Origin of the sequence: Tautonia sp. JC769 (assembly GCF_040717455.1) — a bacterium.
Classification (GTDB): domain Bacteria; phylum Planctomycetota; class Planctomycetia; order Isosphaerales; family Isosphaeraceae; genus Tautonia.
In genome coordinates this window covers 1-43,962 of sequence record NZ_JBFEFH010000043.1, presented here as the reverse complement: position 1 = coordinate 43,962, position 43,962 = coordinate 1, and the positions used below count along the sequence as shown (strand labels likewise).

General features: G+C 67.2%; 27 protein-coding genes. 20 read left to right on the top strand and 7 right to left on the bottom strand.

Going from position 1 to position 43,962, the window contains the following annotated elements; genetic code table 11:
* Positions 1–351: 351 nt before the first annotated feature.
* Both AB1L88_RS25715 and AB1L88_RS25710 read right to left on the bottom strand, forming a co-directional pair.
* The gene (locus tag AB1L88_RS25715; RefSeq protein WP_367099578.1) at positions 352–756 is read right to left on the bottom strand and encodes a hypothetical protein; all 405 of its coding nucleotides are present in this window, start codon (positions 754–756) and stop codon (positions 352–354) included.
* A 252-nt stretch (positions 757–1,008) separates the two neighbouring features.
* Entirely contained in the window at positions 1,009–5,448 is a 4,440-nt protein-coding gene (locus AB1L88_RS25710; protein WP_367099577.1) for a tetratricopeptide repeat protein, read from the bottom strand.
* A gap of 288 nt (positions 5,449–5,736) precedes the next feature.
* On the opposite strand from AB1L88_RS25710, the gene AB1L88_RS25705 reads away from it, so the two are divergent.
* The 15 genes from AB1L88_RS25705 to AB1L88_RS25635 all read left to right on the top strand — a co-directional run bounded on the left by AB1L88_RS25705 (position 5,737) and on the right by AB1L88_RS25635 (position 30,310).
* On the top strand, positions 5,737–8,121 hold the full coding sequence (locus AB1L88_RS25705; protein ID WP_367099576.1) for a polysaccharide biosynthesis tyrosine autokinase: 2,385 nt from the start codon (positions 5,737–5,739) through the stop codon (positions 8,119–8,121).
* Between the two features lie 173 nt (positions 8,122–8,294).
* The gene (locus AB1L88_RS25700; protein ID WP_367099575.1) at positions 8,295–9,236 is read left to right on the top strand and encodes an exosortase/archaeosortase family protein; all 942 of its coding nucleotides are present in this window, start codon (positions 8,295–8,297) and stop codon (positions 9,234–9,236) included.
* 37 nt (positions 9,237–9,273) lie between these two features.
* Positions 9,274–10,125 carry a WecB/TagA/CpsF family glycosyltransferase gene (locus tag AB1L88_RS25695; RefSeq protein ID WP_367099574.1) on the top strand — a complete coding sequence of 284 codons (852 nt, stop codon included), beginning with the start codon at positions 9,274–9,276 and terminating at the stop codon, positions 10,123–10,125.
* A gap of 25 nt (positions 10,126–10,150) precedes the next feature.
* Positions 10,151–12,124, top strand: coding sequence for an asparagine synthase (glutamine-hydrolyzing) (gene asnB / locus AB1L88_RS25690; protein WP_367099573.1), 1,974 nt, complete (start codon positions 10,151–10,153; stop codon positions 12,122–12,124).
* Positions 12,125–12,156: 32 nt separating this feature from the next.
* Positions 12,157–13,116, top strand: a complete 960-nt coding sequence (locus tag AB1L88_RS25685; protein ID WP_367099572.1) for a glycosyltransferase family 2 protein — start codon at positions 12,157–12,159, stop codon at positions 13,114–13,116.
* Positions 13,117–13,832: 716 nt separating this feature from the next.
* The gene (locus AB1L88_RS25680) at positions 13,833–14,660 is read left to right on the top strand and encodes a manganese catalase family protein (RefSeq protein ID WP_367099571.1); all 828 of its coding nucleotides are present in this window, start codon (positions 13,833–13,835) and stop codon (positions 14,658–14,660) included.
* A 669-nt stretch (positions 14,661–15,329) separates the two neighbouring features.
* The gene (locus tag AB1L88_RS25675) at positions 15,330–16,028 is read left to right on the top strand and encodes a hypothetical protein (protein ID WP_367099570.1); all 699 of its coding nucleotides are present in this window, start codon (positions 15,330–15,332) and stop codon (positions 16,026–16,028) included.
* A 358-nt stretch (positions 16,029–16,386) separates the two neighbouring features.
* Entirely contained in the window at positions 16,387–17,385 is a 999-nt protein-coding gene (gene galE, locus AB1L88_RS25670) for a UDP-glucose 4-epimerase GalE (protein WP_367099569.1), read from the top strand.
* A 28-nt stretch (positions 17,386–17,413) separates the two neighbouring features.
* The gene (locus AB1L88_RS25665; RefSeq protein ID WP_367099568.1) at positions 17,414–18,469 is read left to right on the top strand and encodes a glycosyltransferase family 2 protein; all 1,056 of its coding nucleotides are present in this window, start codon (positions 17,414–17,416) and stop codon (positions 18,467–18,469) included.
* 151 nt (positions 18,470–18,620) lie between these two features.
* The gene (locus AB1L88_RS25660) at positions 18,621–19,481 is read left to right on the top strand and encodes a hypothetical protein (RefSeq protein WP_367099567.1); all 861 of its coding nucleotides are present in this window, start codon (positions 18,621–18,623) and stop codon (positions 19,479–19,481) included.
* On the top strand, positions 19,478–20,443 hold the full coding sequence (locus AB1L88_RS25655) for a glycosyltransferase (RefSeq protein ID WP_367099566.1): 966 nt from the start codon (positions 19,478–19,480) through the stop codon (positions 20,441–20,443). Before AB1L88_RS25660 ends, AB1L88_RS25655 begins: the two co-directional genes overlap by 4 nt.
* A 28-nt stretch (positions 20,444–20,471) precedes the next feature.
* Entirely contained in the window at positions 20,472–21,392 is a 921-nt protein-coding gene (locus AB1L88_RS25650; RefSeq protein ID WP_367099565.1) for a glycosyltransferase, read from the top strand.
* The gene (locus AB1L88_RS25645) at positions 21,389–22,726 is read left to right on the top strand and encodes a glycosyltransferase family 4 protein (protein WP_367099564.1); all 1,338 of its coding nucleotides are present in this window, start codon (positions 21,389–21,391) and stop codon (positions 22,724–22,726) included. The genes AB1L88_RS25650 and AB1L88_RS25645 overlap by 4 nt, the downstream gene beginning before the upstream one ends.
* Positions 22,723–24,987 (top strand): hypothetical protein, encoded by a 2,265-nt coding sequence (locus AB1L88_RS25640; RefSeq protein WP_367099563.1) that lies wholly within the window; start codon positions 22,723–22,725, stop codon positions 24,985–24,987. Before AB1L88_RS25645 ends, AB1L88_RS25640 begins: the two co-directional genes overlap by 4 nt.
* A gap of 685 nt (positions 24,988–25,672) precedes the next feature.
* The gene (locus tag AB1L88_RS25635; RefSeq protein WP_367099562.1) at positions 25,673–30,310 is read left to right on the top strand and encodes a LamG-like jellyroll fold domain-containing protein; all 4,638 of its coding nucleotides are present in this window, start codon (positions 25,673–25,675) and stop codon (positions 30,308–30,310) included.
* 162 nt (positions 30,311–30,472) lie between these two features.
* Here AB1L88_RS25635 and AB1L88_RS25630 read toward each other — a convergent pair whose 3' ends face one another.
* The gene (locus AB1L88_RS25630) at positions 30,473–30,931 is read right to left on the bottom strand and encodes an Hsp20/alpha crystallin family protein (RefSeq protein WP_367099561.1); all 459 of its coding nucleotides are present in this window, start codon (positions 30,929–30,931) and stop codon (positions 30,473–30,475) included.
* 397 nt (positions 30,932–31,328) lie between these two features.
* Here AB1L88_RS25630 and AB1L88_RS25625 point away from each other — a divergent pair, with 397 nt between their 5' ends.
* Together AB1L88_RS25625 and AB1L88_RS25620 are read left to right on the top strand one after the other, a co-directional pair.
* Positions 31,329–32,675 (top strand): FHA domain-containing protein, encoded by a 1,347-nt coding sequence (locus AB1L88_RS25625; RefSeq protein ID WP_367099560.1) that lies wholly within the window; start codon positions 31,329–31,331, stop codon positions 32,673–32,675.
* A gap of 950 nt (positions 32,676–33,625) precedes the next feature.
* The gene (locus tag AB1L88_RS25620; protein WP_367099559.1) at positions 33,626–35,164 is read left to right on the top strand and encodes a replication initiator protein A; all 1,539 of its coding nucleotides are present in this window, start codon (positions 33,626–33,628) and stop codon (positions 35,162–35,164) included.
* Positions 35,165–35,194: 30 nt separating this feature from the next.
* On the opposite strand, the gene AB1L88_RS25615 is transcribed toward AB1L88_RS25620, so the two are convergent.
* The 3 genes from AB1L88_RS25615 to AB1L88_RS25605 form a co-directional block, all read right to left on the bottom strand.
* The gene (locus tag AB1L88_RS25615) at positions 35,195–36,343 is read right to left on the bottom strand and encodes a DUF5009 domain-containing protein (RefSeq protein ID WP_367099558.1); all 1,149 of its coding nucleotides are present in this window, start codon (positions 36,341–36,343) and stop codon (positions 35,195–35,197) included.
* Between the two features lie 198 nt (positions 36,344–36,541).
* Positions 36,542–36,718, bottom strand: coding sequence for a hypothetical protein (locus AB1L88_RS25610; RefSeq protein ID WP_367099557.1), 177 nt, complete (start codon positions 36,716–36,718; stop codon positions 36,542–36,544).
* A gap of 472 nt (positions 36,719–37,190) precedes the next feature.
* Positions 37,191–38,081, bottom strand: a complete 891-nt coding sequence (locus AB1L88_RS25605; protein ID WP_367099556.1) for a ParA family protein — start codon at positions 38,079–38,081, stop codon at positions 37,191–37,193.
* Between the two features lie 2,368 nt (positions 38,082–40,449).
* On the opposite strand from AB1L88_RS25605, the gene AB1L88_RS25600 reads away from it, so the two are divergent.
* Positions 40,450–41,148 carry a sugar transferase gene (locus tag AB1L88_RS25600; RefSeq protein ID WP_367099555.1) on the top strand — a complete coding sequence of 233 codons (699 nt, stop codon included), beginning with the start codon at positions 40,450–40,452 and terminating at the stop codon, positions 41,146–41,148.
* Positions 41,149–41,246: 98 nt separating this feature from the next.
* Positions 41,247–42,026 (top strand): exosortase-associated EpsI family protein, encoded by a 780-nt coding sequence (locus AB1L88_RS25595; protein WP_367099554.1) that lies wholly within the window; start codon positions 41,247–41,249, stop codon positions 42,024–42,026.
* Positions 42,027–42,072: 46 nt separating this feature from the next.
* Here AB1L88_RS25595 and AB1L88_RS25590 read toward each other — a convergent pair whose 3' ends face one another.
* Entirely contained in the window at positions 42,073–42,351 is a 279-nt protein-coding gene (locus AB1L88_RS25590; protein WP_367099553.1) for a hypothetical protein, read from the bottom strand.
* Positions 42,352–42,770: 419 nt separating this feature from the next.
* Here AB1L88_RS25590 and AB1L88_RS25585 point away from each other — a divergent pair, with 419 nt between their 5' ends.
* On the top strand, positions 42,771–43,448 hold the full coding sequence (locus AB1L88_RS25585) for a PEP-CTERM sorting domain-containing protein (protein ID WP_367099552.1): 678 nt from the start codon (positions 42,771–42,773) through the stop codon (positions 43,446–43,448).
* The last annotated feature ends 514 nt before the right edge of the window (positions 43,449–43,962 follow it).

The window sequence follows — 43,962 nt, the reverse complement described above, 5'->3', positions numbered from 1 at the left end:
CCGGCGTCGAGGGCCCGAAGCGGGCCCAGGCTGTCAGCCGATCGGAGTCGATACGAGCCCAGGGAGGAAGCCGGTCGGGCCGGGCGACGGCCAGGCCGAGGCCGAGGAGAATCAGCGCCGTCAGGGCGGGCGCCGTGATCAGCAAGGTCCGCTTCATGGTTCGATCCCCGCGAAGGATTGAGGTGCGCGGTCGGGCTCCCGCCGGCATCGCCAGAGGCCGCCGGCGAGCGAGAGAGACGCGGCATCTGCCCGATGGTCAGCGCCGCGAAGGCCGTGATGGGGACCGGGCACGGCCCGGCGGGCGCGCGGCGGCGCCTCCGGTCCCGTCCGGTCGCTTGCGGGGGAATCGAATCAGCAGCGGAAGTTCTGGAGCACGGCGCGCACTCGGGAGGCGCAGCCCCAGGCGGCCCAGCCGGTCGGCGACCCGGATCGGGTCAAATGGGCCAGGGGACGGGAGGGGAAGTGGGGGTTGTCGAGCGGCGTGCCATCGAGGATGAGCGGGAGGCCGTCGTGGTTCCCCGCGTCGGCTCGGGGGCCGTCGGCCTGCACGGCACCCTTGCAGAGGCAGTTGCCGGCGTCCTGCGGGAGGCTGTTGCCCTCCCCCGGGCAGCAATCCGGGTCAGCACCGCGATCGGGATCGACCGTGTCGGTCAAGGCCCCGATGAGGGACGCGGCGCAGACCGAATCCGAGGCCCCGCAGACGATGGGGCAGAGCACGAGGATCAAGATCAGGATCAGGCTCGCGATCGGCCGCACCAAAGGAGGTCCCCCGGGAGTCCGCGAATCATCGACAACGGAGAAGTATACGCGATTCCGGATGCATTTGCGATCCCAATACCGGGCTCCCCTCCCCGGGGGCCTTGCCCCGACGGCAAAGGGGCCTCGCCGTCGGGGGGCGTCGGACGTCCGGAGGCCGGAGCCTCTTGCGTCCAAGAAAGGCCGAGCCCCCTCCCCCGATCGGGCGGCCGAAGGAGGGGGCACCGAGGCCGGTTGGGCTCGGAACGTGGCTCAACGGGCAAGGACGTCTTGCAGCTCGTCCTGATGCCACGAGTCGATCGAGTTCGGGTCCAGGCCGAGCGTGCGGGCCTGGGCAAGATGGGAGCGGAACCCTTCGTCGCGCCCGGCCTTCAGGGACGCGAGTGCGAGGTAATAATGCCGGGCGGCGGTCGGTTCGACCGCCACCGCCTGCTCAAGCGCCTTGATCGCCTCGTCGAAGCGTTCCTGACGCATCAGGATCACGCCTCGGGCCCCCAGGACCGCGGGGACCGGGCCAACCCGGCGCTCCATCCGGTCGATCTCCTCCAGGCCCTTCTCGGGCTGTTCGAGCCCTTCCGAGAGGACGAGGCCGAGGTTGTGCAGCGCAAGCAGGTCGCCGGGGCGCCGCTGCAAGATTTCACGGTAAAGCTCGGCCTCCTCCCGGTAGTCTCCCGCGTGATGGCAGAGGATGGCCGAGGCGGTCAGCACGTCCGGGTCTCCCGGCCTCGTGTCGAGAATCGCCCCGATGATGGGCCGGGCCCGCTCGACCCGCTCGGCCCGCTGGCCGATGGGGGCGGCCTGGACCGCCTGGAGGACGGCCTCAATCAAGCCAATCCGGGCGGTCTGGTCGGTCAGGTCGACCGCCTCGACGGCCGCCGCACACTGCTCCAGGGCCTCCTCGGAGCGTCCGCGGACGGCCAGCACCAGGCCGGAAACCCACTGCGAACCGGGGGTCATCCTGGCCAGATCCTGGGCGATCTGATCCGCCGCTTCGATGGCCTCGGGAGTGCCGGCGGTCAGGAGTTGCAGCGCGGCGGCGCGGGCGAACAGGTCCCCCCCGGGCGAGGCGAGGCGATTGTTCACCTGCTCGACCAGGTCGCTCGGGTTGCCGGCGTTGGCCCGCAGGAGCTGATCGGAGCGGAGGTCGGCCACCTCCGGGTTCCCGGGGCGGAGCAATTCCAGCCGGCTGAGCTGCGAACCGGCCTCGGCCAGGCGATCGGCCTTGAGCAGGGCCCGGACGTGGAGCACGATCGCCTCGGCGGGGGCGGTCGGCAGGTCGGCCGAGATCTCGGTGATCTGGGTTGCGCGGTCGACGTCCCCCAGGTCGATCAGCAACTGGGCCAGCTGGTTCCGGGCCTGGACCGCCCGGCCATCGGTCAAGGGCAGGTCGGCCATCAGGGTCTCGAACAGTCGGATCGCCTCGCGGCGTTGCTCGGGCTCAGGGGCCCGCGATTGCACCACGCCGATCGCCAGCCGACGCTCGGGGGTCATCGGGCCGTCGCTGGCCAGATCGCGGGCCCGACGCCAGGTCTCCGGGTCGCCGGGCGAGCGTTCGGTCAGCACCATGGCCAGTTGCAGGGCGGCGCCGGCGGCCAGGTTCGGGTTGTCCATTAGGCGTTCGAGCAGCGGTTCCGCCCGATCCGGTCGGCCGGTCTGCTGGTAGAACAGGGCGGCGCCGATCATCAGCTCCGGGTCGATGATTTCGTTGCTCAAAGCATCGTCAAGGACCCGATCCGCTGCCTCAATTTCGCCGATCGACCAGCGAAGCCGGGCTTCCAGCAGTTCGGACGGGATGCCGGTCGAGCGTTCGAGCGCGCGGCCGATGGTGTCCTCCAGGATGGCCCGGTCGCGTCCGAGTCGCGCCTGGATGGTGATCAGTTCCAACCACGGTGCCGCGTTCTTCGGGGTCGACTGCTCGGCCTGGCGCCTGAGCAACTGTTCCAGCTCCTCGTAACGGCCGGCGATCAGCAGCGCCCGGGCCCGGACGGTATTGGCAAAGGCCAGGACTTCCGGGTCCTCCGCCGCCGAATTGATCAGCCGATCGGCGGCCAGCTCCCCCGACCCGGCGGCCAGCAAGGCCTGGGCCGAGACGCGATCGACCCCGGCCGCCGACCCCGATCCCGATTCGGCCATCAGTTGTTCCAGCTCCTCATCCTGGCCGAGCTCCACCAGCTGATCGACGAGGCGGAGCAAGGCTTCCCGGTTCCCCCCCTTCCAGGCGGCCCGGTAGGCGTCGGCCGCGCCTCGGGGATTCCCGAGGACTTCCTGGAGCCGGCCCTTGAGCATCTGGGCCGGGGCCAGCCCCGGGGACTCGGCCAGCACGGAATTGATCAGCGCAACGCATCGGTCCCGGGCCTCGGCGTCGCCTCGCTCGGCCTGGTGCAGCAGGATCGACGCCTCGGCCATCCGGGCGGGCACGGAGGAGGATCCCTCGTCGTTCGAGGGCCTGAGGCGTTTCAGGTAGACCTCCGCCTCGGGGAGCCGATCGGCGAGCAAGGCGACCTCGATCAGGTTGAGCAGCGGCTCCGGGGCGTCCGGCGTCAGCTTGCCCCAGGAGAGAAAGGCGTCCCGGGCCCCGTCGTAATCGCCCTGGGCCATCCGGAGGCGGCCGAGGGCTTGCCAGAGTTCCCGTTGCGCGTCGGAGCCGAGCTGTTCGATCCCGTCGATCAACCGCTGCTGTGCCTCCCGGCCGCGGCCGAGGTCGACCAGGAGGCGAGCCAGGGTCAGGCGCAGGGTCGGGCCGTCGCCGGCCTGCTCCAGCCCGTCTTCGAGCAGCTCGAGGGCCCCTTCGGGGTCTCCCGATTGCTTCAGCAGCTCGGCCCGGGCGGCCCAGAGGCGGGGGTTGGTCGGCCAGGTGTCCGCGGCGGCCTCGAGCCGCTCTTCGGCCTGGCGGGGCTGGCCGGCGAGGAGCTCCCGGTCGGCTTGCATCAACTCCAGGTCAAGGAGCTGGATGCTTTGGTTGCTTTTCTCGGCCAGAGCCTCCCGCGCCCGTTCCATGTCCTGATCGAACGCCGCCCACGATCGGTTGCCCGGCGACCGCTTCGATTGCTCGCCGAGCCGGAGCCGGAGCTGGGCCAGGAGCAAGGCGGGATCGGCACCGAAGGAGCCCTGGGCCGTCCGGAGGAGCTCGATCGCGTCTCGGGTCCGCCCCAGGTTCTCCAGCACGGCGGCATGGCTGATGACCAGGGCCAGCGACGACCCGGAATCGGTCGCCTCGACGTCCTGGAACAGCGCCTCGGCGGCCTCGAATTGGCCGAGCTCGACATAGCAAGCGGCCAGATACTGGGTCGCCTTGTTCTGGACCAGCGGCGGATTGCCCCGTTGCCCTCGCAGGTCCTCAAGAAGCCCGGCCGCCTGCTGCACGTCGCCCCGAGCCTTGAAGTCGAGGGCCAGGAGCAATCGGTAGCGAGGGTCGGCCTCGTTGCCGCCGGAGAGTCGCCTGAACTGGTCGATCAGCTGCCCGGCCTTCTCAAGCTCCCCCGTCTTGATCGAGACGTAGGCGAGCCACCAGGCCAGGTCGGCGTCGTTGCCGCCGGCGAACCTCAGGCCCTCATCCCATTTGCTGATGGCGTCGGTGGTCCGTTTCTCGTAAAGCTCGATCAGGCCGGCGAGCATGGCGACGCGCTGGCGGTTCTCGCGCCGGAACTCCTCGGGGATGGTCTCGAAGACGGCGCCGGCGGTCGCCGTGTCTCCCTGTTCGAGGTTGTGTTCGACGAGGGTCATCAGGACCCTCGGGTTGTCCGGAGCCTTATTCCGGGCGTCTTCCAGGGCCTTGTCGGCCTGGAGGCTGTCCTCCGTCTCGCGGTAGAAGAAGTAGCGGACGAGCAGGGCCTCGGGGGAATCGGGGAGGAGGTCGGCGAGGTCGGTCAGGACTTCATCGGCCGCATCGGCCTCATCGGCCGCACCGGGGTCCTCGGGGGCATCCCGAAGGAGCCGCGCGTGCCGCCAGGCGACCTCGAGAATCCCCTCGGTCAACTCGTCATCATCCGGATCCTGGGCGATCGCGTCGGGATAACGCCCCCAGGCCTCTTTGTAGGCGGCCAGGGCGGCGACGACCTCCCCTCGGCCTTCATGGGCTTTGCCACGCAGTTCCCAAGTGCGCGGGTCGTCCTCGTCAAGCTCCTCGGTCAGCGCAATCACGGCAGGATAGCGGCCCTGGCCCACCCCCTGCTCTGCCAGGCCGATCCGCCGGTAATCGGTCCGAGCCGCGTCACTCAGGCGGATATAGAGGTCGGCCAGGCGGAAGCGGACCGGGTCGAGCTGCTCCTTGGGCAAATCCGAGAAGCGTACGAGCAGCCGTTGGTGAATCCGGGCAACACGCTCTTCGTAAGGCCCGGCCCCGGTGGCGCGCTCGGCCATCAATTCGGCCTGCAGCAACGCCATCTCCGGGTCGTCGGGGTTCTGCTCCAGGTAGCGGGTGAGGTGCCGCAGGGCCTGGTCGGACTGGCGGGCCGCCCGGCGGAGCTTCTCCTCGGCCGTTTCGTCGTCCTTGGCCTGGCGGCTCTCCTCGAGCAGTTGCTCGCTTTCGGCGACCAGCTCCCGGATTTGCCGGGCCGCCTCGTTGCCGAGCCGGGAGGACCGGGTCAGCTGCAAGGCCAGCAGCAGGCCCCCCAGGACCACGACCAGGACGGCGAGGGAGATCAGGGCGCGCCGATTCAGCCGCCACTTCGTCGGAGGTTTCGTCTCAGCCACGTGCAGGACCGGGGTGGAGGATTGGAAGGGGCTCGACGCGCAACGCGCACAAACGATCGGTTGGAAATCAATCCAAATGATACGGCCAGGGTCATCCGGTGTGTCAACGGTCCTTGAATTGCACCCGGGCCCCGCCGCCGGGCCGAGCGTCACGAAATTTCAATTTGACCGTCTTCGAGGCGGAGGGATAGACTGACCAGAGCCCGCTCTCATTCCTGTGATTTGCCCGACTCTGCCGACCGTCTCGGCACCATCGACCGATCGTCCCGCCCCAGGTAACACACCGCGATGGATACAGCCGACACGCCCCGCCCCCGTCATGAACTGGCCCGTCTGACCGAGTTGCCCCCGGCGCTGCGTGCCCCGCTGCCGCCGGCTGCGCAAACCGCGACGGCCGGCGGCGGCGGCGGCCTGCCGATCAGCCCCCGGCTCGTCCTCCGCGGCCTGGCCCGGCACTGGTGGCAGGCCCTGGTGCTCTGGATCGTCGGCTCGGCCGCATTGGCATCGCTCGTCTATCTGAAATATGAGCCGACCTATCGCGCGTCCAGCCAGGTGATGGTCAATCCCGACAACTCCAATCCCTATGCAAATCGGGACGTCTCGGCCCGCGGTTTCGCCGATCCCCGGATGCAGACCCACCTGCAATTGGTCAACAGCGAGCGGGTCCTGTCCGCGGTCGTCCTGGAGCCCGAGATCGCGTCGATCGACTGGATTCGATCGGCGGAAAACCCTCAATCCGTCCTGGACGAGGTGATCAAGGTCACCTCCGGTAAGAGCTCCGCCCTGCTGTTCGAGGTCGCCGCCGAGACCCCCAAGAAAAGCGAGGCCGTCAACATCGTCAATGCCGTCGTCCAGGCCTTCCTGGATCTGGATGACGAGCTGGCCACCACTCGCGTGGAACAGGCAATCGAGAATCTGGAAGCCTATCGCGACAAGCTGGATGCCACGGTCGGGGAACTGGAAGACGAGGTGAAAGCACTGGCCAAGGAGGCCGATCTCCCCTCGATCTTGCGCAATTTCCAGAACGCGGCCCTGAGCGAAGTCGACCCGGATTCCCAGGCCGCAGGCCAGTCGGACGACAAGATCACCGTCGAGGTCAGCGAATTCAAGCGACTCCACCAGGAACTGCTCAATCTGGAATACGCCGAGATCGAGGCGCGTTCCGAGCTGGACGCCGTGCGACGCCAGGCGGCCGCGTCCAGCCCCCGATCCCGGATCGAAGACCGCGTCGCGCAGGCGTTCCTGGCCAACGAATCCGTCCGGGCCCTGCGGGACGCCATCCGAGACCTCGACGTCCAGTACGACGAGGCCCGCCGCCGCATCCGCAACCCGGGCGACCCGGCCCTGACCCGCCTCCAGACCGACCGCCAGCGGCTGATGGAGCGTTACGATCAGCTCTGGGACGACCTGGAACCGACCCTCCGCGCCCAGCTCGCCATGGACGAGAGCGACCCCACCGTCCTCGTCCGTCAGGCGGAGCAACGGCTCAACAACCTGGAACTCCAGCGCCAGCTGATCGAGCAAAAGCTCGAGCGCGTCAAGTACGAGGAGCAGAGCCAGGGGGAGAAAGCCCTGGAAATGAACTTCCTGCTCACCGAGTTGGCCCAGCAGCGCAAGATGCAGGAGACCGTCGATCGTCGCCTCGAGGCGCTGAGGTTCGACTCCCAGGACCATATTGCCGCCCAGAATGGCGGTGGCCTGCAGGGGCGGATGACGAAGACCTTCACGGTCATCAGTCAGGCCGACAAGGCCGAGCTCCAGGTCAACAAGCGGGACAAGTTCATGGCCGTCACGCCCCTGGCGATGCTCGGCCTGGTGCTGGGCCTGGTCACCCTCGTCGAGATGCGGGGCGGCCGGGTCAGCGGGCCCGACGACCTCTCCGGCCGGTTCGGGGCCGACGTCTTCTCGGTGCCGCCGCTGCCGACGGTCCGGTCCAATGCCCAGGGCAGCCTCGAAGCCCCCGAGCGGGATCCGAAGTTCGAGCAGTTCGTCCAGCAGCTCGACCACGTCCGGGTCGCCCTCTGCGGCGAGGGCGGGCACGACGGCCGGGGCCGCTGCGTCCTGATCACCAGCGCCGTCGGAGGCGAGGGCAAGACGACCCTGGCCGCCCAGCTCGCCGTCCGGTGCGCCGAGGCCGGGGCCTCGACCGTCCTGATCGACGCCGACCTCCGCCGGGCGACCCTCGGCCGCCTCTTCGAGGTGCCCGATTGCCCGGGCCTCAGCGACGTGCTCCGCGGCGATGCCACGCTCGAAGACGCCCTGGTGCCGATCAACCAGGTCGGCGGCTGCCAGCTCCTGCCCGCCGGGTCGCCGGAGGCCAACCCGAACCGCATCCTGCGGGGCAAGAACTTCGCCCCGATGCTCGAACGGCTGCGGCGGACCTTCGACGTGGTGATCATCGACACCTCGCCGGTCCTGCCCGTCCCCGACGCCCTGATCCTCGGCCGCCTGGCCGACGGGGCCGTCATCGCGACCCGGCACGACCAGAGCCGTTTCCCGGCCGTCGAGCGGGCCAACAACCTGCTGACCGGCGCCGGCATCCCGGTCCTCGGCGTGGTCGTCAACGGCGCCCGGCCGTCCGGCTCCCGCGTCACGGGGGGCGACTACTACGCCGCCTACACCTCGCGGACCGATCGCGTCCCGGGAGACTCCGACGCCTCCCCGGTGGCCTGACCGACCGCGTCCGACACCGGGCCGGGCGGGCGATCATGACGAGTGATCGCCCCTCGCCCTGGCTCGCCTCTCGATTCAAAGGGGCCGGTTGCGGTCCCGGCGGCCTCGACCTCTTTTGATCGTTTCTCCTGGGATTCTTCCGCGTTGCCGGCGATTGTGGAGCGACCCGAACCATGAGCCAACCGACTGCCTCCCGGCCCGAGCGAGGGCCGGCACCCGCGGCCCTTGCGACCCACCTGGTCGCGGTTGCCGCCGTGCTGTCGGTCCTGGTCTGGGCGTATTGGCCCCAGCTGGCCAACCTGGTCGAGACCTGGGAAAGCGACCCGAACTACTCGCACGGATACCTGGTCATCCCCGTCTGCGGCTTCATGTTCTGGTGGCTCTGGCCGCGGGGAACCGAGGCCGACCGGCTCCGCCCGTCCGTCTGGGGATGGGTCCTGCTGGTCGCGGTGGTGGGGGCCCGCTATACCGCCTTGCAGTACGGCAAGTTCTGGCTCGAAGGCTTCACCCTGGTCCCCACCGTGGCCGCCTTGGTGCTGGCCTATGGCGGCTGGCCCCTCCTGAAGCGGACCTGGCCGGCCGTGGCGTTCCTGGTCTTCATGTACCCGATCCCCCCTGCCCTGAACAGCAACGTCTCGCTCCCGCTGCAACGGATGGCCTGCGTCAGCAGCGCCGCCTTGTTGCGGCTGCTCGGGCTCTGGGTGATGGACGAGGGGAATATCCTGATCGTCGGCGGCGAGACGCTGGAGGTGGCCGCCGCCTGCAACGGCCTGGCCATGCTCATGAGCCTCGCGGCGACGATCACGGCCACGATCATCCTCGTGCCCATGGCCAACTGGAAGCGGGTGATCCTGCTGCTGAGCGTCGTGCCGATCGCCTTGCTGTGCAACGTCCTGCGCATCTCGGGCACGGCCTGGGCCTACCACCTGCTCGGCTCGGTCCAGGGAGAGAAGATCGCCCACGACGTCGCCGGATGGCTCATGATGCCCCTGGCCCTCGTCCTGGTCCTGCTGGAGCTGGCCTGGCTCTCGTGGCTCGTGACCGAGGAAGAGGAAGCCAGGCCGATCTCGCCCACCCTGCTGACGACGGCCGCCCTGGCCCGTCCGCCTCGGTAAGCCGGTGACATGGCCAGACTCCAAAGCCGAGAAGCTTATGCGACCCTCGCCGACCCGCGTCTGGGGCCTGCCGCTGGCCCCGCTCTCTCGACCCGAAGCCGCCGACGCGGTCGCGGCCCTGATCGATGCCGGCCGGCCGGCCTACTTCATCACGGCCAACGCCCACTACGCGATGGTCTCGCACGGCGACCCGGCCTTGCGGGCCATCAATGAGGAGGCCGCCTTCCTGCTGGCCGACGGCGCCCCGTTGGTCTGGGCCTCCCGATGGCGTCGCGCCCCCTTGCCCGAGCGGGTCGCCGGCTCCGATTTGATCTACGACCTCTGCTCCCAGGCCGCCGACCGGGGCGACCGCGTCTTCTTCCTCGGCGGGCCCCCCGGCGTCGCCCAGGCCGCGGCCGACCGGCTTCAAGAGCGCTACCCCGGTCTGATCGTCGCCGGGGTGGCGTGCCCTCCCTTCCGCGCCTTGAGCGAGGCGGAAGAGGCCGCCCTGATCGCCCAGATCCGGGACGCGAGGCCGGCCCTGCTCTTCGTCGCCTTCGGCCAGCCGAAGGGAGAGCGCTGGATTCGCGAGCACCTCGACGAGCTGGGCGTGCCGGCCTGCGTGCAGGTGGGGGCGTCGTTCGAGTTCGTGGCCGGCTGCGTCCGCCGGGCCCCCCGGTGGGTGCAGCGGATCGGCATGGAGTGGGCCTGGCGGATCGGCACCGATCCGGCCCGGCTCGGCCCCCGATACGCCCGCAACGCCGCCTTCCTGCTGCGGATGGCCCTGGGCGACCTCCGCCGCGGACCCGGCCCCGAGCCGGAGACCGAAGCCGAGGCCACCCCCCCCCGGATGGCCAATGCCGGCTCCTCGACCGGCCTGGCCGCCCCACCGGCCGGCCCCCTCTCCTAGCAACCCCGATCGGATCCCCTGCTTCATGTGCGGTATTGCCGGGATCATCGGCCGGATCGACGATCGCAACCGCGAGTCGCTCGACCGGATGGCCTCGGCGATGGCCCATCGCGGACCCGACGGCGACGGCCGATGGGCCTCGACGCCCGACCCGGCCGGCTTCGGCTGCCTCCTCGCCCATCGCCGCCTGTCGATCCTCGACCTCTCCGACGCGGCCGACCAGCCGATGATCGACCCCCGATCCGGCTCGGCCCTCGTCTTCAACGGCGAGCTGTACAACTTCCGGGGCCTCCGGGACGACCTGAAGGCCGACGGCCAATCGTTCCGATCGACCGGCGATACCGAGGTCCTGCTCCGGCTCCTGAGCCTGCGAGGGGCCTCGGCCGTGCCTTCGCTGCGGGGGATGTTCGCCTTCGCCTGGTGGGACGAGCAAGGCCGCCGCCTGACCCTGGCCCGCGACCCGCTCGGGATCAAGCCGCTCTACGTCGCCCGCAACCCCGATCGGGGCCCCGACGCCGCCTGGTCGCTGGCCTTCGCCTCGGAGGTCCGCGCCCTGCTGGCCTCGGGCCTCCTGGGAAGGCCCCGGCTCGACCCGGTGGCCGCGGCCAGCTACCTCTGGAACGGCTTCATCCCCGGACCGGTCACGGCGGTCCGGGGGGTCGAGTCGCTGCGGCCGGGAGAGGTCCGGGCCGTCGACGCCGGCGGGGCGACCGTCCGATCGGATCGATGCTGGTCGATCCCCCGACCGGACCTCGGCTCCCTGCCTCCCGACGGATCGCCCGGGGCGGTCGACCGATCCCTGGGCGAGGCCCTGCGCGATTCGATCGGCCTGCACCTGATCAGCGACGTCCCCCTGGGGGTCTTCCTGTCGAGCGGGGTCGATTCCGGGGCGGTGGCCAACCTGGCCCAGCGGTCGTCCGATCGGCCCTTGCAGACCTTCACGCTGGCCTTCGAGGAAGGGGAGCTGAGCGAGGCCCCCTCCTCCCGGGCGATCGCCGGGGCGATCGGCTCGGACCATCACGAGGTCGTCCTGACCGAATCGCGATTCGTCGCCGACCTCCCCCGGGCCCTCGACGCGATCGACCAGCCGACGTTCGACGCCCTGAACACCTACTTCATGGCCACCGCCGTCCGGGAGGCCGGCCTGACCGTGGCCCTCGTCGGGACGGGCGGGGATGAGCTGTTCGGCGGCTACGACAGCTTCCGGGTCTTGCCGTCGCTCTGCCGGTGGTCCCGGCGATCGCGCGGGGTGCCGCCCCGGCTCAAGGGGCTGGCGGCGACCCTGATCGCCTCGGCCATGGGCTCCGGCCGCGGGGGGGTGATCCCCCCCCAGACCCGCTGGGCGAAGCTGCCGGAAATGGCGGCCGCGGGCGAGGATTTGCGCCGGCTGTACCAGCTTTCTTACGCCCTCTTCCTCCCCGACTTGCAACGCCGGTTGATGCCCGACGCTCCCGGCGGAGACGCCCTGGAGGACGGCCTGCCGGTCGCGTTGGCCGCCGAGCTGGCCGACGAGATCCGCGGCCGGGGGGTGCTCGATGCCGTGAGCGTGCTGGAACACCGATGCTTCCTGGGGGAACGCCTGCTGAGGGACTCGGACGCCGCCGGCATGGCCCCGTCGCTCGAGATCCGCTTGCCGCTGGTCGATTCGGCCCTGGCCGAGCATGTCTTTCGGATGCCGACCGATTCGCGGTACAATCCGATCGGCCGTAAGATGGCACTGAGGCGGTCGGGCCTGGTCGGGCTCGACCCCGCATTGTTTGACCGGCCGAAGCGTGGATTCGAGTTGCCGCTCAATCGCTGGATCGGTCGGAGTCTGGGGGATGAGATCAATACCCTGATGCGAGATCACTCGGCCGCGTCGGCGATCGGCCTCGACGGGCCGACCGTGGAACACCTGTGGGACGGCTACCGATCGGGGGCCCCGGGACTTTATTGGTCGCGAGTCTGGTCGATTTACGTTCTGCTTCGTTGGTGCCATGCCCACGGCGTCCTGTCCTGACCCCCTCGCTCCGAGCCGCGTAACGATTCGCCATGTGCCGTCCCCGACTCTGCCTCATCACCCCCTGCCGAGACGAAGCCGCGTATGCCCGTCGAACCCTCGACAGCGTGCTCGACCAGTCCCGGCCGCCGGATCTCTGGGTGATCGTCGACGACGGCTCGACCGATGGGACCCCGGAAATCCTCGAGGAGTATGCCCGGAAGCACGACTGCATCCGGATCGTCCGACGGCCGGACAAGGGGGAGCGCAGGGTCGGGCCGGGCGTGATCGACGCGTTCGATGAGGGGTATAAGACCGTCCAGTCGCTCGACTTCGAGTACATCTGCAAGCTCGATCTCGACCTGGACCTCCCCGAGCACTACTTCAAGATCCTCATCGACCGGATGGAGGCCGACCCCCGGATCGGCACCTGCAGCGGCAAGCCGTACTTCCGCCGGGGGGGGCAGCTCGTCAGCGAGATGTGCGGCGACGAGAACTCGGTCGGCATGACCAAGCTCTACCGCCGCCGGTGCTTCGAGCAGATCGACGGGTTCGTCCGGCAAGTGATGTGGGACGGCATCGACGGCCACCGCTGCCGGATGCTCGGCTGGATCGCCGCGAGCTGGGACGACCCGGAGCTTCGCTTCGAGCACCTCCGGCCGATGGGGAGCAGCCATAAGGGCTGGTGGACCGGGCGGGCCCGGCATGGATTCGGTCAGTATTTCATGGGGACGATTCCCTCGTACATGATCGCCAGCGCCCTGTTTCGGATGACGCGGCCGCCGCTCGTCCTCGGGGGGATGGCCATGCTCTCCGGATATTTCGGGGCCCTGCTCCGGGGGGCCGATCGCTACGACGACCCCGAATTCCGCCGCTTCCTCCGCGGCTATCAGCGCCGCTGCCTGCTCTTCGGCAAGGCCCGGACCACCCGCCAGTATGACCGGCAGCTCGCCTCCCGCTGGTCTCCCGACGCCCCCCCCTCCGAGGTCCTGTCGAACCGGTCCTTCGCCTGATCCGCCTCCGGTGCGCCCTTGGTGCGCGGCTCGGTGCGCCCTTGGTGCGCACGATTGACGGGGCAATGCGCCTTTCGTGCCGGGGAGTTACGGCAATCGACCCGGCTTCGTTTCGTCACCACGGCGGGCGGGATGGCTTCGTTTCGTCAGGCGAAGGCGAGCGTCGTTGCGAAGGTTGCGGGCCGTGTCGCCTCCCAGTCCGGTGCGCCGTCCGGTGCGCTTAGGGTGCGCCGTCCGGTGCGCCTCGGGTGCGCAGGCGTCCTGGGGATGATGATGCGTTCCGGGAAAGGACTTCGGTCGATCGGCCCCGGTTCGTTTCGTCAGGACGCCGCGCCTGAATGGGTTCGATTCGCGCCGGGGGGCGTCAAGCAGGCCGGCGCGGGGATCGGGCGGGGCGAGGGACGCAATCGGGTTGCCAAAGAGCCTGCGGTCCCGGGGACGGGGCATCGGCGGACCACGCTTGAGATCATCGGGGAAATGGCGGGCGCCGGTCACACAAAATCGGCCGATCGAGGAAAATTGACGCGAATTGATGATGGTGTGAGTGCCGCTTGGACGCGGATCATCCGAGTCCATGATGATCCTTGGGGCCCCGAGGGATGGGAACGAAGGGCGGCCCGGCACATGGATTGCCCACCGATCGGGCGCGTTGCCGGTGCGATTCGATCGGTCACCGACGAGTATTCCAAGACCTCGCAACCCAAGGATGTTCGCCCATGTTCTTCCACGACAAGGGGCTGCAATACCGGGCGAAGCCCGATCGGCCCGACCCGCTGTTCGCCGCGAAGCTGCAGGAGGTGCTGGGGGGCCAGTGGGGGGAGATGACGGTGGCCATCGGCTACCTGTTCCAGGGGTGGAATTGCCGGGCCCCCGGGAAGTATCGGGACATGCTGATGGACATCGGCACCGAGGAGCTGGCGCACGTCGAGATGCTGGCGACGATGATCGCGCGGCTGCTCGAAGGGGCGCCGATCAACATGCGGGATGCCGCCGTGGCCGAGCACCCGGCCCTGGCCGCGGTGATGGGGGGGATGAACCCCCAGCACGCGATCGTCAGCGGCCTGGGGGCGACGCCGACGAACAGCGTCGGCGTGCCCTGGAACGCCGGATACGTCGGCGCCAGCGGGAACCTGCTGGCCGACTTCCGCTACAATGTCACGGCCGAGTCGCAGGGGAGGCTCCAGGTGTGCCGCCTGTACAACATGACCGATGACAACGGCGTCCGGGACATGCTCTCGTTCATGATCGCCCGCGACACGATGCACCAGAACCAGTGGCTCGCGGCCATCGAGGAGCTGGAGGCCGACGGCCTGGAGGAGACCCCGGTGCCCAGCTCGTTCCCGCAGGAGCTGGAGCGGAGCGAGAACGCCTACCAGTTCTGGAACTGCTCGGCCGGCACCGAGAGCCGGGAAGGCCGATGGGCCAAGGGCGAGGCCCCCGACGGCAAGGGGACGTTCGAGTACGTCGCCGAGCCCAGGCCCCTGGCCGACGCCCCCACCCCTCCCCCGGCCGACCCCAGGCTGTACGGCACGGGCGGCGAGTGATCGACCGCGATCGTCGCCGACGAGGTGCCCAACCGGGACGACGGCCGCGGGATCACCGCGGCCGTCGTTCTTCGATTCCTCGCGCCGGTCGGCCCTGAGCACGAATGACGCGGCGAGACGAAGCCGAGCAAGCCTTGCCAACACATTCTCACGCGTATTGGCCCGAATCTTGCCCACACATTTGGCGCGACCGGCGCTGCGCGGCCCGGCTACCCGGCCTTGCTCCGCGACGAGTGGGATCGTTCTCTCTCGTCTGTTTTTTCTCGATCGTTGAGGCGCCCCGAGTGGTCGTGCCCGGGGTGGTCGAGGGCCGCGGCGGGACGAAGCAGGGCGAGGCGAGTTGATCCGCTCGGCGCGTCCCGGGAGATTGTCAGTCGAGAGGGCCTCTGGAAAAAATGCGGGGGACGGCCGCTTCGAGGCGGTTTCGGGCCTGGGAACCAAGCGAAACCAGGCTCGCCCGGACCCGCTTCGAGGCCCGATCGGCGGGTGATCTGGCATCGGCGACGGTCGCCGGCAAGGCGGGGGGAGAGTCGCATGCCAGGGCCCCTTTTTGGCGAGACGGCGGGGCCGACTCGCAAAGGAGGGTCGGCTGATGGCTCGCCCCTCGGGGCCGATCGTCCGGGGTTCCAGCCGGACGCTTGGGGGGCCGATTCACCGGGGACGAGCACCATGGGATACCGTATTTTCCTGTCGATCGCCATCGCGGCCGGGCTCCTCGCGGCCGCGCCGCTGATGGGCCTCCGCGCCCAGGAGAACCGGGCCGGCAACGAGTCGAAGGGGCAGGAGCAGCAGCAGAAGCAGGAGCAGGACAATCAGAAGTCGGAGTCGCGCGACCAGGCCGGCGATCGGATCGAGCAGGCCCTGGAAAGCTACCGCAATCGGGTCGATCAGGACATCGAGCAGACCCGAGAGGCGATCGACCGCATCCGAGGGGAACTGTCCGAACTGATCGAGCTGCGCTGCGACCTGGAGATTGCCCAGGCCGAGTTGCAGGCGGAATCCGGCAATCCGGGCGTCGCGGCCTACGCCGGGGGACAGGGGATCGGGGTCCAGGTGAACTCCCGCAACGCGGAGCGGGCCCGACGCGAGGCCATGAGCCGGAACCTCCGCCAGGCCCACGACCGCCTCCGCGCCGAACTCGATCGCATCCGCAACGACACGGACCGCCTGATCACCCAGGTGGAGCAGATCCGCGACCAACGTCGCCAGCAGGAGGAAGCCCGAGCCCAGGCCGAGCGGCAGCGGGATCAGCGACAGCAAGCGCAGGAGGGCCAGCAGCAAGAGCAGCAGCCCTCGCAGGAGGGAGCCTCCAGCAAGGATTCGTCGGGGAACGACGAGGAGAAACAGGACGACGATTCCCGCGCATGATCGGCGTTGAGCCTCGATTGTGCCGGGATGACCGGGGCCGCCTGGGCCCCGGTCATCCGCCCGGAGGGCATCCGAGGGCGAGGAGGCGGGGGCCGGTCCCGGGACGGGACGGGGGCACGCGGACCCCTCAAGGGCGATCGGGGCGGTTCTCGCGGCAAGGGACCTAGAGTTCTTGCATCGGGACGAGGCCGGCGGGTATGTTCCCCGGCCGGGGAGCCGGGCCTTTTGCCGGTCGTCTCGCCGGGAGACGTGCTCGACCCGATCCGGGCCATCGCCCCGGACGAGGACGACCAACGATGGCGCCGTCGGGTGCGGCCCCGGACCCGTAACGTGCTCGACCCTCGGAGGAAATGATCGGATGAAGCTCTTGTTGACCGGAGGCGCCGGCTATATCGGCAGCGCCTGCTTGCGGTGGCTCATCAAGCACGGGCACGACCCGATCGCCTTCGATGACCTGTCGGAAGGGAACCCGCCGAGCGTGCCGGACGATCGGCTGGTGGTGGGGAACATTCTTGATACGGACGCCCTGACCGAGGCGATGCGCAAGCACAAGGCCGAGGCGGTGATGCACTTCGCGGCCCTGGCGATCGTGCCGGACTCGGTGAAGGACCCGGACAATTATTACCGGGTCAACGTGGTCGGGACCAAGAGCGTGCTCGACGCGATGCGGAGGGCCGAGGTGCCCCGGATCGTCTTCAGCAGCACCTGCGCGACGTACGGCAACCGGGCGGAGATGCCGTTGACCGAGACGACGGCGCAGGACCCGGAGCATCCGTACGGGACGACCAAGCTGGCGGCCGAGCGCCTGATCAAGGATTACGCGGCGGCGTACGGCCTCGGCTATGCGATCCTGCGGTACTTCAACGCCGCCGGGGCCGATCCGGACGGGACGTATGGGGAAGATCGGCGTCACGAGACGCACTTGATCCCGTTGACCCTGCAGGCGGCGGCCGGTTTGCGGCCGAAGCTGACCGTCTTCGGGACCGACTGGCCGACCCGGGACGGCACCTGCGTCCGCGACTACATCCACACCGAGGACCTGGCCGACGCGCATCAGAAGGCCGTCGAGGCGATCGGGCCGGGCGACGGCCGGATTTACAACGTCGGCTCCGGCCACGGCGCGACGGTCCTGGAAGTGATCCGGGCCTGCGAGGAGGTGGTCGGCCGGCCGATTGCCCGGGAGCTGGCCGGGAGGCGGCCGGGGGATCCGCCCGAGCTGGTCGCCAGCCCCGAGAAAATCGCCTCGGAATTAGGCTGGAGCCCTCGCTATACTGACATCCGAGCGATCGTCGAGACCGCCTGGCGATGGCTCGAATCCCACCCCGACGGCTACGGCCCGAAGCCGTCCCGAGCCTGAGCATCTCGCCTCGAAGGACCTCGCATCCGTGACCGCCCCCCTGCCCCGACCGGAGCCCTCGACCTCCCCGGCCCTCGACGCGATTGGCGCGGTGGCGATCGGCCGCAACGAGGGGGATCGCCTGATCGCCTGCCTCGATTCGCTCGTCGGGCGGGTGGGGCGGGTCGTGTATGTCGATTCGGGATCTCGGGATGGGAGCATCGCGGAGGCGAGGGCGCGCGGGGTCGAGGTCGTCGAGCTGGACACGAGCATCCCGTTCACGGCGGCGAGGGCGAGGAATGAGGGGCTGGGGCGGTTGCTGGAGCTGGAGCCGGCCTTGAGGTTCGTCCAGTTCGTCGACGGCGATTGCGAGGTGGTCGACGGCTGGATCGACCGGGCGCGGTCGGAACTGGAATCGAGGCCAGAGCTGGCCGTGGCGTGCGGGAGGCGTCGGGAACGGCACCCGGACGCCTCGGTTTACAATCGGCTGGCCGACCTGGAATGGGATACGCCGGTCGGCGACGCCGAGGCCTGCGGCGGCGACGCCCTGATGCGGGTCGAGGCGTTGCGGCAGGTCGGCGGGTTCGACCCGACCCTGATCGCCGGGGAGGAGCCGGACCTCTGCTTCCGGCTCCGAGGGCTCGGGTGGAAGGTCGCCCGGCTCGACGCCGAGATGACCCGGCACGACCTGGCGATGACCCGATTCGGCCAGTGGTGGCGCCGTCACGTCCGGGCGGGGCACGCCTACGCCGAGGGGGCCTCCCGGCATTTCCGGAAGCCCGGCCGCCCCTGGTTTCGCCAGGCGGTCAGCAATGGCGTCTGGGGCCTGGCGGTGCCGGTCGCGAGCCTCGGCCTGGCCTGGCCGACCGGGGGGGTGAGCCTGATCGGCCTGCTCGGCTACCCGTTGATCGCCTACCGGGCCTCCCGGAGGCAGCGGGAGCGGGGGACGCCGGCGGGGCAATCGGCGCTCTTCGGCGTCTCGTGCGCCGTGTCGAAGTTCCCGCAGGCGATCGGGGGGCTTCGGTATGTGGGCAACCGGCTGCGAGGGCGTCGGGGGGCTCTGATCGAGTACAAGGGGGCGGTGCTCGGCGTGGGGGACCGTTGATTGAGAACGATCACCGGGACTCGAACGCTCCCCCCCCCTCTGGCCGATCCGACGACCGCTCCGGCCTTCGATGCCCAGGAACGGTGGGGGCAGTCTGCTTGATCTGATCGGTCGAAAGTGTGTCTTTTCCCCATCCGAGGAGGATCCATCCGTGGAGCGAACCGACGGTTCAGGCGAGATCTACCTGGTCGGCTGCAGCCGGTCGGTTCTGGACCTGAACCAGGAGGAACGGGACCGGATCAACCGGGCTCGATGCGTTGTCGGATTGAACAAGTTTGTCTATTTCAACAAGATTGCCGGCATCGTGCCGACGCATGCCTGGTTTACGGACGACCACCCCCCCTCTCCTCGAATCCTCAAGGACATCTTCACCTACTGCCACCGGGAGCACCTGAGGCGGTTGACCTTCGTGCTGTCGACGGGCTACGAGCGGTCGCTCCGGGTCGGCGCGTTGCGGTACAACCTTGCCCGGGTCCGTCGCCGGCTTCGGCTTCGTCGCCGCAAGGATTGGCCCCTGCTGCACGGGCCGGCCGGCTGCCGCTTCGAATTCGTGGCGCGGCACGATTGGCTCGAGGGAGGCCCGTGGGCGACGAGCCTCGACGAGCCGCTGTACAGCTTCCGAACGGCGTTCACCTCGGCGCTCAATTACCTGGCGATCCGGTATCCGGGGTCGACGATCCGGCTCGTGGGGACGGACTTCAACACGCCCGGTTATTTCTTCGAGGAAGAGATGCGTCGTCAGGCGCTGCCCTGGGACGACTGGACGGCGGCGATGCAAATCGAGCATGGGACGCATTCGGCCGCGGTCACCTACGACGGCGCGACCGTTTTCGACAAGTTCCCCTACATCCGCGAGCAACTCGACCGGGCGGGCGTCCGACTGACCTGCAACAACCCGGACAGCGAGGCGGTCTTGCGGGGCCTGGCGTCGTTCTCGCCGATCGTGCCGGGCGTCGAGGCCTGGGAACCCATGGCGATCCAGCCTGTCAGACCCAATGGAGCCCGTCCATGAATCAGACCCCGTTTCCTGCCGTCTCGGTCCTGATGCCGGCCTATAACGCCGAGCGTTATATCGAGGAGGCGGCCGAGAGCATCCTGGCGCAGACGTTCACGGATTTCGAGTTCCTGATCATCGACGACGGTTCGACCGACGGGACCCGATCGATCCTCGAACGGATTGCCGCCCGGGACTCGCGCGTCCGACTCGTCAGCCGGCCGAACGCGGGCTATGTGGTGTCGCTCAACGAGATGATCGGGATGGCCCGGGCGCCGTTGCTGGCCCGGATGGACGCGGACGATGTGGCGTTTCCGGGCCGGTTCGAGCAGCAGGTGGCGTTCCTGAACGAACACCCCGAGGTGGTTGCCGTCGGCGGGATGGTCGACTTCATCGACTATCGGGGCAGGCTGATCGCCCCCGGCGGCCACCCGGCGATGAGCCACGAGGAGCTGCAAGACGCGGCCCTCTCGGGCAAATGCCCCCTGAATCACCCGAGCGTGATGATGCGATCCGAGGAGGTCCGGGCCGTCGGCGGTTACCGGCCGGAGATGGAGCCCGCCGAGGACATGGACCTCTGGCTCCGGCTCGGGGAGCGTGGCCAGGTGGTCAACCTCCCCGTGACGGTCACGCGGTATCGGCTGCATGACAAGTCGGTCAGCGCGGTGCGGCAATCGCGGCAGCTCGACCGATTCCGGGCCGCTTCGCTCGAGGCATGCGCCCGTCGTGGCATCGCCCCTCGGTTCGAGTCGAGCGCGCCGTGGCGGCCGACCGACCGGGTGGCCCGGGGCAAGTTCAACCTCTGGTGCGGCTGGGGGGGCTTCAACCGGGGTGACCGGCTGATGGCGATCGAATACGGCCTCCGGGCAGTCGGGCTGATTCCCTTCACGACGATGTCCTGGCGGCTGCTGGCCTGTGCCCTGCTGAAGCCGCCGAAGCCCCGGACCGCGCCGGCCAGCGTAGCGGACCCAACCGAGTGACGCGTCAATCCAACGAGGATCTGCCCCGATGAGTGGAACGCCGACGGTCAGCGTCCAGATGGCGGCCTACAACGCCGAGCGTTATGTCGCGGAGGCCGTCGAGAGCATCCTGGCCCAGACGTTCGCGGATTTCGAGTTCCTGATCATCGACGACGGTTCGACTGACCAGACCCGGGCCATCCTGGAGCGATACGGTCAGGCCGACCGGCGCATCCGGATAATCAGCCGGCCGAACCGGGGGATCGTCGAGACCCGCAACGAGCTGCTCGGGCTCGGCCGGGGCGAGTTCGTGGCGATCATGGACGCCGACGACGTGGCCATGCCCCTTCGGCTGGAGCGTCAGGTCGATTATCTGAGACAGCACCCGGAATGCCTCGCGGTCGGGAGCGCCGTGCGGGTGATCGACCCGGACGGAGACCCCCTTTGCGTCTGGAACGAGGACGCCTTGACCCATGAGCAGATCGACCGGATTCACCTCGAGGGGGGCAGCCGGGGGGCCGTCATCAATCAGCCGGCGATTCTGATGCGGGCCGCCGCGGTGCAAGCCCTGGGAGGCTTCCGCAGGCGGTTCGAGCCGGCCGAGGACCTCGACCTCTACCTTCGCCTGGCCGAGGTCGGGAGGCTGGCCAATCTGCCCGAGCCGCTGCTCTGCTACCGGATGCTCCCGACCAGCGCCGGCCACGCCCGGAAGCAGGAACAGCTGAACGGGATGTGGGAGGCGATCGCGGAGGCCCGGCAGCGTCGGGGATTGCCCGAGGCCTCGCCGCCGCCCGAGCCGCAGCCTTCCAACCTCTCCGACCTGAAGCGGAATCAGTTCGTCTGGAGCTGGTGGGCCATCCGCTCGGGCCAACTCGCGACCGCGAGGAAGCATGCCTGGGCCTATTTCACGCATCGCCCCATGTCCCTCTCTTCGTGGAGGCTCCTGTATTGCGCCATCCGAGGACGATGAACAGTCCCGAGGTCTCGGACGCGGTGGGCCCGCCCGGGCCTGGCTCGGAGGGACCGCTCTCGATCAGCGTGGTGAGCCCGGGATGGCCGGCCAACGCGTTCCCGAACGGCGTGGTGACCTCCCTTACCTCGATCGTCCCCGAGCTGCGTCGGATGGGCCACGCGGTGCAAGTGCTTGCGTCCCGCGTCGCGGAGGGGGGAAGCCGGGCCGGTGCGGCCGATTCGGGAGGCGTCTTCGACCTGAGATCCGAAGGCGGCCCGATCGGCCCGATCGGCTGGCTCGGCGATCGGCTGCGTTACCGGATCGACCCGAGAGGGGCAAACGATCACCGGCAATGCCGGGCGATCCTGAACGTCGCGCGCCGGCTCGCAGAAGGGCCCGGGCCGCACATCCTGGAGATGGAAGAGGCGTTCGGCTGGCCCCGGCTGGTCGGCCCCAGGTGCCCGATGCCGGTGGTCGTCCGACTGCACGGCCCCTGGTTCCTGAACGGCCCGAACAACGGAGCCGACCCGGCCAGCCCGGAGTTCGCCCGGCGGGTCCGGAAGGAAGGCCTGGCCATGGCCTCGGCCGGGGCCATCACCGCGCCGAGCCGAGACGTCCTGGAGCGGTCGAGGGCGTATTACGGCCTGGCGCTGGAGGGTGCGGAGGTCATCCCGAACGCCACGCCGCAGATCCCCGAAGCGGACCGCTGGCGGCGGGAGGGGAGCGACCCGGATCGCATCCTGTTCATCGGCCGGTTCGACCTGCACAAGGGGGGGGACACGATCATCGATGCGTTCGCCCGGCTGCTGCGGGATCGGCCGTCGGCGCGGCTCTCGTTCGTCGGCCCGGATCGCGGTCTGGAGCGAGACGGCCGCCGATGGAACCTGGAGGCGTACGTCGAGCATCGGCTCCCCGGGGCCCTCGGGGATGGCCGGGTCGAGTGGCTCGGTCAGAGGCCCAACACCGAGCTGAACGCGTTGAGGAGGCGGGCGGCCGTGACGGTCTCGCCCTCGCGCGATGAGAACTTCCCGATGGCGATCATCGAGGCGCTGGCGGTGGGCTGCCCGATCGTGGCCGCCCGGGCCGGCGGGGCCGCCGAGGCGTTCGAGCACGAGACACACGGCTTGTATGTGAGGCCGGCCGACCCGGGCGACCTGGCGGCGGCGCTGTCGAGGATGCTGGCCGACCCGGCCCGGGCGGCGGCGATGGGGGCGGCCGCGGCGGAGCACTGCCGGAGGAATTACTCGCCCGAGGTCGTTGCCGAGCAGACCCTCCGGTTTTATCGTCGAGTGCTGGCCAAGGGCGCGACTCAAGGTGACTTTACGCAGAAGCAGAAGGAGCCACGACCGTGAGTCAGACCGCCATGGTCGCCCTGCTGGCCTGGCCCGTGATCTGCTTGCTCTTCTTCGCGGTCCTTGGGCCGTGGAGGGGAGTGATCACGTCTTACATCGGCTCGTATCTGGTCCTGTCCGGCCAGGTCATCGTCCCGATGTCCGGCTTGCCGGATTACACCAAATTCACGGCGGCCAACCTGGGCGTCCTGGTCGGCATCCTGATCTTCGACCTTCGCCGGTTCGGCATGTTCCGGCCTCGCTGGTACGACTCGGCAGCCCTGATCCTCTGCTGCGTCCCGGCCATGTCGTTCCTGAGCAACGGCCTGGAACTCTGGCCGATGATCTCGGCGCTCAACTCCACGATCCAGGCCTGGATCCTCCCCTACTTCGTGGGCCGGCTTTATGTCGGCGACCCGGGAGCTGACAGGGATCTGGCGCTGGGCCTCACGCTGGCCGGCGTGTTGATGACCCCCGCGATCCTCCTCGAGAAGTTCGGCCACTTGTCGATCAGCGGGATCGTCTACGGGATCCCCCTGTTCAACGGATATAAGCATGGATTTTACCGGCCGGTCGTCATGGCGACCAACTCGCTTGAGCTGGCACTCTGGTCGACCCTGACGGGAGTCGTTGCCTTCAGCGTGTGGGTGACCCGGGCCGTGCCGAGATTGATCGGAGTGCCGTTCGGATTCTGGGCGGCAACGGCCATCGGGGGCGCCATGATCTGCCTGGAGACGGCGGCCCTGGGCTTCTTGATGGCCGGGATCTTCCTGATCTCCGTCACGGCGGGTCGGCCGCGGTTCGGCTCCTTGCCCGAGTTGCTGGCCTCGGCGGCGGTCCTGGTCGTGATCCCCAAGGCAGGGATCAAGGTCGCGGTGATGGGCCTGACGGGGATCGGGCTCGTCCGCTATCTCTCGCAGCATCGGGCGCGATTGCTCATCACGGCTGCAAGCCTGGTCGCCCCGGTCTACCTGGCCCTGCGGGTCACCAAGCTCACGACCCGGAGCATGCTGACGTCGACCATCTACGCGATCCTCGGGACCGAGCGTGGGTGGTCGTACACGTTCCGGATCATCATGGAAGACTTCATGATCCGGCATGTGATGAATCGGCCATTATTGGGGTGGGCGACCTACGCCGAGGGACGGGCACGGGCCCCGGAGGTCAAGATCCTCGACAGTTTGTGGATCATCCACATGGGAATGCACGGCATCATCGGCCTTGCCTCTCTTTATGCGATGCTGACGCTCCCTGTCCTGTTGACCAGCGTCCGACGGCCGGTCGAACACTGGTCGGACCCGCGCCAGGGCGCGACCGTGGGCCTGGCAATCGCGATTCTGATGTACACATACGACAGCATGCTCAACGCCTACTCGATGATTCCCGTGCCGCTGATGGTCGGGCTCGTGATGGGCCTCCCCGCGGCGATGGGACAGGCCCGGAGCTGGGCCTCGCAGGCGACGGCCGACCGAGAACTCGAGCGGGTCGACCGGCTCGCGGCGACGGGCAGGGTCGAGGACGCCGAGGCGTTGTGCCGACGGCTGATTGCGGTCCGATCGGCCGGCCGATCGGATTACGAATCGTTGGCCGATGCCTGCGATCGGCTGGCGGATTTGCTGGAAGCGATCGATCGGCCGGAGGAGGCCGAACCCTCGCGTCGTCAGGCCCTGGAGCTGCGGATTGCCGTCGCGTCCTCGGCCTCGAATGACCCGGGGGCGAGGGCGACCCTGGCGGGCTGTTGCGAGCGACTGGCCCGCAATCTGATGGCTCGGGGGCGATCGTCCGAGGCAATCGAGCTGCGAGGCCTGGCCCTCGAGCAGCGAGCCGCCGTGGCCGCCGTCTTCCCGGAAGATCAAGCCGCCCTTCATCTTTATGCCGACGACCTGAACGACCTGGCCTGGTTGCTCTGCGTCGGCGGCGACCGAGTGGTTCGCGACCCGGCTCGGGCGGTCGTGATGGCCGAGCAGGCGGTCCGGATTCGCCCGGCCTGCAAGTCGTACTGGAACACCTTGGGGGCGGCCTATCTTCGGGCCGACGACCCCGGCGCGGCCCTGGCGGCACTGCGTCACTCCCTGCGGATTGGCCCCGACGAAACCGGCTTTGACGAGGTCCTGCGGGCACTGGCACTGGCCTCGCTGGGCGATGCCGAGGGGGCTCGAGAGGCGCTTGCCCGGGTTGACCAATTGCTCGAAGGTGGCCGAGGGGCCTCCGCCTCGCTGCTCCGCCTGCGGGCCGAGGCGGCGGAGATGCTCCGCTCTTCCGTCCCGGCCGTCGTTCAATAACCGGATTCGGCAGGGGTCCGGCCCGGGCCAGCGTGATTCGGGAGCGATTCCGCCCGGTCGTCTCTCCTCCCGGGAGTGGCGACGGGGAGGAATCACTTCGGGGCGGTTTCGTAATTCGCTTCTTTGTCAAAAATAAAGTGCTTAAGACGGCCTTTTTTCCTGATAGTAACAGCAGGGAACATTGTCACGGGGCCGGCCGCAGGTTGCGTCGAGCCCGGCGAAACACTTCCGCCGAGGAGCCATTGGGCCCGGTTTTGCGCGATCGACGAACGATCGGCCCCCAGAGCCGGGCGGGCCTGCCGCGACTCCCCCGTTTTTCCCCGACGATTCTCCGCCCCGCCAACGCCGACGGGCCGCGCCTCCGGGCAAGGGCTCTATTTTCCTCGCGTTGCGTGCCTGGCTGTGCGGCGGGCCGGCCGTTGATCGCTTGAGATCGCGGCCGGACGCCACCCATCAAGGCCAAGGCGGCGGTCGATCGGAATGCAAAGCCTGCCCTCCGACGTTGGATGGGCGGACGCCGGCCTCGCATCCATCTCATCGGGGCCCACTCATGCCTTTCACCGATCCGGACAATCTGCCCGAGCGACTGCTCTGGCTCCGTGCCGATCGCGGTGTTTCCGGACACGGCGCCGCGCATTGGAATGGTACGACCCATACCCAGCTTGTTGGTTCTGGGAAATCCGGGATGGAAACCGGCGTCGTCGACTTCGCGTTCGCGTGCTGGGTCCGCGTCAACGAGCGGCCGCCGGGGGTCGGGTTCTCAAACTCGAGGACGCACATCGCCAGCAAGTGGGGAACGGGCTCGGAATGGCTGTTGTGCCTGAATTCTCCGACCGGAGCGGACCAGTTCTGCTTCACGGCCCGAGGGGCAAGCAGCGCCAATTCCCCCCGATCCGCGATCCCCGGCGGCATCGAGCTGGGGCGCTGGTACTTCGTGGTCGCCTGGCACGACGCGACGACCAATCCCTCGGGCCGGACCCTCAATCTGAGCGTAGACGGCCAGACCGTCGCCTCGGTGCCTTACAGCGGGTCGCCGCTCGAGAGCTGGACCTCGTTCACGCTGGGGGCCACGGCCAACGCGGGCGGCTATCCCCCGATCAGTCTGAGCCGCGCCGCCTTTTTCAAGAACGCGCAGGGCGGGATCGGGTCGAGCATCCAGGCGATGATCGCCACCCTCTATGGCGGGGGATCGGGGGCCGATCTCGAGCAATTGAGCCCGGAAGACCTGCGCAATTGGGGGACGGTGGCCTACTGGCCGCTCGACGAGCTTGAGGGCACGCGCCGGAATATTTACACGATTTCGGGGGGGCGAAACCTCTCGGATTCGTCGGGGATCGGGAGCGTCGGGGGTCCATTCCGAGGGCGGCCGCCCCATGACAGCCTGGCAACCGGATGGACGGACCAGCTCAATGGCCGGACCTTCTCGTCGCCCGGCTGCCCCTGGCGAGGGGACTCGGCCCGGGTGTTCTCGAACACCAGGGATCGCCGGTTCGAGCACGGGGAGGCGCTGCTATCGGGGCGTTCGGCGTGGACGGCGACCGTGACGGGAGCCGCGCGATCGGGGCTCGGCTTCAGCCTGTATGGCGAGTCGGAGGGGGCCGGGGACGATCATTTCCTGGAACTTCGCGTCGACCATGACGGCGTCCCGGAGCTGGCGATCAAACCGGTCGGCCATGCCGAGGAGGTCGTCCGCGCCTCGGATTCGCTCGCGGGCCTTCGGTCGATCGCAGCCGCGACGACCGAGGCCATGCCGCTGGCCTCCGACAGCGTGCCCCGCGTGAGATGCCTGGTCACGGTCGGCCCCGGGCATCCGTTTGCCACCACCGACGTGATCCGGGTCTCGGGCCTGGGGCCGCCCTTCGACGGCGAGCACTGGGTCACCTACGCGACCGAGGAGGCCGTTCACTACGTCGTCGACAACCCGACGGCCCCGCCGGCGACGGCGGGGGCCCGGCGGTTCTCCGGAGGATCTCCGGCCTCGAACCCGGCCCCGGAGCGCGTCGTTCCGGACACGCTGGACCACCGATTCCCGGGGGACTGGTCGGGTTCCGAGTGGTCGGTTGCCGGCTGGGTCCGCAAGACCAGCGAGGCCATCGACGGTCGGGCGGGCGGGAGCGGCCTGTTCGCCGCGAAGGACGCCGCCGACCTTCGAGTCCTGGGAACTCGCCCGCAGATTCTCCATGCGGGAGACGGGTCCCCGGGGACGTACCGGCTGGACCTGCCGGGAGGCCCCTCGGCGACGTTCGGAGACGCCCCGCTGGAGAGCTGGGTCCATCTGGCGGCCGTGCGATCAGGAAACGCCATCACGCTTTATCGCGATGGTCTTGCGGTCGCCACGCTCGACGTGTCGTCCGACCCGACATGGGGGTCGATCTTCTCGGGCTTCAGCTTCGGCGGCAACGCCGAGATGAGCGCGGGGCTGCCCTGCTTGCTCGACAACTGGGGGATCTGGTTGGGCCGGGCCCTCTCGGCGGCCGAGGTCGGCACGCTGTTCGGGGGCGGCACGGGGGTGGCGTTCGCGGGACTCCCGGCCGGCCTGAAATCCGGCCTGACGGCCTGGTACGACTTCGATGAGGTTTCCGGGACGGCGGTGGACGCCTCGGGCAAGTATCCCTTGAGGGAACGGGGCCTGGTGTCGTCGGGAGAGGGCCTCGGCGGGGGCATCCCGTTCGGCTCGGCCGTCTCGATGGGTCGCGTCCGAGGGACCGGGTGTACTCAGATCGCCGACGAATTCACGACCGACGCCGGGAGGGCCTTGGAATACCGGCGATGGGTCCTCACCGTCCGTCGATCCGGCTCGGACGTGTCGTTTTTCCGCAACGGGGCGTTGATTGGCTCGGGGACACTCCCGCCCGAGCTGCTCGGGCCGTCCTCCGGAGTGTCTCGGATCCTCGGGACCTCGAACCGGTTCGGAGCCCCTCACGGGGCCATCGAGCATGTGCATCTGGCCGGCAGCGCGCTGGATGACGCGACGACGTTCGGGCTGGCGGCCCGGTTCTCGGTCCGGCTGAGCCAGTCGCGAGGGGTCGGCCCGCTGGGGGTCTTGTTCGATGCGACCATGTTTCCCGGCGTCGATCCCATGGCGCCCCAGGATTATGATTATCTCTGGAGCTTTGTGCGAGCGGGCACCCAGGAGCTCCACGACCCCTTCCTCTCTCCGGTCAGCGGCCAGGCGTATGCGCGATCGACCGGGTTTTTCGTGTCTCAGGTCTTCGAGAACGAAGGCGAATATGACGCTCACCTGGTCGTGCTGACCCCGCGATACAACCGGCGGGGGGAACCTCAACCGCAATCGTGCCTGTTCGCCGGGAAGGTGGCCACGATCACGGTCGACCCCTGGCCGGCCCACGGGACGACCTATTACGTCTCGTCGACGCATCCGGACCGGAGCGATTCCGGGCCGGGGACGTCGCCGGACACTCCGCTTGCATCGATTGCCCATGCGTTGACCCGATTGACCTGCCCCTATACCCGCATCCTGTTCAGGCGCGGAGACGTCTTTCCGTTCTCGGGGACGCTCTCCATCCTTTACCGACGCGGCCCGATGATGCTCGGTTCTTACGGCGACCCCGCTGCGGAGAAACCCATCCTGCTGGCCCCCCCGAACACCGAAGGCGGCCTCGGCCATGTGAGCCTCGAAGAGAACTCCGACCTTCGCTTCCTGGGGATCGCGTCGCGCGAGCAGACGAGCCGAACGAAGCCTGCCTTCCGATTCTGGGGCAAGAACTTCAACCTGACGTTCCAGGATGCCGACATCCGCGAATCGGGGATGTGCTTCCACATCACGAATGGCGACCGGGCCACCATCGTCGACAGGTCCTATCTCGGGGCCGCGTCGGATTACACGCTCTACAGCGAGGGGGGGTTCGATGTCAGCCTGACCCGATGCGCGATGGAGGCGTTCCCGGGCCAGCACTTCGTGCGGCTCAATCAGTCGCAACGTTCACACGTCGCGCACTGTTACCGCAATGAGAGTCCCTACCCGATTACGAGGACCTGGTTCACACCGCGGCACCAGACTCGTTTTTTCGTCGTGACCGACTCGTCCGGCGACAATTTGCAGACGGTGATCGGCAGCACCACGGAACACCATACCGGGATCCAGTGGGGGCTCATCGAGCGCAACAACCTTCGCTTCATCGACCTGCACAGCAGCAGCTCGACCACGGTCCGCGGCAACGTGATGGTCAACCTGAACCAGCCTGAACACATCAACAAGCATATCTACTGGCGTGATGAAGGGGCCTCCCGCAGCCGACGCGCCGAGGATGGGCGCGGGTACGGGAATCAATTGTTGCCGACTTATTCGGTACGCCACTGGCTCCCGGACCGGACCCTCCTCGTGAATGAATCGAATTTCAATTACTCGCCCGAGGCGGCGCTAGTGCCCCCGACCGTCATTCCGATTGCGGAGGTCCCGGGGGGGACGGTGCTGGCGGCATCGGGGTTCGGCGCGGGGGGGCCGGAGCCCTGGTCGCTGCGATGGATGAGGCGGCCGGCGGGGGGAGATGCACCGTTCGAGCCCCTCGTCGGCCACAAGAGCGCGAGTATCGTCGATCGGAGCGCGACGCCCGGGAGCTACGAGTACCGGATCGATCTGGTCACGGTTTCGGGCCTGGAAGCGGTCGGGTCGGGCGTGTTGACGGTCGAGATTCCGGGCAACCAATCCGGTTATCGGATCGAAGTCCCGGCCCCGGCAGAATGCTTCGCGGGCGAGTCGTCCAGGTATTTCCGGGTCTCGCTCCAGGGCGATCCGCCGGCCAGCCCGGTGACGATCACCCCCAGGAGCAACGGGCCGGGACATTTCGATCCTCCCTCGGTCGTCCTTTCCGCCGAGGCGCTTTCAGCCCAGTTCCGCTTCGTCCCGGATCCGACGCCGGCTGGCGTGGGAACGTGGCTGATCTCGACCCTCAACGACGCAAGCATGGTCGACCCCGACCCGAAGGCGTTCACGGTCCTGGCCCAGGTCACGGATCCGCCGACGGACCCTTCCGATCCGCCGACGGACCCGACGGACCCGCCGACGGATCCAGGAGATCCGCCGACGGATCCGGGGAACCCGCCAGCACCTCCTCGGCCGAACGCCATTCGGCTGAGACTGCTCCCCGACGTGACTCCTCCGGTCGGGATCAGTCATGGCGGCCTGGCAGGCTTTCCCCAGAAACGAACCTCGACCGAGGGGGCATCGTCTCAGGACGTTTCGAATCAGCATCCCCTCTCGCCGCCGCCGGCCAGCAGCGACTCGATCCGAGGGGATCGAGGGGGATCGCCCGCGTCGAACGGCCGCCCCCTGACCCCCTGGTTCCGCAGAGGAAGGAACTAACGGTTCATTTGAACGATTGAGCAACCCTGGCCGATTGCCCACGACGTTACCGCTGGGTACCTTCGTGATCCGGCAATCGGCCAGGGCTCGCCCCGGCGTCTTGGTCGATACTCCGGGTCGGCATATGCGAAATTCGCCGTCGCCGCCCTCCTGGCCTTTCGGTCAGGAGGACCGGGACGCGGCAGGGCCTACCTTGATCTGCTTCGGCCGGGCCGATTCGGCCTTCGGCAAGGTCAGGCGCAAGACGCCGTGGTCGTGCTCGGCCGTCGCGCGATCCGCGTCAACGGGAACGGCCAGGGTCACCGTCCGACGGAAGGTGCCGTGACGCCGCTCGCGGAGGTGCCAGGTTTCGTGCTCGTGTTCCTGCTCGGCCTGCGTCTCCGCCTGGATCGTCAGGGTATCGCCGTGGATGGTGACCTGGACGTCATCGGGCTTGATGCCCGGCAGCGACGCCCGGACCACGAAGGCTTCCGGCGTTTCCGAGATGTCCAGCGGCAGCACCAGGGCCGATCCCCCCGGAGCCACGCTGTCAGGCCGCACGAAGCTCTCCTGCAAGAGCGTATTGAACGCATCGCGGAGGCTCACCATCTCTCGGAATGGATCCCAGCGTTCGGTCGCCATCGTTCTCCCTCCCCGATTCTCGATTGTCCTGGGCCCGCCCGGCGCGTACCGGGAGCACGGCCCGGATCCGGACGTCTCTTGAAAACAACACGCCTCGCTCAACCCGGGCTCTCCGTGAGCGGAACCACCTTTGCTCCGTCAAACACGGCCCGAATGGCGTAGCGCCTGAGATTGCAACCACCGTGCCGACCAAATTTAATTTATTCTAATCCATTTCGACAAAAGGAATTACATCCAACGCGAAGATCGAACCGATCGGCCACAACTGCCACAATGGCACCAAAGGCGTGACTGCAAACCCGGACACCACGACCATGCATGCCATTTTGGCAATCGCGGCTTGAACTTGACAGCGTTCCATGAGCGTCACCTAACATCATCTCACCCGGTATAATGATTGCTTAACCGTAATGCGTCGGGCAGGCATCGGCCCCTGCGAGCCCCTCTTCACCATTTTGATCCGGAGCGGGGGAGGCCCCTCATCACGCGACCTGATCGCCATCCTGATCCGAATGGCTCCCAGGGCCCGGCGCCGCTGCCGCCGCTCTGGATTGGGGGGGGGCTCCGCCTTCGGTTGATCAGCCCGAACGGCCAGCGAACCATTGCGATCGTCAACCGGCCTTTCGCTCTGATCGGACGGGCCGCGACGGCTGACATCCCGGTTTCGAGCCGTGAGGCGAGCCTCCGGCATGTCTACCTCCACCGGAATGCCCACGGGGTGTTTGCGGTCGATCTGGTGTCCCGCACGGGGACGCGGTTCGACGATGCGTCGCCCGGTTCCCGGGCCGCCTGGCTTCGGCCTGGTCGGGGCCTGGAACTGGCCGGGCATCGCGTCGAGCTCCTCGAACCCGCCTCGGGCCCGGAGGGCTTGCCCGAGCTTGATCCGCTGGCCGGAGGCAAGCATCTTCCCCCGCTGGTGCTCAGGCCCGAGGATCACCTCGATCAGGCGGCCTCGATGCTTTCGGAGCTGTCGTTCCTGGGGCGAAGCCGCGCCTGTGCCCTCCGGGTTGAAGGGACATCCGTTGCCCGGGTGCATGCCGTCCTCGTGAGGTCCGCCCCGGGGAGCTTCCTCGTCAACCTCGCCGGTTCCGGTTTGACGATTCGAGGCGAGCCGGCTCCCCTGGTCGCCGCCTTGCAGCATGGGGACCATCTGGGGCTGGGCCCGCGTCGGTTTCTGGTGGAACTCCATCCGGGGGATCACGCGGGGCTCGCCACCCTGCCGGCAATCCAGGGTGATGCGGCCGGCAACGGACCGCCGGACGATTTGCCCGCGCCCTCGACACCTCCCAGAGAGCTGGGACACGAGGACGTGACGCGAGCCCTGCAGGCGGTCCGGGACGGTCAGGATGTCCTGATCCGGACCAACGACCAGTTTCAACATGCCCTGGTCGCCGCCGTCCGGCAGCTCTATCAGGAACAGTCCGCCCTGTTCGATCGCCACCTGGATCGACTCGACCGCCTTCAGCATGAGGTGGCTGAACTGCGGGCTGAGCTCCGGGAACGACTCGATCCCGCTCCGCTGCTCCCCCCTGCTCCGGATCGATCGACGGCCCTGCCCCCCCCTTCCCCTCCCCCCCTGGACATCCCCCGCCCCGCGCTGGCCCCCCCGTCAGAACGGGCAACCTCCTGGCTGATCGATCGCCTCGGCGAGCTGGAAGAGAAGGTCGAGCAGGAATCGCGATCGGGCTGGCGTGACCTGCTCTCCCGGCTCGGGACCCCCTTGCGGGCCCGAGACGGCCTCTGAGCCCTTCGAAGTACGACGCCCCAGGACGCTCCAGGACGGCCCGAAAGTTCGGGGCGGTAAGATTGTCGACACACGCCCCGGCATCGCCCCTGGCGGCATCCTGGAGCGTTTGGCGCTAGTTGTCGCGCCGATCGTTGCCGCGATTTGGTCGAATCAGGCCCGAAACCCGCCCCGAACCGCTCCGGACTACCGATTAACCGGACACCCTGGCGGCCTGTCCGCCCCTTCCCGCGATCCGCACGTCTTGTACCGATTAACCGGACACCCTTTGCCCCTCGTCCGGCGCCCATCCCCGGGCCGCGATCGCCGGATGAGGCGGCGCCGGCCTTTACCGATGGACCGGACACCCTCGGCACTTGATTCCCTCAATGGGCGATGGACGCCCGTACTCACGATAAACCGGACACCCTTGGGGCAACCCGGTGGCGTCCCAGCAGGGCCCGGCCGACTTCCCGCGATCGCCCCCTGCTGAACACACGTTTCTCCCGATTAACCGGACACCCTTCGGGCGATGGCCGGAAGTCCTGGCCGTTTCCAGCGTGCACTCACGATTCACCGCCCGTACCGGACAAATGGCCAGAAAAGATTCTGGGCGCCTTCGGGCCGGGCCTCTAAAGATTCTGGGCGCCTTTACCGATTAACCGAGCATACTTTCGGGTGCACCTAACGATTAACCGGACACCCTTTCGAGTGCACCTAACGATTAACCGAGCATACTTTGGTTCCGCAAACCCTTTTGTGGAAAAGACTTGCGATTCCCTAGACTTTTGTTTTTAAGACTTTTGTTTTAAGAACAACAACAACGCGCGCGCTCGCGTACGTGCGCACGCGCGAAGGGCGGGCAATTGCTGGAGGTTTGCCCGTTGTTGTTGCATATTTTCCCCACGGGGACGGAGAGAACCCGTTCCGGACCTCGGCTCCCGGGACGCCCCTGGAACAGGACCGCCGCCGTGACGACGCCCGATCGCGAAGCCTCCCTTTTCGACGACCCGGACGACTCGGATTTCGCCGATGAGGCGACCGCCGAGCCCGCCTTCAAGGACGAGCTGAACCTGGCCGAATTCCCGATCGCCTCGCTCGCAGACCGGGTCCCCGATGGCCAGACCACGCTGGTGTTCGAGGATCGCCTCGATCGGCGCGACGGCCCGCCGATCGTTCGCCGGCTGACCATCATGGGGACGGCCAAGCATGGATTGCCGACGTCGATGGACGATGAAATCCTCGTCGGCCTGATCCAGTTGACCAAGCGTTGGAATAATTTCACCGAGCCGAAAGTGAGTTTTTCCCGCTACGAATTGATCGAGCTGCTGGGCTGGCCGCAGACGGGGCAGAGCTATCGGAGGATCGAGGAGGCGTTACACCGATGGGTCGGGATTGTCCTGTCATATGAAAATGCATGGTGGGATAACGCGGAAAAGAGCTGGGTTGATGAAAACTTCCACGTCTTGGACAACGTCTCGCTCTACGCCAGTGAGCGTCGTCGGCCTCCTCGGGGCGGGGCGGCGGCGCAAGGGACGGGGTCCCGGAGACGGGGCAAGCGAGGGAACGCCCCCCCGCCGCTCTCGAGTTTCAAGTGGAACGAGGTCATTTTCCGCAGCTTTCAGAGCGGGAATCTCAAACAAATCGATCTCGAATTCTATTTGAAATTGAGATTGCCGACAACAAAGCGGATGTTCAGATTCCTTGACAAACGATTTTACCGATGTGACAGAATCGAGTTTGATTTGCGCGTGTTCTCGTGCGAGCACATCGGCCTGAGCCGATCGTACAAGCCGACCGAGCTGAAGCGTCGCCTGCGTCCTGCCATTGCCGAGCTGGAGCAGCAAGGGTTCCTCGAGCCGATGGCGGAGGAGGATCGTTACCTCCGCAAGACTCGCGGGGCCTGGCAAATCGTGTTCCTCCGAGGGCCGCGGGGTCGGTCCCCGATCGAGCCAACCGCCGAGGAGCGTGCGGAGCTGGTCACCCTGCTCACGGGCCGAGGAGTGACTGCACGGATTGCCGTCGAACTCGTCGAGCGACATCCCCCGGAATTGATCCGCGCGAAAGTTGCTTTCTTTGACTGGATGGTGGCTCGGGACGATAAACGCCTGGCCAAGAACCCGGCGGGGTATCTCGTCGCCTCAATCCGAGAGGATTACCAGGCCCCCGAAGGCTATGTCCCCCCCGACGACGCCGAACAGCTTGCCAGGGCCGAGGCGTCTGTTGCCGAGGAGGAACGGCGGCGTCGAGAGGAGGAACTGAAGGCCAGTGAGCGGCTTCGGGCGGAAGAAGCGGCCGAGGTGGCCCGGATTGCGGAATTGAGGGCCCGCTGGGACGCCCTCCCGGCAGCCGATCGAGACGCCCTCAAGGCCCAGGTCAAGGCGGCTCATCCGGGGCTTCGCCGCTCTCGGAATGCGTTGGAACGATTCTGCCTGGAGGCGCTGGACGCCCGGATCAAGGGGCACAACCCTCCGGGACAGCCGTCCTTGTTTGCGGACGATGACGCCTGATCTGGCGTTATCGCGGGCGGTCAATCCGGTTCAGACGCGCAGGAAGAGGCGTCGCTTGTAGAGATAGAACAGGAAGAGCCACTGGGCGAGCAGCGTTCCCGCCGCCGCGGCGACGGGAAGGAAATCGCCGGGGATGAGGCGGTCCGAGAGGGTGTAAACCCCTCCCAGGAAGAACCGAGCGATCCGATCGAAGTCCAGAAACCGAGGGACGACATAGATAGTGATGGCGTTGACGCCGACCACGACCAGGACAAAGGCCCATCGCCGCCACCGCAGGACGTCAATCAGCGTGTAGAAGAGGGCGAGTAAGATCAGGCTCCAGCCGCCGGCGACGAGCACGAACGAGCTTGTCCATAGGTTTTTGATGATGGGAAACGTCGTCCCCCAGAGCGTCCCGACGCCCACGCCCAGGATGCCGGCCAGGAGCAGGCCGAGGGCTTTCTGCCGGGGGGAGTGGCGCCCCGACCGCAGCCAGGCTCCGCTCAGGGCGCCCATCAAGGCCGTCGCCACGGCCGGGATCGTCGAGAGCAACCCCTCGTTGTCGCCGAACCCGTAATACGGCTCGAGGATCTTCCCCGGCAGGTAGTGGCGATCGACCCACCCGGCAAGGTTGCCCTCCTTGGTGAAGTCGCCTGCCGTCCCCCCCGGTGGGGCGACTCCGGCCAATAAGGCCCAGTAGCCGAGCAGGATGGCCGCTCCGGCGAGCACCTGAGTACGCGGGGACGTGTTCATCACGATCACCGCGGCGATCCCGTAGCAGATGGCGATCCGCTGCAAGACCCCCGTGACGCGCAGGCCCTCCCAGTCAAACTGCAACACACCGTTGCAGAGCAAGCCAAGCGCGAAGAGCAGGAGCACCCGGCGGCCGATCCGACGGGAGACCGCCCCCTTGCCCTGCTCGGCGGCCTTGCTCAATGAGAATGGCAAGACGGCCCCGACGAGAAACAGGAAGAGAGGAAAGATCAGGTCGTAGAAGCGAAACCCTTCCCAGTCGACATGCTCGAACTGTCGGGCGACGTTCGAGGCCGTGGCCGATCCCGACCAGGCTGCCCAGGCCAGGACGAGGCGGTCGCCGCCGACGATGCAAAGCATGTCGAGGCCCCGGAGCGCGTCGATCGAGAGCAGGCGATCGGATCGAGGGGTCGGCGCCGTGGCCGGCGGGGCCTGGGGGTCGAGCATGCGGGGTCAATCCGAGGGGAATTGGTGCGATCGGGACCGAGTTCGGGACGTGTCGTCGTCACCGAGAAGAACTCGGATCGGCAGAGAAGCTTACCGGAAGCCTCCTGGCCCTGACCACACCCGACAGGGCAGAAAGGCCCCGCGGCCCGATGACGAATCTCTCCATGGGGGGCGACTTCGTCGGGAAGGAGCGTGTGGTCAATTGTCCGAGTCGCCGTCTCCCTGTCGGCTGGACCGGCGATCGCGAGAGTCATACAGGACCATCGATCCGACGAGCGGGCGGAGCAGGTCGTTGACGACCTCGGAGCGATCCTTGCCGACGTGGATCGCGTAGAGCCAGAGCTTCTTGTCCAGCTCTTCCTCGATGGCGAACATGCGCTGAACGCGTCGGAGCTTGGCCGCCCCCCTGCCCCGGCCCCTGGACCGCGAGGAACCGCCCGAGGATGACGATCCTGAGGACTTCGGGGCCGATTCGGCATCGGAGGTCGGTTCGGGATCGGCCGGTCGTCGGTCGTCGCCATCGCTTGCGGGGGACGACGAGGGTCGGGGGGAGGCCGAGGCCTCGGCGGCGGCCATCCGGCGCTCGAATTCGGCCTCGGTCATCGCGGGCCGGACCAGTCCGGTTCGGCTCTCGGGGCCCGGAATTCCCCCGCGTCTGGTTGCACTCATTCGAGTCGCCCCCCCTGCCCTTTTTGTGTGATCTTGTCTTGTGTCGAGCGCCTGGCCCGGCTCGGCGTCTGTTGTGTTTTGATCCGATCGGATCTGGCCTGGTGCGTTGATTCAACCGTCGCCGCGACGGCCAGTCACCCTCGCCCGGTGGCCGGCCGTCGCGTCAGGTCGACGGCTCTCACGCGGCGGCGCCGGGGGCGCCGCCCTGCTCCTCGATCGTTGCATCGTCCTCGGAGGGTGCTTCGAGCGACGCGTCCCCGTCGGGGTGGCTGCGAGCCGGGTCGACCGGCTCGCCCCCCCGGACCAGGAACGCCTCGGCCGCGGCCTGATAGGCGCGGCTCCCGGCCCCGTAAGGGTCGTAGCGGACCAGGGGGACGCCCCGGGCATAGGCTTCCCGGAATCGGACCGAGGTCGGCACCGACCGTTCGAAGGCCAGGTCGCCGAAGTAGTCGCGCACTTCGGCTTCAATCTGGCGGGCGACCAGGGTTCGATCGACCCGGGTGATCAGGACCCCGGTCAGCACTAAAGGGCCTGCGTCGGTGAATTCCTGCCGCAGCGAGCCGACCTCCCGGATCAAGGTCTCGAGCGTCTTGACCCCGGCCAGGGCGGCGATGCACGGGTCGATCGGGATCACGACCTCGCCGACGGCGTAGAGGATGGCCACGTTGAGCGGCGTTTGCACGGGGCTGGTATCGAGGATCACGACATCGTGATCGCAGATCCGACGCAGGACGCGACGGACCCGGAACTCCCTGCCCTGGCCGAGCCCCTGGCTGCCCCCCATCTGATCGGAGCAGGAGCCGAGGCGATCCCCGGGAGGGATCAGGTCGAGCCCCTCGACACCGCTGGGCAGGAGCACGTCGGCCATCTCGGCGTCGTCGAGCAGGAGATCGGCCAGCCCTCCCGACGGCAATCCCGACGGGAAGAGTCCGAGCGATGCGTTGCCCGACGGGTCGGCGTCGATCAAGAGGACTCGCCGCCCCAGGTCAGCCAGGCTGGCCGCCAGGTTGATGGCGGTCGTGCTCTTGCCGACCCCCCCCTTCGCATTGGTCACGGCGACGCTCCGCATCGGCCGTTCCTCCCCGATCGGTGCTCCCCTGCCCGTCGTCTCGATCGGCAGACCTCGCCGGCCGAAATCGAGCAAGGGTTGGTCGCAACTCTCAATGAAAACAATGAGTTACGACGTTGGATTGGCAACTGGTTCGCCTGATGCCGGGGTTCCCTGGGACCTTGTGCATCAAGCAACCGAACGTTCAAGGCATTTGGGTTCGTGGGAACCATCGTCCCTGTGCGTATCGGTTCGCAATCGGGATCGACTCCAATGTTCCCGGGAATCAAGGTCACGATCAAACTCGGTGCCTTGGTCACCGACTTGACCTGGATACCTTGGTCTCGAGGGTCTTCGAGGGACCTTGGTCCGTGAGTCACCATGGCAGTCGCGGCAGATCGGTTCCTTGGCCCTGGAGGTCGCGTCGAGACCTTGGCCATCCCCTGACCAGGGGACCAGGTTCATCGGTTCACCCTGATGCTGAAGCCGTCTTGGTCATCACGTCGTCATGAATCGAAAGGTCCCTGGGAGATCAAGTGATCAAGGCCGACCTGGCCCCTGGGGCCTGTTGAAACCCATTTGCCAAGTTACCAAGGCCCTGATGGTACCGACGCCCCTTGAATGCTACGGATAGAAGCCACCTGGCACGCCAGGGCAACTTGGTCTCCTGGTGGCTTGCTGCTCAAGGAGAATTGGGCAGCTTGGAACCTTGGTCCTCCAGGAGCCGAGGTGAAGGTTTAGCCCTGAAGCCTTGGCTCGACGCGTACCAATGACGCCGAGGTTCCCCGGTAACAAGGCAGCTGGGTCTTGCGAGGGCCTTGGCTCCTTGGTTCCTTGAGCAGCATGCTTCGCCATGCGCATCGAGGACATGGAAACTCGGGAAGCCTGGTTCACGGGATGCCAGTGTGGTCAAAACGCCTTGGTCGCCAACGACCAAGGGATCAAGGGGTTTGCAAAAACTTGGTTCATGCGTGATCAGCAGATCAAGGCGGTGTGGCACCAGGGACTCAAGGTTCGAATGGCTCCAAGCGGCCTGGAATCCCTTGAGGTTGTGCCTCGAATCGGAAGCAGGACGCGACGGTTGGCGCGACGCGATGCGGCGCCCATCGGGGAGGGGCAGGGGGGGGCTCCTCCCGGTTCGCATCCGAGAGACCTTCGGGCAGGAGTCCGTTCGCCGAGGCGGACAGCGTGGATAACAACTGCTCGGATTGGAAATCGCCAGGGCAGGGGGGATTCAGCTCGGAGATTAAAAGGTCCAGAATCCCGACTCCAGGCGCGATCACGGCTGATCAACGGTGGCCGACGAGGCGATGGTTGCAACTGATCCAATCGGGCCGACCGGTCCGCCGGGAACCGGCACGGGTCAGTCCGGATGCGTCGTCCTTTCAGAGCACTTCGGGACGCATGCGAGGGCGGCCGACAGCCGGGCAGAATTCGGGGGGGACGCTTGATCCCGTCCTGGTGGCGACGCGACGGACAGGCGACCCTGACATCGGCGCAAAGGGTTGGCCTGACTCGTGTTCAGGGGCTCGGCCTCCGGGTCCGATAATCAATATTATGGTCGCATCGGCGGCGGCGAATCGTTGCATGGACTTGTGTAGAGCGGAGGGCTCGCGATCGGACCGGGGCCAGGTGATGAGGCGGGACGGTTGCGATGGGCCATTCGCCGCGAGCGGATTACGGCAAGTTGCCTCGATGTGCAAAGAATGAGCAATGGTGCGATTGAGGCGGGCAAGCCGGAAGAATGGAACGCCCTCGGCCGGGGCACTTCGATGGTGCCGGCCTGACGTCGAGGGACATTGGGATGGCCAAAAAGACGAGAACCTGTGTCACGAACGCCGGGATTGCCTCTATCAGATGGGAGGCCGCTGCGTGAAGCGTCGCCTCGACACGGACGTTTAGGGCTCGGATCGTCTGTGCCGGCTGAGGAGTGAGGGGAGAGTTCCAGGTCGTCGAGCGAGTCATGGCATGGCGAGTGCTGGGCGTTGGGACGGGAATTTTGGGCCCTCGGCGGCGGCGAGAACACGCCGCGGCAGCTCATCGTTTCTTCACAACGCTTCTGCATGTTGTCTTGAAGCGACAATGGAAGAGGGGATGCTTCGCTGCTAGTTGACGATGCCTGAACGCGTTGCTATGCTGCCGACACGACAATCCTCGGAACGCTTCGCTTCAGGCATTTTCTGATCGCATGATTATCAACACAAGTTGTTAGCACGCAGCGATCTTCCAGCCGACCACCTCTCTTCCTGGCTTCAAGAAGCGTTCTTCTGACTGTCACTGAAGCCCCCTTCAGTCCGCAGTCACGAGAACCCCACCGCTGAATCTCACTCCTGAGCACCCACCCTGGAGATACCGCCCAATGAGCACTACGGCGCCCCAATCCATTCTCTTGTCCGAGCAGATCGCCCGGATGGTGGAGAGGGAGTCTGCGAAACAGGCATTGCCAGGTCCTTCGCTCGCCGTTGCCCCAACGACGATCGCCTCGCGATTCAAGCGGGCCATTGATCTTGCGGCCTCGGCGCTCGGGTTGGTGTTGCTGGCTCCGCTCATGGTGACCATTGCCGTGGCGGTGCGGCTCAGCTCTCCCGGACCGGTCTTCTTTCGTCAGCTCCGTCTCGGCCGCGGTGGTGAACCCTTTTACGTGCTCAAGTTCCGCACCATGGTTGCCGATGCCGAGCGTCGACTGAGCGACCTCGAATCCCATAACGAGGCCACCGGCGGCGTGCTGTTCAAGATCCGGCGCGATCCGAGGGTGACCCCGCTCGGCCGTTTCCTGAGGCGATCGAGCCTCGACGAGCTGCCGCAACTGATCAATGTGCTTCGAGGTGAAATGAGCCTGGTCGGTCCCCGGCCGTTGCAGCTCCGCGATTCGTATCGGCTCGAGGCCCTCGACCCTGAAGCCTTCAATCGTCGTTTGAGTGTGATGCCTGGAATCACCGGCCCCTGGCAGATCGGCGGCCGGAGTGATGGAACCGCGGGGATGGTTCACCAGGATCTCGATTATGTCGAGAACTGGTCCCTCTCGGCGGATCTGAAAATCTTGGTCATGACGATCCCGGCGGTTCTGTCTGCTCGTGGTGCCTGCTAACGCATCCAGGCAGGCTCAGATGATCCCCGGTTTCTCGCGATGCGACGCGTGCTTTTAGTGTTGCAGGGGCCCGGCGTGGCCCTGGGAGGAGATGTTTCGTGCCTGATCAGCCTCAGCTTGACCAGTCCGCTCCGGTTGCGCGTCGCCCCCTGGGGTCGTCTCCCTGGATCTGGATGATCGTGGGTTGTGCGCTGGTGGCCGCCTCGGGCGTGGTGCGTCTGCGACAGGAACAACTGTTCGCCGATGCCTCGCTCAGCGTGAAGCAATCTCCGTTTCCTCTGCGAAGCCTCCCCACCGTGCTGGGAGGCCATTGGGAGATGATTCAGGAGGAAGAACTGGAAGCCGAGACCCAGCAAATCGCCGGGTGTTCGGATTATATGTACCGGTTCTATGCCAATACCCACACGGGCGTCACGCTCAAGGTGCTGGTCGCGTTCGGGCCGGCCACCCAGGTCTTTCCCCACGCGCCGGACGTCTGTTTCCCCTCTCAGGGATTCCAGCTGAGCGGCAATGCCCGCCGCGTCAATGTGCCGGTCGAGTCTGCTCAAGCAGCGAGTCCCGATGACCCTGGAGGGTCAACAATCGTCCCCTTCCGGGCGATGACGTTCAGCCGTCCCAACGCGGAACGGGAAGAATTGATCGAATCGCATTATTCGTTCTGGCACGACGGTCGCTGGGATCCGGACGCCAAGGAGACGCGTCGCAAGTTCCAGCATCGGCCGGCGATGTTCAAGGTCCAGGTCGACCGGACCACCAGCCTCCGGGAGCAAGAAGCCTCCCAGAGCGCGAGCGAGGAGTTCGTGGCGGCCTTGATCGCGGAACTCAACCACCGGATCGACGAGTGGATCGATCATTCTAATCCTCGCGTGAGCGAGTGATTCGAATCCGAAGACAGTGAGCTTTATGCGTGACATCGGGGCGGATTTAGGGACCATGCGAGCGACTCCTGACCACACCATGCAGGTGGGGGACAGAGAGGATCCGCGCCGTCCTGTCTCGACGCAACGCGCCCCGTTGCGCCATCACCTCGTGCTCGAACAGGCTCGCGACCGCACAGCAGAGCATCCCCAGGCCACCAATGATCAGCACGACGACCGCGACCGGTGCCAGGTAAATGGCAAGAACCGTCATGATCACCCGGCGCAGCGGGTCCCTGCCGCACTGGACGTCGCCTTCACCGCCTTGAATCTCACCCGTGGTCATGGATCCGACTCCTCATGCTCGAATCATGGGGTCAATCCTGGCCCCTCACTGACCATAGGACACGAATGCAGGTGTGTTGCAGAAAGGCAACACGATGCCTCGCGAATCGGGGAAATGTGGTTTCCCGGATTCACGAAGTCTACGTCAAAAACTCAACAAAGTCATGGGCATTCCGCATTGAAACCATGTTTTATGGCGAATTTCGGAAATAAAAAACTGGAATGGGTTCTGCCGCTCCGGGCCGATGCCGGAACGGCGGGGCATGGTTTCGGTCGCACCGTTGATCTTTTCGCAATCACTCGACAAGATCGTAGTCGAGCGACGGAATCACTGCGGGAACGATACCCAAAGTGGGAATCGAGCGGTGGTTACCGATGTGACACCAGGGTGTTTCCCTTTCTTTCGAGGTCATCACGACTATGACGCAACGATTTACTTTCCTGGCCGCGCTCACGCTGGTGGCCTCGTTCGCCTCCAGCGCCATGGGACAGGGTGCCGCCACGATTGGGTTCGCGGGCTTCTCGCAGTCCGCTGGCACCAGCGCGATTGATTACTCGCGATCCGCGGGTGCCAATCCGCTGCCGGCCACCCTCACGGCCTCGACCGAGGTCAACTTCACCATCAACAACCCGATCTTCATGATCGACCCGATGGGCCCGACGAACTACACGGGTGCCTCCTTCACGCTGTCGGCCGAGTCCAGCACGGCGGCCACGGCGAATGGTCAGAGCGGTTTCTTCGGATCGTTCTCCATCATCGGATCGGGCGGCGAGAACCTGCTGAGCGGCACCTTCGACTCGGCCACGCTGAGCCAGGTGGGCACGGGCCGTGCCGCCTTCGATACCGGCTCGGTCGACTTCACCTCGGACATTTTCGTCCCGACGTTCAACGATGAGCTGGTCTTCAGCATCATCGGCGGGTTCACCAACCTGGCCGTCAACAACGGTGCGTTCCAGAACTTCTCGGCCGACCGCCTCTCGGGCGACTTCTCCGCGATCCCCGAGCCGGCCACCCTGGCCATGGCCGGTCTGGGCATCTTCGCCCTGCCGCTGGCCGTTCGGGCCGCCCGTCGTCGCCGATCGGTTTCTTCCAACTGATCGAAGTTCGACGCAAGCTGAGCCAACTGAGCCAACCTCAGCGTAAATCTCGCAACGCCGCCCCGACCTTCCCGGTCTGGGCGGCGTTTTTCGTTGTCCGACGATGGACCGAATCCCCGTTCGAGGGCTCAGGCCGCTTCGCTTGCCGTACACCGCGGGATCATCGAGACTTCTGGCCAGGGCGAGACGAGCGAGACTGCGAGTTCCAAGGCGGATAGCCCGTCAGGACCAGCAGCCTCGGTGGAAAAACCACCCCATGTTCCCTTCAGGATCATATGCCCATCACCGGGCGAATCTGGTGTCAGGGGGCCGCCCTGCATTCCCGTGGCAAGGTAGAAGGCCACCTCGCCAGGGCATTATCATCGGGAGCCGATCAGGCCGGTGATCCGTCGACATCACCCCTGGTCCATGAGACGTTCGAGGGAGCCGGTCATGAGGCGATTCATCCTCGCCGTGGGAACCTTGATGATTGCGGTGATCGTCGGCATCGGCTGTAACCAGGCGACCGACGCGC

Excerpts from the sequence above, each read along its gene's own strand:
- AB1L88_RS25700 (WP_367099575.1), top strand. The coding sequence starts at position 8,295 with ATGAGCCAACCGACTGCCTCCCGGCCCGAGCGAGGGCCGGCACCCGCG.
- AB1L88_RS25650 (WP_367099565.1), top strand. The coding sequence starts at position 20,472 with ATGAGTGGAACGCCGACGGTCAGCGTCCAGATGGCGGCCTACAACGCC.
- AB1L88_RS25630 (WP_367099561.1), bottom strand. The coding sequence starts at position 30,931 with ATGGCGACCGAACGCTGGGATCCATTCCGAGAGATGGTGAGCCTCCGC.
- asnB (WP_367099573.1), top strand. The coding sequence starts at position 10,151 with ATGTGCGGTATTGCCGGGATCATCGGCCGGATCGACGATCGCAACCGC.
- AB1L88_RS25695 (WP_367099574.1), top strand. The coding sequence starts at position 9,274 with ATGCGACCCTCGCCGACCCGCGTCTGGGGCCTGCCGCTGGCCCCGCTC.
- AB1L88_RS25590 (WP_367099553.1), bottom strand. The coding sequence starts at position 42,351 with ATGACCACGGGTGAGATTCAAGGCGGTGAAGGCGACGTCCAGTGCGGC.
- AB1L88_RS25605 (WP_367099556.1), bottom strand. The coding sequence starts at position 38,081 with ATGCGGAGCGTCGCCGTGACCAATGCGAAGGGGGGGGTCGGCAAGAGC.
- AB1L88_RS25610 (WP_367099557.1), bottom strand. The coding sequence starts at position 36,718 with ATGTTCGCCATCGAGGAAGAGCTGGACAAGAAGCTCTGGCTCTACGCG.
- AB1L88_RS25685 (WP_367099572.1), top strand. The coding sequence starts at position 12,157 with ATGTGCCGTCCCCGACTCTGCCTCATCACCCCCTGCCGAGACGAAGCC.
- AB1L88_RS25655 (WP_367099566.1), top strand. The coding sequence starts at position 19,478 with ATGAATCAGACCCCGTTTCCTGCCGTCTCGGTCCTGATGCCGGCCTAT.
- galE (WP_367099569.1), top strand. The coding sequence starts at position 16,387 with ATGAAGCTCTTGTTGACCGGAGGCGCCGGCTATATCGGCAGCGCCTGC.
- AB1L88_RS25585 (WP_367099552.1), top strand. The coding sequence starts at position 42,771 with ATGACGCAACGATTTACTTTCCTGGCCGCGCTCACGCTGGTGGCCTCG.
- AB1L88_RS25675 (WP_367099570.1), top strand. The coding sequence starts at position 15,330 with ATGGGATACCGTATTTTCCTGTCGATCGCCATCGCGGCCGGGCTCCTC.
- AB1L88_RS25635 (WP_367099562.1), top strand. The coding sequence starts at position 25,673 with ATGGAAACCGGCGTCGTCGACTTCGCGTTCGCGTGCTGGGTCCGCGTC.
- AB1L88_RS25615 (WP_367099558.1), bottom strand. The coding sequence starts at position 36,343 with ATGCTCGACCCCCAGGCCCCGCCGGCCACGGCGCCGACCCCTCGATCC.
- AB1L88_RS25680 (WP_367099571.1), top strand. The coding sequence starts at position 13,833 with ATGTTCTTCCACGACAAGGGGCTGCAATACCGGGCGAAGCCCGATCGG.
- AB1L88_RS25645 (WP_367099564.1), top strand. The coding sequence starts at position 21,389 with ATGAACAGTCCCGAGGTCTCGGACGCGGTGGGCCCGCCCGGGCCTGGC.
- AB1L88_RS25705 (WP_367099576.1), top strand. The coding sequence starts at position 5,737 with ATGGATACAGCCGACACGCCCCGCCCCCGTCATGAACTGGCCCGTCTG.